This is a genomic window from Photorhabdus khanii NC19, from assembly GCF_000517265.1.
Taxonomy (GTDB): Bacteria; Pseudomonadota; Gammaproteobacteria; order Enterobacterales; family Enterobacteriaceae; genus Photorhabdus; species Photorhabdus khanii.
The window spans coordinates 180,581-224,329 of sequence record NZ_AYSJ01000002.1; the positions used below are offsets into that span (position 1 = coordinate 180,581).

Consider the following 43,749-nt stretch of genomic DNA (forward strand, 5'->3'; position numbering starts at 1 on the left):
GTTGAGATCTATGTCTATTCCTGCGGTAAGTGATTTTGCCCGGTTGATGAGCTGTTCACTTAATTGTTGTACTTGTTCAGGATGTTCCTTAATGTCTTTTGCCAGAAAGTTCAGAAATGATTCAATTGCAGGATCTTTTTCTTCTTCGTTGTTTTTACGACTAATAAGTACATCACCGGAAGATAAGATCTTATATTCGATACTATCATGGCCCGGTCTTAGTTTGAGAGCTTTACGAACTGGTGTTGGAATGGTTGTTTGGCTGCGACGGGTAAGTTTGGATTCTGCACCAACCTCGAACTCAACACTTGGGAATGCGTGCATATTTTGACCTCATTATGTTGATTTAATCATCTTTCTAACAAAGTGTAATGCAAATGCATTGTAATGACAATGAGTTTATATTGTCTTTAAGTGTTGAGATTTTCAGTTTATTACCTTAGATAACAATAAGATTAATCAGCAAAAATTCGACTAAATCCCTCAGCTAAATCATCAATCAAATCCTGAACATTTTCCAGCCCGACATGCAAGCGGAACAGGGTGCCTGTTCTTTGTGGGGCATCGTATTGGCGTATTGTTTTTATCTCTTCTGGTTGATAACCCAGGATCAGTGATTCGAAACCACCCCATGAAAATGCCATTTTAAAATGGTGAAAATTATCCAGATAATTTGAAAATTGCTGGTGTGTTAATCTTTCTTTCAATTGAAAAGAGAACAGGCCATTACTGCCGCTGAAATCGCGAATGAAATTGTCATGGCCGGGGCAGGAGGGGAAGGCAGGATGATAGACTGCTGCAACTTCGGATCTCTGTTGCAGCCACCGTGCTATCTCGATACTGCTTTTTTCATGTTGTTTCAGGCGAATGGCTAAAGTCCGCAACCCGCGACTTGCCATATACACCGTATCGGCATCCGCCATTTGTCCCATCAAATAGGAGCTTTCCCGCAGTTGCACCCAACAGCGTTCGTTTGCGACGGCAATACCTAACATTGCGTCTGAGTGACCAACAATGTATTTGGTGCCGGATTGAATAGAAATATCGATGCCGAACTCCAGTGCCTTAAACAGCACACCCGCGGCCCAGGTATTATCAATCATGATGACAATATCTGGATTGACTTGCCGTACCGCGCGAACAATCGCCGGAATATCCTGTACTTCCATGGTGATGGAGCCTGGGGATTCAAGAAACACCACTTTGGTATTGGGCTTAATCAGTTCAGCCATCTCCTCGCCAATCATCGGATCAAAATAATCGGTAGTTATATTCATCCGTGACAATATCTTGTCACAAAAGCTTTGTGTCGGGTCGTAAGCTGAACCAGTCAACAGAATATGATCGCCGGCGGCGGCAAAAGAGAGAATGGCATTGCTGATCGCGGCGGCACCAGAAGGATAAAGCGTACAACCTGCGCCTCCTTCCAGTTCAGCCATGGCTTCCTGAAAAGAGAAATGGGTTTGGGTGCCACGCCGGCCATAAAACAGTTCGCCATTGGCGCGGTTGTGTGTTGCCTGCTTTTTGGATGCGACAGAATCGAAAATCACAGATGATGTTCGTTGAATGATTGGATTGACTGCGCCTTGAGTAAATTTACGGTTTCTGCCTGCATTGACCAGTGAAGTTTCCAGTTTTTTTTCTGTCATGATCCATTGCCACCTTAATTTCAAAGTTTGAAATGGTGTAAAAAATAGAGTTAACACGTTAAAAGATTTAGTCCTTTTTGTACAAAAGGATTAGGCCAACTTGACGAAAATTCATCTGATGACTTGTGAGTGAGGTTTCTTTGATTTTATTTTGTGAAGGGGTAACACTTTTTTATTAAACAATAATGATAATTACTATCAAATCACTTAATGTTTGATATCATCAGCCTTCATTTTCATTCAGTCTGGCGAAGATGAATGAAGACTCAGTGTAAATAAGGTTAGTGAGATGACGAAAGGTAATTCACTGCTAAATAACAAGGTTTATAAGAAAGGGAGTAAAGGCCAACTGATGCGTAATTTGACTGCTTCAATTATCTTAGCGTTCGGGCTGACAGGTTCAGCGTTGGCTGATACAACACCAGCATCTGCAACAGACAACAGTACCACGACAAAAACCGCACAGATTGCAACACCTGCTCCGGCGGCGACCTCAACAACTTCGGGTACAACTGCACCGCCGGCAAATCAGGTTGCACCACAAACGGCATCCGCTACAGACTCTACCCAAGTGACTCCGGTGGCCACTGATGTTGTTGCTCCTGATGTTTCAGCCGATGAAACCAGTCTTTCCAGTGGTTTTGCTACCGATTTGTCTATCTGGGGCATGTATAAGAACGCTGACATTGTTGTTAAGACCGTGATGGTTGGCCTGGTGATTGCTTCTGTTATTACTTGGGCGCTGTTCTTCTCAAAAGGAACTGAACTGTTGGCTGCCGGTCGTCGTTTACGTAAAGAGCAATTGGCTCTGGCGGAAGTTAAGAGTCTTGATCAGGCTACGGAAATTGCAGAAGGTTTCAGCAAACTCAGTATTAGCCGCTTACTGCTGAATGAAGCACAGGCAGAACGCCAACTATCTTGTGAAAGTAGTGATCTGAATAGCACAAAAGAGCGTGTCTCTTTCCGTCTGGAACGTTCAGTTGCGGCTATCAGCCGTCATATGGGGCGTGGTAACGGCTATTTGGCGACTATTGGCGCGATTTCTCCTTTCGTGGGTCTGTTTGGTACGGTGTGGGGGATCATGAACAGCTTTATCGGTATCGCTCACTCACAGACAACTAACCTCGCCGTGGTGGCACCGGGTATCGCGGAAGCGTTGTTAGCGACAGCGCTTGGCCTGGTAGCGGCGATTCCGGCCGTTGTGATTTATAATATCTTCGCCCGTATGATTGCGTCTTACCGTGGTCAGGTTGGTGATATGACGGCACAGGCATTATTACTGCTTGGCCGTGATCTGGATTTGGCAAATAGCAAGACAAGGTGATTTATGGCAATGCGTCTTAATGAAGATTTGGACGATAGCGGCGAATTGCACGAAATCAACGTCACACCATTTATTGACGTGATGTTGGTGCTGCTGATTATCTTCATGGTAGCGGCACCACTGGCAACCGTTGATATTAAAGTGGATTTACCCGCATCGTCGGCAAAACCGCAACCCCGTCCTGAAAAACCGGTATTTCTGACGGTTAAGGCTGATCGTCAGCTTTACGTCGGTGATCAACAGGTAGATCATGATACTCTGGCGGCGGTATTGGATCAGACAACCCAATCCAATAAAGAGACAACAATTTTCTTTCAGGCTGATAAAACTGTGGATTATGAAACACTGATGAGTGTGATGGATGCTCTGCGTAAATCGGGCTATCTGAAAGTGGGATTGGTAGGAATGGAAGCGGTTTCATCGGATTAGTTATCAATAATCCTTCTATTAAATAACCGCGCTGGAAAGCGCGGTTGAGATTAACGTGGTAATTGGTTTGTGTAATGAGAGCCTAATTTGGTCAGGGTGGGAATAATCACGCTATCCTGGATCGATATGAGAACATCGAAATGACGTTCACAGAATCTGTCTGATTGTTAAGCTCATAAAGTGAACTATCGTTAGCCAGTTCAAGCAGCATTGGCACTGTAATTTTCAAACGCTTGGCTAGTGCTTCAATATTGATACAAACATCATTAATAAGCACTTTTATTGCTCGATGAAATAATTCAGGTTTCTCATGGGGAATAAGATAATCCTCTTTTTCCTCGATAGCTTCGCCCTTGCGTTTAAGCCCCAAAAAAGCCGTTTTGTATTGAGTATCGGTTAAAAGAGAAAGCTGATGTGCCCGATAAATACAAGCACATTGAGTAATTCTTTTGCAATAATACTTAAACGTTCTTCACTTAACTGTGGATGGAATTCTCAAGGATAGCGGATGTTTGGCATTTACTGTTTTCTCTAAGAGTGCAAAAATTCAAATCTGTCAACCTTGATACTGGTGCAACTTTCTGATTTTGTCAACCCAACATTATTTTAATAGTTTCTTTAATGCATCTCAAATTGGGCTAATTACACGGTTGTTGATTACCACTTATTATATTCACTTTTATTTGATTACTTGTTACCTGCATTCCATTGTGTATAAAGCTATTTCTGAGCGCGGTTATACCAGACGTTTCGCACCAAACAGAACCAAAATAGTTGCTAATAGTGCGCATCCGCCGCCACTGAGAGCGACACCACTCCATGAAAGATGCCAGGCTGCTATCGCTCCCAAAGAGGAACCCGCTGCGCCACCGGAGAAATAGCATGTCATAAAAACAGTATTCAGTCGGCTCCGGGCATCAGGTAGTAAAGTATATGGCAGCTTCATCTATTACACGACAGATAGACAGCCTTGAGCAGATGTTGGAGGTAAAACTTTTCTCGCGTTCTACCCGTGGCTTATCACTGACTGACGCAGGAGAGATTTTGTTTTCAAGAGCGCAAGATATTATCAATAACCTTGTCGATATCCAGGCTGAGTTAGCGGCTTTGCGGTTATTCGGATTGGTGAATTAAAAGATAGTTCGCTTTATTCAAAACGGATCGCCACACAGACTTGGGTTGTTTGCGCCAGTCCAGGTTATATCCAGAAGTACGGGGCTCCGACAACACTTTCTGAGTTATCTAACCATTATTTGCTTGATAAACATCATGATCCTGCTGGCATTTGTTGGTCACACTATCAGGATGATATCAATCTCAGCAATGAGAATAGGATTTTTCGCAGTGACGACTTTGACACATTGAGAATGGCCGCCGTCAATGGATTTGGAGTAGGGCTTTTTCCTAACTGGGTTGTTTCATCGGATATTCGTTCTGGAGAGCTTATTGCATTGTTCAATGATCCTGATGAACGTAAGGATGGTATTTATTTATTACGGGCACTTGCGTACCCGCCAGCAAAATTAACGGTATTTATATCACTATTACAGGAGTGGCTTGCCAAGGCGATTTAGCGTTAATAGAAAAGTGATCAAACTTTCTCAAGGATCATCGCGATTCCTTGTCCAACGCCAATGCACATAGTACATAAGGCCAGTTTTCCTTGTTGGCGGTGTAATTGATAGACGGCATTCGCTAAAATCCGTCCCCCAGATGCACCTAATGGATGTCCCAGAGAGATAGCACCGCCGTTACAGTTGACATGGGATGCATCCCATTGAATATTAAGCTCTTTCATTACAGCCAGAGTCTATGCAGCAAAAGCTTCATTGATTTCGATAACATCCATGTCTTCAATTCTTGTTCCAGATATTGCTAAGGATTTGTTAGATTTTAATGATACCCAAATTAATAAAATGATTGAGCTATCACTATTGGTGGAGGTTAAAGATGACCAGTAAAATGAATGAAATGCTTGATTTCGCTAAGGAAATTGAGGCTGCGGGTTTAACAGATGGTGAGTCAGTTCGCCGTATTGAAGCCAGAATTAAAGACAGAGAGCTAAAAGAAAAATACGGAAATATACTCTCTATGACAGGGGATGATATTAAGCGGATCCGTGCTCAATACAACATTTCCCAATCTTCGCTTGCTTTGATATTAAACATGACAAAAGAAAGCGTATCGAAATGGGAGCGAGGTGAAATAAAACCTAATGGCGCTGCATTGCGTATACTTAATTTAATTGACCAGAAGGCACTGGTTATTTAACTGCACTCTGAACGGCCTTGGTATTCCAAGGCTGTTTGTTTCACGCTCCCTGCCCATATGCACTGATAAAACCTGTTGCACCAGTCAATAAAGCATTTTTCTTGGTCATCACTATTGTTACCTCATTATGTGTGAGTTTTATATTTCATTCTTTTTTTAACTTTGTAAATCTATATTTAACGTATAAGTGCTTTGCATAAAATGCAAGAATATATTTCACATATATTAACTGTTTGGTGTTTTTTATTATTATCTGATAATTTTTCTCTATAGATAATAAAATTAGCAGTGCGATTATTATGAATGTAGTCATTTGTTTTTATTTTTTAATATTGCTTGGTAATGGATAATTTAAAATTGCAAGGAATTTTATTAAATGACTAAAACTTCAAGTATATTTATAGCACGTATTAATGACTTGCAATTATATATTCATTGGTAAAGTTTACTGACTATATGGTTTTACCTTGTGCTATTTTATGATTATTATTATCAATTTCTTACTGGGAGATTTATTTTTGTGATTATTTTAATTCTGATATTATCAAGTAAACTACAGTGTTGTTCTTATTGTTATTGATAATTATATCAATGTAATTAGTTGATTAATAAACCAAATCTAAATTAATAGCTGATAACTTTAATGAGTAGTTAAAAGAGATATTTAACTATTATCTAAGCATTCGCCTCATTTATTATTATTGAGTTATCAGAGAGATGTATTTATTCTCTGATGTTGTTTTTGATTTATAAAGATGTAAGTTATTAATTAATATAGAGACTTATTATGACTAAAATCTTTTCTTTTAATAAAAATCATCGAGATTTATCAGCAGGGCATAACTCACATCTCAAGGAGGTTAATGGTGTGAATGGGATGCCTAAATCGCTAGCACCTGGCTTCCCCGATTTAGATGATCAGTTTAATCAGATGGGAATTACCCATATCCGTCTGCATGATGGTTTTGGTATTGGTGATATGGATAACTATTTCCAGGTGGATAGGAAGAATAATCAAAATCAAATGATTGTCAATGTCCCAGAGGAAAATAAATCTGCGGCAAAAAAACTTGTCGCTGATATTTCAAATGTTAGAAGTATTTTTCCCAATGCGGCTATCGGGATGAGAAATCATGATGTTAATCTTGCATTAAAAGAGGCTAATTATGAAATGACGGATGCTTATTTGCACGATGTTCTGAGTAATCAAGTAGATCTGAATCCAGATAATATTCAGCGCCAAATCATGTTTCGTATCGGGCGTTCTCTTGATGGAGGTTATGAAACACCAGAGGATTTTGATATTTATGCAATATTAGTCAGTACCTTGGTGAGTCGTTACGCTTTAAATTATGCCAGAATTGGTTTGCCAAGGAAAATAAGCTACTGGGAGATCTGGAACGAACCTGATTTACTGTTTTTCTGGAATAGTAATGACCCGAAAAAATATTACGAATTATATAATAAAATAGTAAGGGTAATTAAAACGATTGATCCTGATGCTAAAGTTGGTGGTGCTGGGATTTCATTCAGTAATAATGCAGGCGGTGATTATATTGATGGGTTTTTCCGATATTGTAGGAATAATAATGTACCATTGGATTTCTTTTCCTGGCATGGATATGTTGATACTGGAGACCCGCAAAACATTATTGATATGGGTAATACGATTCAGAAAAGTTTGCATACTTATGATTTTACCGAGACTGAAAGTATTTGCACTGAATGGAATTCCAGTCCTTTTGGATCGAGAAATACATTTACAAAAGTGCAGAGTGCTAAAAATGCAGCATATATAGCTTCATCACTTATTTATATGCAATATGCGAAAGTTGACCTAGCGCATTATTATCGAGGCGATGGCTTATCTTTTGGCTTGTTTAATAATCAACCTAATCCTAAAAACCCATGTGTTAAAAATTTCTGTACGTATTCAGCTCAATCCTTTAGTCTTTTTGCCAGAATGTTCGAAACACCTCATATATTAAGTGGTAATAAGGATTTCTCAACAGGTTTAACCGTTTTGGCAACCGAGAATGAATCAGGTAATAAAATTAATATTCTGGCCGCAAATTACAAAGTTGATAAGAGTTTTTCAGATGGTAATGTCGCTCCCGTTCCTGCGGATTTATATCGACAATACTATCTGGATACTAGCCGAACATTGAAACAATTAACCGATACCTATAGCAAGAATCAATGGTTTGGTGGTATTGATCCGACAACAATTCATCATAATAATGCGGTAGTGCAAAATGATCCGGTACAACAAATTCCGACTGATACGTATTTAAGACCGAAAAGTCGTGATTATATTCATAGTGATCAAGGTGTAACCATAGTGATTGATCATATAGGTTATAAGAAATTTAAAGTTAAAGCGTACCGTATTCAAGAAGGCGGAGGATTGGAACAAATGACACCACCAGAGGTGACTAACCAAATTACCGTATCTATATCTAATAATAAATTAACATTAGTGGATAAAATGGCAAAACCTTCAACGGTGACATTATATTCATTAGAATTAAGCCATCATTAGTTCTTATGAAATTAAAATATTATAGTAAGTTATTTTTCTTTGTTTTATTATTAAGTGGAAAATAAAATAATTATAGTCATGTATAAGAGGTTTATTTTAATCCATTAGGCTCTGAAAGGAGCCTTTTTAATCATGAGGAGTCGGACGAAATGTATTTAATTCAGAGTGTATACAATGATTGTCATTGATAATGTAATTTTTTAATTAACATAGAGGTTTATTATGACTAAAATTTTTTCATTCAATAAAAATCATCGAGATTTATCGGCTGGGCATCACTCATTGCTTAAAGAGGTTAATGGCTTGAATGGTGTACCTAAATCTCTGGCACCTGGCTTCCCCGATTTAGATGATCAATTTAATCAGATGGGCATTACCCATATCCGGCTTCATGATGGTTTTGGTATTGGCGATATGGATAACTATTTCCAGGTGGATAGACTAAGTGATCAGAGTCAAATGATTATTAATGTCCCAGAAGAAAATAAACTCGCGGCTAAAAGACTATTTTCTGATATTTCAAATATCAGAAGCATTTTTCCCTATGCTGCTGCTGGGATGAGAAATCATGATATTAGTCTTGCATTAAAAGAGGCTAATTATAAAATGACTGACGCTTATCTGCGCGATATTATGAATAATAAAGCCGAGTTGAATCCCTGTAATATTCAGCGACAAATCATGTTTCGTATTGGGCGTTCCGGTGAGGGTGGTTATGAAATACCACAAGATTTTGATATTTATGCAATGTTAGTGGGCATCTTAGTGAATCGCTATGCTTTAAACTATGCCAGAATCGGCTTGCCGGGAAAAATAACTTATTGGCAGGTTTGGAATGAACCTGACTTACTTTATTTCTGGAACAGTGATGATCCTAAAAAATATTATGAATTATATGCGAAAATTGCAAGAATAATTAAAGCTGTTGATCCTTCGGTTAAAGTAGGTGGCGCTGGTATTGCGTTTGTTAATAGTAAACTTGAAGATTATGTTGATGGATTCTTACGATATTGTAAAGATAATGATGTACCGTTAGATTTCTTTTCCTGGCATGGATACGTTATAACTGGAGACCCACAAAACATTATTGACGTGGGGAATGCGGTTCAACAAAGTTTGAATACTTATGGTTTTACCGATGCAGAAAGTTTCTGTACTGAGTGGAATTCCAGCGCTATTGGGACGAAAAATACATATACAAAGGTGCAGAGCCCTAAAAATGCGGCATATATTGCTTCCACGTTTATTTATATGCAATATACCAAAGCCGATAGAGCTTATTATTATCGAGGTGATGGCCTATCTTTTGGTCTGTTTAATAATCAATCTAGTCCTAAAAATCCATGCGTTAAAAATTGCTGTACGTATTCAGCTCAGTCCTTTTATCTGTTTTCCAGAATGTTTGAAACACCTTATATCTTAAGTGGTAATAAGGATTTTTCCACAGGCTTAACCGTTTTGGCGGCTGAGAATGCAGAAGGCAATAAAGTTAATATCTTAGCTGCAAATTATAAAGTTGATAAGAGTTTTGCAGATAGTAATTCGGCACCTGATTATCTATATCAACAATATTATTTGGATACTAGCCGATCACTTAATCAATTAACCGATACCTGGAGCAAAAACAAATGGTTTGGTGGTGTTGATCCGACAACAATGAATTCTGATAATATGGTAGTGCAACATGATCCTGTTCAGAAACTTCCGGATGATAATTTGTTGAGAGCTAAAAGTCGTGATTATACGAATAGTGACCAAGGTGTTACTGTGGTGATTAACCATATAGGTTATAAAAAATTTAAAGTTAAAGCATACCGTATTAAAGAAGGCGGGGGATTGGAAAAAATATCACCGCCAGAGGTGACCAACCAAATTAATGTGTCTATATCTAATAATAAATTAACTCTGGTAGATAAAGGAGCAACTCCTTCAACGGTAACATTATATTCATTAGAGTTCAGTCATCATTAGTTTGATATAAAATAGAAATGTTATGGCAAGTTTTTTTCCTGTTTTATTAATAAGTTAAATCAAGGGATAAAATTATTTTAACCTGTCAGGCTCTGAGAAGAGCCTGTTTAATAATAACGAATAGTTTGGAGAGCTAATTTATTGTTGTTTTAAATGCAACCCTTTTTCTGTCAAACGATAACCTTGTAATGGACTACTGGGTTTTTCTGGATGACTCATTTCAATCAATCCGGCTTCTAGTGCAGGTTGCAGATAGCGTAGACGGAATGAGCTGCGATCTTTTAATCCAAGCGCTAATTGAAGTTGCTCACGATTCATTTCTCCTTCCAACGCCATAATTAATTGTCTAACCTGGTGGGTAACCTGATGGCTAGCTTGATGGGTAGCCTGATGGGTAGATTCTAGAATTGCGTCACGTATCATGCTCAACATAAATTCAATAAAGGTTGCACAATCAGCTTGTTGGGTACTGAGATTAATTGCTTGATAGTAATCAGCCTGATGCTTGTAAACCAGACTTTCAACTGGAATGAATTCAAATAATGAGTTCCATTGATTTAAGATTAATGTCTGCCACAATCTGCCCATTCTGCCGTTACCATCGGCAAACGGGTGAATAAATTCAAATTCATAATGGAAGATGCAACTGGCAATAAGTGGATGAATATCCGTAGAGTTCAGCCAGTAAAAAAGATCAGCCATCAGTTTTGGAACCCGGTTTGCCTGCGGAGCCATATGAATGACTTTTTCTCCATTCATGACACCAACGCCACTATTCCGGTAACGACCTGCATTATCTATTAACCCTTTCATCAGAACAGAGTGGGCTTCCAGTAAGTTCTGTTCTGATGTGAAATGCCAATGCTGGAGCTGCTCATAAGCTAAAATAGCGTTACGTGCTTCCTGTATTTCGTTGATTGGTGCGATGACTCGCTTTCCCTCAATAATTGCTGTGATTTGGCTTGTGTCAAGCAAGTTACCTTCAATCGCCAGCGAGCCATGAATTGTTCGTATCCGATTGATACGTCTCAATCGCAGGGCTTTTGCTTGTTCCTGTTCTGTACTTAACCGCCCGATATTCTCACTGATTTCGGCGACTAATTGGATCATTTTAACTGTAATTGAGAAAGGTGGTTGATAACCTTTTTTCGCCGAATTCATTGAATACCTTAATTGGATTTATAGGGTTACGGTAAATAGCTTTAATTCTGTTATTGGGTTTTGAAAAGATCGGTATTATCGCCAGTAAGGTGATATTGAGCAACAGACTGGCGATTGTTACACGGAGTGTCTTATTATTTCCCTGCCAGCACACCATACATTAGCGGCATACGGGGCATTCCTTCCGGTTGTACCATTTTGCCGCCACCGATATGACGCATTCCTTCAAATCCACCCCATCCATTCGAGTAAGGGTATTCATTGAATTGTTCAATGCGTAATCCTGCTTGTATCAGAGCATTGAGTACTTCATTGATCCCCCAGTAAAATTCATAACTACGGTGAGGATTTTGGAAATCTTTAATACCTTCTTCTATCATGCCACTTGGACAGAGGGTTTCGGTGGATTCAGCAGCATAATCGTGAACACCGTTTTCTTCAATTATTGCGCCTTCCCTGAAATAGTCATAATGTGGCTTCCATTGTGCATTAAAATAGAGAGCGAATGGATGAAATTCAATGAGTACAAATTTTCCTTCAGGTGTTAATAATTGTGAAATAAGTCTGGCCCAGTTTTTCAGATCAGAAATCCAAACCAATACACCATAAGAACAGAAAATCCGATCAAATTTTAAATTTTCTGTAATGGCTTGTTCCATCCAATCAAAAATATCAGCGCGATGGAATTGGGCTGGAATGCCACTATCGTAGGATAATTGACGGGCGAAATTAATCGCTTCATCAGAAATATCGACTCCGGTTACCTTGGCGCCATAGTGCGCCAAACTTAAAGTATCCTGACCCGAATTACATTGTAGGTGTAAGATATTTACACCTTTTATATCACCCAATAGTGATAATTCCTCCGGATAGAGAGTGTTGCCGCCTTGCTTGAAAAAAACGGCCTGATCACCTTTATGACTGTTATGAGCAACAGTAGCGGCATTCCACGACAAACGGTTCGCTTCATGAAATTCTTTATTCATCTGTTTTTACCTGTGTCAGAACGAAAATAAATTTATTTATTGCTTATGTTGGTTGGTAAGAAAGATATTACAATAAAAATTAGGATTATTGTATTTATTTTAATAGTAATTAAAACTCTACTTTGGCAAAATTATCAGTAAATATAACCTCAGCTACATGTTATATTTAATAATATTATTTACTATAAGTTTTTATAAGAATAAGAGCTGTTTAAACGGAGAGGTTAGTATTAAGTAATTGTAAAGTTATACAGTGAATAGGATTATTATTCGTTAGTGAATCCAATTACTCATACTTGTAGATATGAGCACTATTATTGACTAGATGGGGTTCTATTTTGTTAGTTGTTGGAACTTATACCAGTCTTGTGTAGTGAGTTTAAATCCCTAAGAATCCTGCCAGATCATATTAATATGGCCGAGGAAATTTTGGATTTCTTTCTCTCCAAATGAAAGTATAAAGTTAAGAAAGGCATAAAAATGCCGCTCTGAAAAATAATCCAAAGCGGCGGATAGCTTAAGGGCTGCTGTTATTTTTCCGCTTCGCCACCCAATGCGTCAATGGTGTTTTTAATCAGTGCACTTAATTCACCAGTCATTAAAATAAAGTCAGCATCAAACCGTTGGGTATAATCTTCCCGGTCGATATCATCATTTTGTTCACGCAGGGTATCACTGAATTTTATGCGTTTGAAAGTACCATCATCTGACAACATAAACTGAATACGCTCTTCCCAGTCGAGAGCCAGCTTGGTAACACATTTTCCGGCTTCAATATGGGTGGCGATTTCATCAGAAACCAGATCCTGTTTTTTACAGCGGATTACCCCACCTTCTTCCAGAATTGCTTTCAGTTCGGCTTCATCCATTAAAGCAAAGCCCGCCGGCAGATCACCGGAACGTACCCATTTTGTCAGGGTTAATTCTATTGGATCTTTAAATGTCAGAGGAACAACAGGTAAAGAGCCGAGGCTTTTTCTCAGTAATGCCAAATTATCTTCGGCCCGTTTAGCGCTGGCGGCGTCAACAATGATGAGATTATTGGCTATATCGATCCAGATATAAGTTTGGCTGAAACGGCTAAATGCCCGTGGCAGCAAGGTGTGCAATATCTCATCTTTCAGAGAGTCTTTCTCTGTTTTTTTAAGTTTGCGATGCTGCTCTCCTTCCAGTTTTTCAATCTTTGCCTGTAGCGCTTGCTTGATAACCGGTGAAGGCAACATCTTCTCTTCTTTACGGGCGCAAATCAGGATTTGATTATTCGCAACATGGGTGAAAGCGTCGCTGTGCGAACCCATTGGCGATACCCAGCCTGTTTTCGCCATATCCTGACTGCCACATGGGGTGAACGCTAACGGACTTAATTGTTTTTCCAGTTCATCCGCAGAAAGTGAAATTTCCCGGTTTAAACGGTAAATCATTAAATTTTTGAACCACAACATTGAAGTTATCCCATATTTTTGCTCATTTAATCGTTGAGCATCTCAAACATAAGTCCGCATGATAACGAATCACAGAGGTAAGCCCTAGTCTCTTGTGTCAATTTATCCTGAATGTGGATCGTCTCTATCAGACGTTGCCGGATTTGCTGAAAAAATGGGTGTTTGGTGGTGAGTGTGTCACTCCGATCAGGAAATAAATTTTTATATCAAAAAATCATTGATGAAATTAAAGTTACACTGTCTGGCTATAATCTGAAAATGTAATTAAGCATTAACTTTTTCTCTGTTTTTAATTAATGCCTTTAGATTGTTTTAATTGTAAACTTATGATTGTTTTTGTCTTAATATCTAAAGTATTTGTAAATAATATTTGAAATTTATAATCCATAGATGGTTTTGTTTTATCCGAAAATATCGTAATAGATATTTTATGATGAAAAACATGAAATCTTTAGCCACTTTGATTAGTTTATTTATCGTTTCAGGAATCAGAGAAAGCTACTCGATTTTCATGGCACTGGAATAACATCGAAATTAGTGTGTGTGCGGGTTACTATCTGCGTGATAGAAATGCAAATACGGTTAACTATAAAAAACAGGCTTACACCGTTGGTTTAGATAAACGTTTTGCAGTTTAATAGCCGGCGTTTGTTCGTTGCAGCGGCATATGATGGTGCACACAGCGACAACCCAGCTTATGAGAATAAAAAACAGACTATTCTGGAAACAGCAGCTCGTCTGTACTTCTAAGTTGAAAGTGATAAGGAGAGCTAAAGTTCTCCTTAACTAGCCTAAAAAGGGGTGTGAAATGGTTAAGTATGTGTTGAAGGTTTCCACATTAGCCTTATTGGTCGCATTTAATGTCAATGCTGCAACGGTTGACTTGCGAGTAATGGAAACATCTGATGTTCACAGTAATCTGATTGACTTTGATTACTTCAAAGATAAATCCACAGAGCAATTTGGTTTGGTACGTACTGCGAATTTAATTAAAGCGGCCAAAGCAGAAGCCTCCAACACGATTCTGGTTGATAACGGTGACTTGATTCAAGGTAGCCCGTTGGCAGATTACATGGCGGCGAAGGGACTGAAAAAAGGGGAATCTCATCCAGCCCATCAATTAATGAACACAATGGGTTATACCGTGGGTAACTTTGGTAACCACGAATTTAACTTTGGTTTGGATTATCTGAAAAAAGTCATTGCGGGTGCGAAATTCCCTTATATCAATGCCAACATAATGGATGCTAAAACCGGTAAAAACTATTTCACGCCTTATATTATCGTTGATACGTCAGTGAAAGATCGGGAGGGTAAAGATCACACCATTAAAATTGGCTATATCGGTTTTGTACCGCCACAGATTGCTATCTGGGATAAGCCCAATCTGGATGGAAAAGTTGTTGTTAACGATATTACTGAAACTGCGAAGAAATTTGTTCCTCAAATGAAAAAACAGGGCGCAGATTTGATTATCGCTATTCCTCACTCTGGTTTTTCCAAAGAGCCTTATAAGGCAATGGCTGAAAACTCGGTTTATTACCTGAGTGAGGTTGAAGGTATTGATGCGATTATGTTTGGTCATGCGCACGGTGTGTTCCCAAGTGAGGAATTTGCAGACATTAAAGGGGTTGATGTTGCCAGAGGTACGGTTAATGGTATTCCGGCTGTCATGCCCGGTCAGTGGGGCGATCATTTGGGCGTTGTTGATATGGTTATCAACAATGATGGCGGGATCTGGAAGGTGGCGGAAGCAAAGGCGGAAGCACGCCCGATTTATGACAAAGTGGGTAAAAAGGCACTGGTCGGGCGCGATAGCGAGTTAGTGAAGATTATCGAGCAAGCCCATCAGGGAACCCGGGGTTTTGTCGGTAAATTGATTGGTAAAGCTTCCGCCAATATGTACAGCTATCTTGCCCTAATCCAAAGTGACCCGACAGTACAGATCGTGAATGATGCACAGGCAGATTACACGCGGCATTTTATTCAGGGTGATCCGGATTTAGCAGATATTCCTGTTTTGGCAGCGGCGGCACCTTTCAAAGTCGGTGGTCGTAAGAATGCCCCCGCAGACTTCGTCGAAGTTGAAAAAGGTGATTTGACGTTCCGTAACGCGGCGGATCTCTATCTATATTCAAACACACTGGCTGTTGTGAAGGTAACCGGTGCTGATGTGATTGAATGGTTGGAGTGTTCTGCCGGCATGTATAACCAGATCGATCCAAATTCAACTCAGCCTCAGTATCTGTTGAACTGGAGCGGTTTCCGTACTTATAACTTCGACACGATTAGTGGCGTGAATTATAAGATTGATCTGACTCAACCCGCTAAATATGACGTTGATTGTCAGGTCATCAATCAAGAGGCGAACCGTATCAAGGAGGTGACTTATCAGGGTAAGCTTATCGATCCTCAAGCTAACTTTCTGATTGCTACCAATAATTATCGTGCATATGGCGGTAAATTTGCCGGTACAGGCGAAGGTCATATTGCATTCGCATCACCGGATGAGAACCGCGCTATCCTGGCTTCTTACATTGTCAAAATGTCTAAAGAGAAAGGTATGGTAGCGACCAAGGCCGATAATAACTGGTCGATTATGCCAATCAAAACCGACAAGAAATTGGATATTCGTTTCGAAACTTCTCCGAGTGAAAAAGCAGCGAAATTTATCAAAGAGTTCTCTCAGTATCCAGTGAAATATCTGGAAAATGATGATGTCGGTTTTGCAGTGTATCAAATTGATCTGACCGGAAAAAAATAATCTTAATAGTCGCCTGCCCTTGTGGGCAGGTTTTTGTTTGCCATTCAATAGGGAAAGAGTTTCCCATAAGGAACGATGATGCGTTTTTCTAACTTATTACCGGCAGTATTTGTTTTATTGGTTGTCGGCTGTGCGAAGCAACCAGAATTAATTGATTCTTTAGAGTCACAACCGGAAGAAGCTATTTCCTGTATATTGCCCGCTAATCCACCGGAAGATTATGACTACGTTGCTAAAAATGACCGTTATGGTCAGAACGCTAAAGCCTCTACAGATTACTTCAAACTGGCGATTAATTATTCTCCGGCATTTTGTAAAAACAAAGAGAATGAAATTAACAAACTGAAAAAGAATAATAAAATTGCCAAAGCACAGAGTGAATATAAAAAATTTGCACTGCAATGTTTCTCAGAAAATAAATTTGGCTGGATAATTCATGGCTTGTGGGCGCAAACCTGTGATGGTAAATCAATGGATCAGTGTCGTGATTGGTCTGATATCCGTAAACATCCACGTTTGTGTAAGGGTGATTTGCCATCACTGGATTATCAGGCAATTAAACCTTATCTGTGTACTTCTCCAGGTGTAGATTTGCTGCAAGCCGAGTGGGAAAAGCATGGCGTCTGTGCGTTTGAAACGCCAGATCAATTTTTCAGTAAACAGCAAGAACTGTTCAGCGGATTGGTATTGCCAAAGGATCGCCTATCTAACGAGCAGTTAATTAAGTTCCTTAAGGAAAATAACCCGTCATTAAAAGGTAAAGCCATTCCGATCAATCATAATGAATTTTACATTTGCTACAGCAAAGATTTCGACGTGATTGACTGTCCGAAACGTGAGTGATGATGACCAAAAGATAACATGATGAATTATAAATATAAGTTGCTTATTGTTGCGGTTGGTAGCGCTCTATTGGCTGGGTGTGCCACTGACCCCGGTTATGATCAAGCCGGTGAGGTTGATGTTCGTGTGCTGGCGATAAATGACTTTAGCGGTCATACACATCAGGCTTATAACTGTGTGATTAATGGTAAGCCGGTCACGTCTGCCCAGGCTAATGGTGCTCTGATAACTAATCTGGATTTGAAGCTGGATAAAATCACCAAAGATGTTGTTGATTTCGAAGCGAAAAATATTTGGGTAGATAACCATAAATATGAAAAGGATGCAGAAATCACCAAGATGTTGGATGCATATGAAAAAATAGCCACGCCATTGGAAAACCGTGTGATTGGTAAGTTGGATCGTAATTTGAGCAGGAGAAGCAACAGTGCGGGTGAGTCTTCTCTGGGTAAAGTGATTGTGGATGCTTATCTGTATACCGCTGCGCCGAAAGAGAGCGGCAGCGCTCAAATTGCGTTTATAAATAGCGGTGGTATCCGTGCTGACTTGGCTGGTGAGCAAATTAAACGCCTGTTGGAACAACAATGGGATCGTTCTGAGCCGCAAATTTTGGCGGTTTCGAATGGCTTCCAATATCAGTGGGATAGTTCTAAACCAAAAGGGGATCGTGTCATTGTCAGTTCCATGAAAATTAACGGCAAGCCTGTGAAATTAAAGGGGAAATGCCGTGTAGTGGCTAATGAATTTTTGGCAACCGGAGGGAGTAGTTTCTCTGTATTTAAAGAGGGTACTGACCCGGTATACGGTGTGCCGGATGTCGATGCGGTGGTGAAATATTTCTCTGAGAAATCACCGATTGCTTATCCTAAACAAGCCCGTATTGTTGATGTGAATAAAAAATAATCAACGACCTATTTCGTTGGGTTATTTTGTTAATAATACTCAACGAGACAGATCCTAAATGAATTACCTTTCTGATTTATTGAGCGGGATGTGGAAACGGGGAGTCAATGTTCTACCGTACCACATCCCGATTCTCCCCGTTTTATCCGCTGCTCCCCAAAATAAAAACGGTAAAGTCACTTAAGCAACGAATTGATAAATAGTTTCAAGATCTGATGTTATAGAATATCATCAAGTTTAGATTTTAAATTGACCAATTTAGCCGTAACTTAACCAATTAAAACGTGGATCTATCATGACAAATAGAAATGTTACATGGTTAGTCAGGCCTGTAGGCTATCAGGCCATTTTGAAACGTTGCCCTGGCTGTGAGGTGAAAAAGGAGTTTTATCCAGCAGGTACATTCAGGGTTAATGCGCAAAAAAAAGTGTTGGATGTGTGGAGTATCTATAAATGCGAAAAGTGTGATTACACTTGGAATATTGATATTTTTTCGAGGGTCAATGTCAATAAATTGGATGGCGACTTGTATGAGCGATTTTTGCACAACGATCAAGATGAAATTCGGCGATATGCCTTTGATTATCGAATATTGGCAAAAAACAGGGCTGAACTCGGTGTCTCTCCTGACTTTATTATAGAAGGTAAAGAACTTCAGGATATGGCTCAAACACCGGCCGTACAGATTACGATTCAGCTTGAATATCCCATTCCTATCAGACTTATCTCAATTCTGACGAAGAAGTTTTCGTTGTCACGTAGTCGAGTGACTAAGCTCGTTGATCAAGGCGCTATTCAGGGGGTAACTACAGTTGAATTAAATAAAAAGCTAAAGCGTGATATCACTCTTAGCATCAATGTTAACGATTTATTGCAAGAGTCTGATAGTCATTTTGTCTGAATTAATCTGGTTTCCCGGAGATGACATAAAAATAAGAATGGATGAGTGAAATGAATATTATAAAGAAATGGTGGGTGCTCTCTACTGTTTCAGCCGCGTTATTGCTGGTTGCTGTTGATATGACAGTGTTGTATACCGCGCTTCCGAGCTTGACTCACAGTTTGGGTGCGAGCACAACGGAAAAGTTATGGATAGTCAATATCTATCCTCTTGTCGTCTCTGGGCTGTTGTTGGGGGCGGGTACTTTGGGAGATCGCGTCGGGCATAGACGGTTGTTGGTTTGTGGTCTCATGATATTTGGTTGCTCATCCCTGATGGCAGCTTACTCTTATTCATCGGAAATGCTGATTGTTTCCCGGGTACTGTTAGGGGTAGGGGCGGCAACGATGATGCCTGCCACACTGTCGATTATCGCCTTAACATTCGATGATGAAGACGAGAAATCATTCGCAATTGGGATTTGGGCAGCCGTTGCCTCTGGGGGAGCGGCAGTAGGGCCACTGATAGGAGGCTTATTGCTTGAATATTTTTGGTGGGGATCGGTGTTCCTCATCAATGTTCCTATTGTGATTTTGACATTAATCTTGTCGTGGTTGTTTGTCCCAGCCTCTAAGACCGATTCGTCTCATCCGTGGGATCTTGTTGGTTCATTGCAGGTCATGGTTATATTGATCAGTTTTGCCTATGCCATCAAGGAGTTTGCCAAGCGAGATCCATCCTATATCGGGATACTGGTGACTTTTACTCTGGTGATCAGTTTTCTGGTGTTATTCATTCGACGCCAAAAACGAAGTGTGTATCCACTGATTGATTTCGACATTTTCAAAAGTCCGGCTTTTTCGTCTGCGGTCATCGCTGGGTTGGTGGCTTCCGCCTGTTTGATGGGGATTAATCTGGTTTTAAGCCAACGTTTGCAGCTTGTATTGTCATTAACACCTTTGCAATCGGGGCTCTATTTTTTGCCATTTTCATTGGGCGCGATTGTGGCAAGTCCTGTGAGTGGTTGGATTCTTCCTCGTTTGGGTAGTGCCCGATTGCTCATTACCTCTTTGTTGATGTATGCCTTTGCCATACTTGCACTCATGGTCAGTTTTTCAGCTCCCCTGCCTTTGCAGGTCATTTGCTTTTTTGTGCTGGGAACATGTCTTGGGGCAACAATGACGGCTGCGTCCAGTACTATCATGCAGGCTACACCACCAAATCGGGCAGGTATGGCCGCGTCCGTTGAAGAGGTTTCCTACGAGTTGGGCGGTGGATTGGGCATTGTGATAATGGGGAGCATCATGTCGGCTGTCTATAGTTATACTCTTAAACTTCCGGCTGATTCTCCAGTGAATGATGCTGCCAGAGATGGTATTGATGGCGCTTTGATCGCTGCGCAAGGAATGGCACCTGATGCTGGTTTGGCTCTTGCAAACCTTGCCAGGTCAGCGTTCGACGATGCAGTTTTTTCTGTGATGGGGGCCTCATCCCTGTTTCTTATGGCGATGGCTGCGTTGGTATGGTTCAATTTTCGCCGTTCTTCCTGAGTGACTCCTCTCATTCTTCGATTCATCATTGCGTAATTGAATCAAAGTAGATGGTATGCAACCTAGTGAAATAGGTGAATAGATTGATTTCGCAGGTGCTTTTTAATAGGAAGCCACATTTTTGTGGCTTCTTCTCTTTTGATTGGTGAGTGCGCTTCGATATATATGGGGTTTCTGATGGGCTGATTGGTTTATCACTCGTTTTTATTAAAAAGAGTACTTATTTAATAGTAATAATATCTTAATTATTCTGGTGTAGTTCAAATATCTGGATTGATTCATGGAGGTTTCTTTTTTTATTGCTACTTTTAAAATTGTCACTATGTTGTTTATGACTGTAGTAAATGGCGCTAATGATCATTCCATACAGGGTAGGTAAGTTATCGCTTCTCGTTTTTTTACTCTGCATGTTCGCTTTCTCTGGTCGTCAAAAGTAAACGCTGTGTTATCCAACTAACTTGTATGCAGGATAGTGTGGAGTCGGCACAACGTTTTAATTTTCGTCTCCGCCCGTAGGGCTTGTAATGGAAAGGTGAAGATTATGCGTGTTCAATTAGGGCAATTATATGATTTGCGATATTCGCTGAGAATTGATCAGTTATGTGTCGGTGAAGTATTAATGCCCTTGGAACGATTGGCGCCTGAACATCTCAGGGTGGCGATTGAATACCTGTTGAATAAGTATTCTGTTCTGAGGGCACGATTTGTCGGTGATGGCATGAATATGGAAATGGACTTGGTGCCTCCCAGCAGTGAATTATTGCGTCAGGTTTTTGAAGTCAGAGAGCTAACCGGTAGTCAAGATGATCGACGGCGCTTAATATCAAATTATATCGCTGAAGTTAGAGCCAATATGAATGTGGCAAATCCTCCACTGTTGCGTTACTGCTTGTTTGATGGCGATGGTGCCCGTGCGCAGAGGCTGGTATTGATATTCAATCATCTGGTATGTGATGGCATTTCCAGTCGGATTTTATGGCGAGATCTCTCAAAGGCGTACAGAATGTCTGTAAATGGTCAGCCTCTTGATTTTGAGCATGCCACTAATTATGAGCAATTTTGCGCTGAGCTGTATGAACGGCATAAGCAAATGGCAAAAGCGGTCATCCCCGATACTGAACAAACGATTGAAAATACCACACTTAATATTCTCGGTGAGCAGCGTGTTGAGTCACTTCCCATTAGTAAATTAGCTGAAGCCGTTACAGAATTCAGGCAGCTTGATGATGAGGCTTTAAAGAGGATACGTCTTTTGGCTCAGCAACGTCGTGTCAGTGTGGCAGATTTGTTGCTTGGTAGTTGGTTAAAGGCCCTGGCGGTTGTCTTCGGGAAAGGCAGCCTGGATATGTTGATGTGGGTCAGCCCTCATTTTGTGGGTTATTGGGAAACTTCGGTTTCTAATCTTGTCGGGTCAGTATCATTTCCGATCACCGTTAAGTTTCATATTGACCCGAATCTATCGCTGAATAGCACCCTTCAGCACATGGCCCAAGAATTGAATGGCGCAATGGAAAAAGCGGCGGATTATGCGGCTACTTACTTTGTGTCTGACTCTTCATTTGGCTGGCCAGAACTTCCTGCGATTTCTTTCAATTTCGTTGGGGATCAACGACGATCGCCTAATGTTATTGGTTATGAACTGGCCCCTGAAAAAATACGTATTGGCAAGCCGGATGAAGATGCGCAAGACGTACCGTTGAGCATGGATATAGAGATATATGCCAGTACTATGGACGTCACCATTTCTTCCAGGCCAGATTGTAATCTTCAGTTTTTACCATCCCGTTTGATGGCTATTTGGTTGGAAACCATCGGCGAGTCTGGAATTGAATTGCCGTTTTACTCTGGTTATCAATAGCATACCCTGCCATTTTTCGTCTTTTATGGTTTCATTAGTAGCACGGCTGTTTTCTGGATCTGATCGTTATTGAGAGGATTTTGATATGGGGGAATATTGATGAGTCAAGAAATTTACGGGCGTGAAGTGTCACCGATCAAACCCGTTGTGCGTGATCCCTTGCTTCGTGATTTGGAAGAGAGTGGCATGCAACTGTTCAATCTGAATTGGGTGAAGTGTCATATAGCCTCTCCTAACGCTCCGTTATTAACTAAATGTACTGTCATTAGCAGAAATACCGATTTTGCCCACAATGTGAAGGGATTGATTGAGGCTAAGGGAATTGATGTTGTCACTCTTGATCTTGATGCAGATCTGGTTTCCCAACTTGACTCGATAGAAGTCACAGGCACATTGCTCTATTTAGCCGGCCACGAGAAGCTTCTGAGCGCTTCAGATATTGTGGCTCATGAGTTACACCAATTCGAAAGTTTACGTCTTATTGCTAACAAAGTTGCTGAATGCCGTCATGAGGAAAAATCGCAACTCTGGGTCGTTACCCAGGGTGTACAGGTGCTTGGCGGGCAATTTGATGCGCTAGGTTTGTCTGGTAGTGGTTTATGGGGATTAAGCCGGGTGATGGCGAAAGAGTACCCCTCTGTTGAAGTTGGACTGATTGATTTACCTCTTGAACAGATTGGGGACGAAGGGATCGTATCGGCTCTTAACATCATGACAAATGCGAGTGAGAAGAGAGAGTTTCTCATTGATGCTCAGGGCATTTGGCAGCGTCAGGTTGGATCTGTCGCCATTAGCCATGAAAAGACCGAAATAAAGCAGGACGCCAACTATCTTATCACCGGAGGGTTTGGCGAGACCGGGCGGATGCTGGCCACGAATCTTTTTGCGTCAGGAGCAAGGCATGTAACGCTGATGGGACATTCTGCTCCGCCGGCTGATTTGATTACCGAATCTGAGCAACTGAAAGCGCAAGGTTTCAGTCTCTATTTGTTCCAGGGTGATGTAGCCGATATTGAGGATGTCAAGGCGGTGCTGCGGCGTATCGATAGAACGGGTTTCCCCTTACGGGGAATCTACCATCTGGCAAGTATTGTTGAAGACGGAATGCTTGCCACGTTAAGTCGCCGTTCGGTTGAAAAAGTTTTCCGTCCGAAAATTGCCGGAATCTGGAACTTACACTTGGCTACCCAAGGGTTAAGCCTGGATTGGTTCATCACATTTTCTTCATTAGCCGGAATTATTGGCATTGCGGGGCAGGGGCCATATGCCGCTGCGGACTCATTCGCGGATTCTTTAATGCGATATCGGTTGGCAACTGGGCTTCCAGGTACGGCTATCGCGTGGCAACCCTGGCGTGGTGGGATGACTGCGCGTCTCAATCCGTTGCACCTTAGCAGACTTGAAGCCATGGGATTGTTGCTCCTTGATATCAAAGATGTCATGGATACCGTTACCAGAAAGAGTATTCATCACGATACAGGGCTGATTGCCGGAAACTTTAGCCGTGTTGCTCTGGAGAGGCTGATTGATTCTCAAGGTCCTGTGAATGATATAGAGACTGCTTTGGCTTCTGCTCGAAGTGATGATGCTATGGTCGCGTCTGGGCAACCTTCGCATGAAGAGCAACGCAATGCGATGACGGAAATAGTGATAGAAGAGTTGAAGAAACTTGTTGCAGGAGGAGAAATCACCGTCGACACGAAGTTGAGTGAAATTGATATGGACTCCATGTCAGCGGTTGCGATTGTTCAGCGATTGCGGGGGATCATTGGAAAACTCGTCCCCATATCAGTCTTTTTTGACGACTGTAGCATTGCTGAGGTTGTTGAAAAATTGAAGCGCTATTTCTGACAAGCTATTGCCTGATGCAGTAACACCAAGCACAAACCTTACCTTTTCCGTGACGAAGTTGGCGTAGCCGGAAGGTGGGGATACTGTTTAGTATTGATGGAGCTTGACACGTTATGTATAAAGATTGTCCACAGACTGGTGATGCAGAGTTGCTGTCCATGCAGCAGAGAGCTTTATGGTTCATTGCCAATTATACCCCTGACGATACCCGATATAATATTGCCCTGGCTTTCCGTATTCACGGATCGTTTCAAATTGATGCTTTTCGCTATGCGGTTAATCGGCTGGTTTCCAAAAATGTCACATTAAGAAGCACGTTCGTGAACATGAACGGCGAACCAAAGCTGGTTATCAACGAACACTTACCGCCGGCGTTGGCGGTTTTCGATGCAACGGAATGGAGTCAGGATGTTCTCGAACAGGCAGTTCAGGACTTTCATTCCATACCTTTTAAGTTAGAAGAAGAGTCATCTCTGCGTTTCGGTATCTATGTGGTCAGTGCCGAAGAGCACGTTTTACTGATGTGTGTTCATCATATTGTGTCGGATTTTACTTCACTTGGTTTTATGTGGGATCAGCTTGAGCACTTTTATCTGGCTGAACTTGGCGAAGATGACGATTCCTGGTTACCGCCAGCCGAAGTTTTCAAGGATTATGTCTCTAGAGAACAGGCGTATTACCAGAGTGAAGCGGCGGCGGAGTCGAAAGCGTATTGGAGTGAATGTTTAAAGAAACAGCCGGCAATGCTGCAATGGAATAGTTTTTGGCGAAAAGGCCATAGTGGTCAGTCGTCCGTGATTTTTAATCTCGGTGAAGAAACTACCAAAAAAATAAAGCAGCTTGCCGGGCAAATAGGCGGATCGGTCTTTACTGTCATGCTAGCGGCATGGGGGGCTTACATAGCCAGGGAGACAAAAACGTCAGATGTTGTGATGGGTGTGCCGGTGTCGATGCGTGACTCAGTTCATCAACATATTATCGGCTGCCTGTTTAATGTATTACCTATACGTTTGTCCGTTGATCAAACATTTCATCACCTGTTATTGGCTGCAAAAGAAAGATCGTTATCGGCTCTTGATAATCGAAATTTTTGTCTCAGTCAAATGCTTGATCACCTTGCTGTGGAGCGGCATGAGGGTCGTAATCCGTTGTTTCAGACCGCAGTGAATATGCTGGGGCACGTAGGGCAGTCGCGTTGGTTGAAATTGGAACTGGCGATGGCTGAGGATGCTGTTCAGGTTTTATGGGCGGGGCGGACGATTTCTCCATTCAGGCTTTGTCAGCAGGAAGGGCAGGTTGATATTGAACTGTTATTTTTGGATGCTGATTCCCAATTAAGATGTGAACTCAAAGGGGACAAACATTTTTTCTCACATTCAGGTCTTCAGATAGTTGCAGAGCGCTTCAAAAAAGTGGTTGAAACGCTGATTGCGGAGCCTGATAGGGAGATTAGCGCTTTGTTGGCACCAAAATCAGAGGATTACAATCTTCCATCCGGTCCGCTTAATACGGACATGCTCCCTGAAATACCGAACCAAACCATAGTTTCGCTTTTTGATCACCGGGTTGTGCAACAAGCGGCGTCCGTAGCGATTCGTTGTGGTGCCGATAGGTTAACTTACCAGAATTTGCAACGTTGGTCGCTGGAGGTTGCTGACCGGCTTATACAAAATGGGGTCGTGTCTGGCGATCGGGTGGGGGTCGCATTGTTGCCTTCACTAGAAGCCGTGGTGACGATGCTTGGGATTATGCGTATTGGCGCAGGGTATGTACCGTTAGATCTCCGGTTGCCCCAGAAACGTCTGGAGAGAATTGTCGAACAATCAGAGATGAAGCTGATTGTTGTTAACGCTGATGTTGACTCAGATGATTCGTTTACGGCCAAGCTGATGATAATGACCGCTATGGAGCCGCAACTTGCTGTGGAGGTGGTTGATTATTGTACACCTTCTTCAATTGCCTATAGTGTTTTCACTTCCGGTTCTACGGGCACCCCCAAAGGCATTGATGTTGAACACAGTAATGTTATTGCCTTTCTCAACGCAATGGACGAATACTTGTCACCCGCGCCTGGAGAGGTGTGGAGCTGGTTCCATGCTGCCAGTTTTGATTTATCTGTGTGGGAGATTTGGGGTTCCCTCTGTTCTGGAGGGACTTTAGTCATTGTACCCGATGAGATACGTAACCAACCTGACAAGCTTCTGGACCTTATAGCCGCGGAGCAGGTCACTATTGTCACACAGACGCCTGCCAGTTTGAAAAACCTGCTATCTGAGTTTCAGAGCCTGCCAAGAACTTATGCGATAAAACATTGGGTCATTTGTGGTGAAGCACTTCTCAGTGCCACTGTTCGGCCTTATCTGAATACCCAATGGACATTATGGAATATGTATGGTCCAGCGGAGGCAACCGTTTACACCACAGTGGAGAAGGTCACTGAAGCACTGACCGACTACCATGTGATCCCGATTGGCAAACCGTTAGGTTTCGCAACGGTCTATCTTCTGAATACCTCAATGCAAACACCTGCGGTGGGTGAGGTCGGTGAAATTTACATTGGCGGTCGTGGTGTCGCCAGGGGGTATGTCGGTCTTGAACAGTTAACGGCTCAATGTTTCATTCCTGATCCCTATATTGATAATGGACGTATTTATAAAACCGGTGATTTAGCGTATTGGGACGGGGAACGAATTCATTTTTGTGGTCGCGTGGATAATCAGGTAAAAGTCGCCGGTTACCGAATTGAAATTGCAGAGATTGAGGATTGTCTCAATCGCTATCATGCTATTGCGGATGCTGCTGTTATCGTTGAATCTCACGAGGGCACAGATCGTTTAGTTGCAATATTGGTCCCTGCGAGTCAGCGCAATCTGCCCGAAGAGTCTGCCATTCGTGAGCATCTCAGAACTTATCTCCCCATCTACATGTTGCCCGGCCGGATTATGCTGGCTGATGAATTGCCATGTAATACCCATAACAAAGTTGATAGAAGAGCGTTAAATGATTTGATTAAAGCGGGGAGGTTGACGGATATCAGCTCGTTGAGACCTGTCCCTGTGTTACCTGTCGACTCGGTTTTTGCAGAGATTTCGAAGATTTGGTGTGAGGTGTTGGGAAGAGCGACAGTCGGACTGGATGACGCGTTTTTTGATATTGGTGGTAATTCACTGGCACTGATGCAGATTCATGCGCATATTGTGCAATTACCGGGATGCAGTACCGTGCTTCCCTCAGATTTGTTCCGCTTTCCGACTATTCGCATGTTGGCTAATTACCTTTTGCGTCCTCTGCAACCGGTGACGCCGACAGAAGTTGCAGATACCCCCTCCCAAACGCGACGTCAGAAAACGCTGAGTTCAAGAAGATCATTCAAGGGGGAACAAGATGTCTGAGAATGCGATCGCAATCATTGGAGTTACTTGTCGGTTACCTCTGGCTAATAGCCTGGATGTGCTATGGGATAATCTTGTTGCGGGCCGAATCTTGGCAAAAAGATATAGCCAGGAAGAACTTGCCCGTTTTGGCGTCGCCCGGCATATCATCACTGCAAAAAATTATGTTCCTGTCGATTCATGTTTGCCGGATATTGATTTGTTCGATCCGGATTTTTTTTCGATAAGCCAGCGAGAGGCTGAATTACTCGATCCTCAACAGCGAATTCTTCTTGAGTGCGCATGGGAGCTGGCGGAAGTGACCGGCTATGGTAATCCTTTCCGACGCCCCCGTATTGGTGTTTTTATCGGAAGTTCGATGAATACCTATTTACCTAATGTCATTGGGTCTGAATGTGATCTGGCTTCGCTAATGGGAACAGAGCTAATGCTGACCAATGATAAGGATTATCTGCCGGCACGCATTTCATACAAACTCGGTTTTGACGGGCCGAGTATAGCTATTCAGACGGGCTGTTCGACATCATTGACGGCGGTTCATACCGCGATACAAAGCCTCTTGCTTGGCGAATGTGAGATTGCTTTCGCCGGTGGGGTTTCTGTGCATGCTTATTCCCGACCGGGCTATTTTTATCAACGCGATATGATCTTCTCGGAGGATGGATATTGTAGACCATTCGATGAGAAGGCATCGGGCACTTTCTTTGGTGATGGGGCTGGACTTGTGGCTCTTCGACCATTAGATGAGGCCATGAGAAATGGGGATACCATTCATGCCGTGATCCTTGGCTCAGCGGCGAATAATGATGGGTCTGCCCGGGCAGGCTTTGCCGCGCCGGGTGTCGATGGGCAACGAAAACTCATTTTGGATGCTCAGGCGATTGCCGGGGTTGAGCCGGATGAATTAGGGATGATCGAGGCACATGGTACCGCGACGCCACTTGGGGATTCGGTCGAATATGCCGCGCTTTGTCAGGCTTTCCGTCAGGGTACGGATCGTGAGGGATTTTGTGCGTTAGGATCGATCAAAGCTAACATTGGTCATTTGGCGGCGGCGGCGGGATTCGCGGGGTTGGCAAAAACGATGATGGCACTGAAAACAGGCACGATTACCCCACATCCGACTTTTAGCAGAGCCAGTTCTGCTATGAACCTTGAGCAAAGTCCTTTCATTATCAACACCACTCCCATCAATTGGCCGGTGAAAGGACTACGACGGGCGGGAGTCAGCTCTTTTGGCGCGGGTGGCAGCAATGTTCATATGATCTTGCAGCAAGCGCCGGTACGAATGTCAGGTAAAAGTAAATCTGGCTGGCGAGCCATTCCGTTGGGGGGACGCAGTGCCGATGCTTTGGACACGTTGAGGACAAGTTTGGCGGAAATGCTGGAGGCTAAACCAGATACTCATATTGATGAAGTGGCTTTTACCTATGCGGAAGGACGCGCAGCGCAGCCATACCGAGCCTGTTTGTATGCTAAAGATGTGAAAATGTTGATCGACAGCATCAGAAACACCGATTTCACCGTCACCGCACAAGTTTCTGAACCACCACGTCTGGTGATTGCGCTTGGGCCGGGTATTCACTCCTCTTTATTCGTGAAGATGCCTTGCTATTGGCAAGAAGTAGATAAGCTACTCGCTGAATTACCGGCGGATTTTGCCTATGACATCAAGAGAATTGACATCATTGACATGACAGAAAGTGATGGAAACAAAGGGAGGATTGCCAATGTCGTGGCTGTGATCGCGGTTATCAATTGTTGGCAGAGAATGATTTCGACGCCGATATTTATCATATCAGATAGCCGCTATGATCTCGCCGTTGCCTGCTCGTTGGGCATACTGACATTGCCTGAAGTCGTTGATAAGTTGTTGGGAAATGCGCTACGGCATTTAACCAGCGGGCGTGTGGCGTTGCCCGGAAGTTTTTGGTCCAGGCATCATGGAGTGGTTGATGGTAATAATGTGAAAGCCATCTTGATTGATGGCACCTTTCCGATCTTACGGCAAGAGAGTGAGGTTATATCAGCAAATGATGTGATATTAGATTTTAGCCATTCGTCTGATCGTTTCTCTGGAATCTCTGAAATAGTTTCAAACGCGGAAAATATTATTCGTTTAGGTGCCTTTCATGAAGAAGATGACAGGGCTTTAGTCGAGCTTGCCGGAAAGTTATGGCAACGTGGTTTAGTTATAGATTGGTCTGTATTGAGAGGCGGGGAAGTTGTTTCGCGTATTCCGCTTCCGGTTCAACCTTTGCAACGTCGGCGGTGCTGGTATACCGGTTCAGCAGGGACGGAGCACCAACAACAACTTTATGCTGATCAGCCTGTGGCAAGCTCTGAAATTGTTGACGGACCAGTCGGTGTTTATGTTGAACGTTGGAAACGAACGCGGCGTTTATCGCCTGTATCATCAGTAGATAAGCGTAACTGGCTGATTTTATACGATAAGAGCTGTAACGAAGTTTGTCCGATCGCTGATGTTCTGCGTGATCTGGGACAGAAAGTGTTTGAGGTGCATGAAAACCGAGCCACGCTTTTCCATGAAACAGAGTTTATAGTCAACTTTGGCGATACCGCAAGTGTGCAGCGTTTGATGCTCACGCTAAAGAAACAGCCGGTGGATACTCCCGATCATATCCTATTCATTTTGGGTGATATCCCACCAGATTGTGACAGGCGGACAGAGGAGGATTGTTTCCCGTTTACGCTATTTAATATGGTAAAAGCGCTTTCCCAAATTGGCAATAAAGCCATTTCGTTGACATTGATAGGACAAGGTTTTATCGATGTTACTGGCGGCGAACCACGGGTTATCGAACGGGCCACTGCGCTGGCATCCATCTCTGCAATCAGTCAGGAATTGCCTGGCATGATAGTGAAAGTGATAGATGTACCTGGTGAAGAAATTTGCCATCTTAATCATGCTCAACATATCGTGGCTGAATTTTTCACTGCCGGCGACCAGCAAGTGATTGGGGTACGTCAAGGCTGGCGGTGGGAGCGCTATTTTGAGGTTGTCAGCCCATCGGTCGGTCGGGAAATTTCATCTGGAATGATCTGTTTGGTGACCGGGGGATTGGGTACGGTTGGTTTTGGTATTGCACAATATCTTGCTACGAAGTTTAACGCGAAACTCATCCTGCTCGTTAAGACACCCATAGATTCTGCCAAGCCTGATACGTTGCAGAGTCAACGATTAGCGGAATTGCGAAATATTGGTGCTAACTTTGAAGTGATTACCGCCGATGTGACAGACAAAACTTGCGTGCTTGCAGAACTTTCCCGGGTGGAATCCCTCTTGGGTGAAGTGAATTGCTTTGTCCATGCTGCCGGGCTTTCTGGTCAGGCAACGATCCAGTGGCTGCAAAATTCGGACCATCATGATTGGCAAAAGCTCATGCATCCAAAACGAAAAGGGGCTGCTGTTTTGCATGAAATATTTGCTGATCGCCCTCTGAAATTCGGTTGTTTTATCTCGTCTCTGTCGGTTTTCGCTGGTGGTTTGGGCCTTGCTCCTTATGCCGCTTCAAACGAAGCCTGCACGGTATTTTCTTCAATGCACAATGTGGATAAACCTTATTTCACAATTGATTGGGATGGATGGGAGGGTTGGGATGAGTCAAATAGCTTCAAATACAGCGTAAATCGTGCTCGTCCGTTATGTCATGCTGATGTCGTCAATGCATTGAATATTATTTTTGCCTCATGCCATATAGAGCCACGTTTTGCTGTTTCCACCATACCTTTAAATGAACGGTTGCACGATCTGGCGAAGGCGCTCCTTCAAAGTGATGCCGAGGAGCCTGTAAAGACGCCTCCCATTACATCAGACGAAGCCATCATCGATGATATGACGGCTATTTGGTGTGATCTACTGCGTTGTCCTGTTGATCATGAATCGAACTTTTTCGATTTAGGGGGCGATTCATTAGTGGGGGCCGAATTGGTGCGACAGGTTAATACTCATTTTAATGTTGTTGTATCTATGGTTGATCTTTTCGAATTCAGCACAGTGGTGACCTTTGCGATGCAGGTAAAGAAAAAGCGAAATGAAGGTGGTGTGCTGTAGCTTGAATTGGCAAGAATAACTTGTTCGGGGAAGGGAATGAAATCAAAAACACAAATGCGCTATTCAACAGATATCGCGATCACCAGTATAGCTGGGCGTTTTCCTAATGCGGATTCGAGTCAGGCGCTTTGGGATGCAATCTTAGCGAAACGGGAACTGATTTCTGGTTATACCAATACAGAGCTTCATGATAGGGGCATTAATGCGGATGCAAAAGGATTGCATTACGTTCCGCGTGGTGCATACCTTCGGGATCCGGAAAAGTTTGATTACGGCTATTTTCAACTCATGCCAAGGGAAGTGTCGAAAATGGATCCCCAACAACGGATTTGCCTGGAGGTTTGCCATGAGGCGCTTGAACTGAGCGGTTATGCAAGCGGTGCGGACGCGGGACTCTGTTCGGTTTTTGTTGGTTCTCGCCAAAGTACCTGGCACGCAAATGTGCCGACGCTGAACAATTCTCCGGCTGACGCGATGCTGCTGTTTGGGGGAAGTTCTATTGATGCCTTGGCAACTCGTGTTGCGTATAAGCTCAATTGCTTAGGACCGGCTGTGAGCGTAGGAACTTTTTGTTCAGGCTCGCTTGTTGCTGTACATATGGCTTGTAACAGTCTGCTGTTAGGTGAAAGTGACATGGCTCTGGCTGGCGGTGTTTGCGTCAGGTATCCCGCTCATGTTGGATATATTTATCATGAAGGCGGCATATTGTCTCCGACGGGACGGGTTTGTGCGTTTGACGAGAGAGCCGACGGTACGATTTTCTCTGATGCGACGGCATTCGTGGTATTGCGCCGTCTGGAAGATGCTCTGCTCAATGGTGAACCTATTCTGGCGGTTATCAAAGGATCGGCAATAAACAACGATGGCGCTAATAAGGCGGGTTATAGCGCACCGGGTGTTTCAGGACAGGAGCAGGTGATCCGTCGTGCACTTGTTGCTGCTGATGTACGGGCCGATCAGATTGGTTTGATCGAAGCGCACGGCACCGGTACGCCAGTTGGTGATGGGATTGAATTACGGGCGTTGGGGCGGGTGTTTGAAGGCGTCTCTGCCAGAGCTTGTGCTTTAGGCTCAATTAAATCCAATCTTGGTCATGCTGATTGTGCATCGGGTATCGCCGGACTGATAAAAGCCATCTACGCTGTTAACTTAGGCATTATTCCCCCTTCAATGAATTGTGAATATCCCTGTGCTGAACTTCGGGCGCCTGAATCCCCGTTTTATGTCCCTGCCGAATCCAGGGCCTGGAATAGCGGTCATTCCTCCAGAATTGCTGGGGTTAGCTCATTTGGAATAGGTGGCACAAATGTGCATGTTGTGGTTGCCGGGCCACCGGCGAGAAAACCGGATATGCCTTCCCAAGAGGCGGCGCATCTGATCCCGCTGAGTGCACGTACTGAGGCGGCGTTAACGCACAAAATCTTGGATCTGGTGAAATATCTTGAGCAGTGCCCGGAGGTGAATATCGCTGATGTTGCATTTACCTTGCAGCGAGGCCGACGACATTTACCAATACGAAAGATGATTGTCGCACGTGATATCCATGAGCTGCTATCAGGCCTGTTAAATAAGGCTATTGTGGTGGTTCCCGAATTGATCGGACTGCAAGACACCTATATTTCGCCTGCTTTTTCTTGGCAGGCTGGGGAAAATATCAATTGGGGTATTTTTTACCAGAACGAACATCGCAAACGGCTTCCGCTTCCGACTTATCCATTTGAAAGAACAGTAATCTGAGTTGTAAACACGGTAGAGATCGTCTTCATTTTAAAGAAGGTGAGGTTGATATGAGTGATATTGAAATTATTCAGAGAGAGATAATAACTATTTTTGCAGAAACATTTGGTTTACCGAGAGAAGAGATAAAACTGGAAATACCGTTGGTTGAATTGGGCGCGGAATCACTCTTATTATTCGAAGTGCTGGATCCCATCCATAAACGATTTGGTATAAAACTTTCGGTACGGCAGTTTTTTGCAGAATTACAAACGGTTCGTCAACTCAGTGAATATGTGTTGATGGCAGATAAAAAAAGTGCCGGGGAAGATAATGATTCGGCAATTCAACCCCAAAAAGTATTGATTGATCAAGAAAGAACTCCTGATCAGGCAGCCGCGATAGATATTCCACATGTTAAGAAAGAACGCTTTTTCCAATGGATGTCGAGAAGTGCGCCATCCATCGAATCTGAGGAGAGAAGAAAATATCTGGCTTCATTCATATCCAGATATAACCAGCGAACGATTCAGTCAAAAACGCATTCGGTAGCGGTACGTGAAAATATTGCAGATAGCCGTTCTGGTATTGGATTTAAACCCTCCATAAAGGAACTGCTTTACCCGATTGTATGCACTAAGTTTGAGGGGGCCGTTGTCCAGGATATTGATGGTAATGATTACATTGATATGACAATGGGATTTGGCGCACACATGTTTGGGCATAGCCCATCCTTCATTATTCAAGCGCTCACTCAGCAAATAAACAACAGTTTTGGTTTGGGAACCCGTCACGCGATAGGTTTGGAAGTGGCTGAACTTATCAAAGAGATTACTGGCATGGATCGTGTGGCTTTTGTGAATAGTGGAACAGAAGCGGTCATGAATGCGGTTCGGGCAGCGCGGGCGCTCACTCGTCGAAATCACATCGTACTTTTTTCCAGCAGTTACCACGGGCATTGGGATGCAGTACTGGCTAAAGCCAGTGAATATGATGATGTCAGTGTTGCAAAACCCGTTTCGGTGGGCATACCTGAGAATATGGTTGCTGATGTTTCGGTGTTTGAATTTGGCTCCAATGACGCTATTGAGTTTCTCAAAGTCAATCGCACTAGAGTTGCGGCTGTGCTCGTAGAACCTGTACCAACGCGTGACCCTAGTCTCAGTAATCCAGATTACTTGAGACGTTTGCGCCAAGTGACCAGAGACTTAGATATTCTGTTGATATTAGATGAAATCGTGACAGGTTTCAGATCTCACCCTGCCGGTATCCAAGGATTATTTGGGATCGAGGCTGATATTGTGACTTATGGCAAAACGATAGGAGGTGGAATGCCGTTGGGCGTGATTACCGGCAGGGGAAATAGGCTTGATTCGATTGACGGTGGAAACTGGAATTTCAACGATGACAGCTTCCCGGCAGCGGAGCCGACATTCTTTGGTGGAACATATTTTCAACATCCACTTTCCATGGCCGCAGCGAAAGCCACTTTGCTGGAGATCAAGAGGCGAGGGGAATCTTTTACTCAGGCACTGACACAGCGTACTGAATCATTTGTTTTACGTTTGAATCGTCTGTTCTTGAATCGCCGGGTTCCCATTGAGGCAAGATCGTTCTCCTCATTTTTTAGATTAATTCATCGTGACAACATGGACTTGCTTTACTACAACTTGCTGATGAGAGGTGTTTATATCTGGGAGTGGCGATGCTGGTTTATCTCTGATGCACACGATGACACTCATCTGGAAAAAGTTTATTTGGCGTTTGTGGATAGCTTAGATGAACTTGAGGAAAACAACCTTCTTCCACGGTATAGCTAGATCAAACGGGATTAACGGAAATTAAGGGGTGTGTTATGCCGTTGGCAAACAAAAGTGTTTTCATTGGTGGGCCTATTCAGTCTGCGATTTATGATGGTGGTTTTCATGAAGAGCTGAGAATGACTATCCAGTTAGCGGTTAAGACAGTAAAGGCATTGAATGGCAATGTATTATCGGCACATTTGACTGAGAGATTTGGCATTGATACACCCAATTATACGCCGGAGATGGTATCAAAACGGGATTTCCAATGGATGCAACAGTGTGATTTTTTCATGCCCATTCTTCCGGTTCATTGTGGTGAAGAATTATTGCGTACTGATGGCACACATATTGAACTTGGTTGGGCCTCGGCCCTGAAACGGCCTGTACTGCTGATCACTCAACTGCCGATTGTGCGCGGTGGTAGTCATTTATTAAAGGGATTGGAACATGTTTGCAATTTATCGAAATTGGATATTCACGATTTTCGTAATAATCCGTGGCAGATTGGTGAGATTTTCAGAAACTTTCAGTTGAGTAGCAGCTATTGAGCACCTTTGGGAGCATTGCCTGTTCTATTGGGGGTTGATTAATAGCGGGTTTGCTTGAATAAGTTAATTCATGGAGTTGAGATGAAAAATCAAGTTGTCGAACAAACCTATGATGTTTTGGGCATGAAGATAAAAAACCCCATAATTGTTGGATCGGGTCTGCTTTCTGATCAGGATAAATATATTCGCCAGTTTATTGTTCACGGCGCAGGGGCGGTTGTGACAAAAACCATTTACCCGAATTCGGAAAAATTACATACAGAAAAGACCTATTCCATCAGTACAGGGATGTTGAACAATACGACTTACTCGAAGAAAACAGTTGAACATTGGTTGACCATTCTCCGTGAATTTAAAAATGAACAGCTTCCGGTGATAGTCTCGATCCATGCAGAATCGCCTGGGGAGCTGGGTTCATTGGCTGCTCGTATCTCAGAGGTAACCGATGCACCCTTGGAATTGGGCATTTCGTGCTTGCATGCAGATGATTTTATGGAAGATACACCGGAACGTGTATTCAACTACGCGAAAGCGGTGAGAGAGCGGGTGGATACCTCTTTTTCTGTCAAACTCGCGCTTGGAGACAATTTGTATGGGCGTGTTCAGGCTGCCATAGAAGGCGGTGCTCATTCGATAACGTTGAGCGACACCATCTCGGGGATCGTATTCGACGGAGTGAGTGGTGAGGCTTTGCTTAATGGGGTTTGCGGATACTCCGGGCCAGGGATAAAACCGTTGGTGCTTGCCGCGATCTATAACCTGCGTAAACGAGGGCTGACAATTCCGATACTTGGATCGGGAGGTGTGCAGGATGGTAATGACGTCCATGAGTACATGCTTGCAGGCGCGAATACTGTGCAAGTTTACACCGCCCTTCACCGGCATATGTACAAAACACTACGGCGTATTGTTCATGAATATGCTCAAGTCACGACATCAAAAAAGTATTAGCAGAAGGGACAATATTATGAGCTACGATCAAGTGAGAGAATTTGCAGAACTGACCAGCGAGCAGGTTTTAACTGCGGTTGAAGGTAAGACTTTGATATGGCCGATTGGCGGTATTGAGCAGCATGGGCCTCATTTGCCGTTGAATGTGGATGCCGTGATCCCTGAAGCATTTGCCCGCGTATTGGCGAATGATATTGGTGGGTTCACATTGCCGGTACAGCCATTATCGGTAAGATCATTGCCACAGAGTGGGGGGGGACTGGAATTTCCCGGCACGATTTACGTCGATGGATCAACATTTACAACTTATATGAGCCGGGCAATTAAGAGTTTGTGCTCATTACCTTTCAAGCAACTTGTGATCATTAATGGTCATTACGAGAATGAAGGTTTTATTTTCGAGGCGGTAGACGAATTACGGACAGCGGGTCACTTTAAAGATCGTTCCGTTATCGTGTTTAGCTGGTGGAGTTTGGTGTCTGATGCCTGGACTCGTGAACATTTGACTGATTTTCCCGGCTGGCACGCTGAGCATGCCGGGTTGACAGAAACGAGTTTGATGCTTCATTTGCGTCCAGATTTGGTTAGAGCTGAGCGGGTTGACCATGAAAAACCCCCGCGTGCAGGGATTTATCAGATACCGATTAAAGAAGAATTTTCAACGAGAGGGGTTCTTTCTAGAACATCCGGTGCGAGTGCAGAGATTGGCTCACTCATTTTCGAACATGTCAGGCAGCAAATATTGGAACTTGTTACTGAGGATTAACCTATAATTCACGCCGATTACGCATAAAATATTAATAAGCTCGTTTTTATACGAGCTTTTATTAAGCCAAAGAGCTGATTAAAAAATAGCGATTTATCAATATCTAAAGACGATAAAACTTTAATGCTATTATTCTTGCGGATTTTCAGGCCAGTTAATATCGGGTGATGATGAAATATCAACCCGACTTAATAATACCAGATACTTTTTCCAACCCAGCAATAACGCTTTTTCAGCTTCCGATGCCATTTCAGTTTCAACCGCATATTGCAGCACAGTCATAACTTCATCGGCTTGTTGGCGAAATATGGCACGTTGTTGTTCTGCCTGTTTAATTTGACTGGCTTTTTGCGCTTCAACATCTGTTACCCATATTTCACCATCCCACTTATCAAACTCGGTAGCCGGTTGTTTGAATGTCAATGTTTCTGGTAATTCACCCACTTCAGTCACTTCTTGTTGTGCACCTGTTTGCGTGTTGTAAGCTATTTTCCCGCGGTGGTCAGGTATAATTTCCCAATAACTTTCGTCCTCACTGCGGCGCACCGCCATATTATCAGTATCGGGAAGGTCTGGCGCGTCAAGATAAGAATGTGCTGACAAACCTACACCTTCTGCAACATATTCGAAATCAGTCCCAGTGAATTCCCTCGAATAAGTATTAGCATGATAAACCTTTATCCAGCCAGCTTGAGTCGCTAATCCGTCTTCACCTAATATGGCGGTTTCTGAATCTAAAATATCTTCTTGTGTCATTATTATTCTGCCTTTACGATGTAGTTAAATGCGATATTGCGAGGTCTTGTTTCATGACTTGTCCGGGCTACCCGTGTTGCGTCAAATATGGTTTTACGACCAATGGCATTATTCTCGGCTCCAAATGTACCAGTTACTACGCCACCATCGACAAAAACGCCTTCAGTGGTTCTTGCTATTTCATTATCGCCCATAAATGAGCCTTTTAGATCTTGTAGTGCATCACTCTGGTTTGTCAGAAGTATTCGACCCTTATCCACTCCTCTACCATCATCCAAAACATCATCACTAAATTGTGTCGCAATAAAATTAGCTACAACAGAGGCTATTGTTGATGATTGGCGTAATACCTTATTTAATACATGGGTGGAGATATCATTTTGTGGAAATCCAGTCTGAATATTTTGACTTTCTTCATATTTTTCTTGACTCACTACATTAGCATTATCACTAATGGAAAAAGCCTTAAAATCATTTTGTTGGTTCATATACTCCTCTTGAATTAAATGATATTTTTATGTAATTAACATGTTAAATTATCATGCGGGTGACTTTTCTCAATTGGTGAAAATTATAGTCTAGTTCAGAAAAATAATAATGGAGTGTTTTTATAACTTACAGGATTAATTATTTTTGTATAAGGGGATTAATGTCTGTGAGCTATTTTTAATATATTTACTCTGGAGGTTTTTTATATTTCATGATGTTGCTGTGACTTAATGAAAAATTCATATGGCAATAAAGTAAAAATCTGAAAATGTTTTGAATAGAATAGAAGAATGATTAGAATAAATGCTTATTAAATTATGTGAAATAATATTTTAATGTTATGTTCTTAATAATTTTATCAATAGTTTGTTCAAGCTCACTAAAGTCCTTCAGCATATTTGGGTTTCGCTCAAAAAGCCTCTAGCCTGAAGCATACAGGCCAGCCAAATTTCCTTCGCCGCTTTTCAAGGTCTGAATATACTCACACACCGGAATCTCGTCCTCTAATACCTCTGTATTCACACTTTTAAATGATTATGGGAAATTAGGTAAATGTAAAATAAGTGGAATATAGAATCGCTGATAAATAAATTAAATATAGCCGGGTAAACAAAGTGGGATCCTATCCAAGGCAAGATCGCGAACGTTTTTTGATCACCACGATTTGGGCGATATTTGAGCATTCGTGCGGTTGCCCTGATTAAATACTCGTTCAAGGTCATATTGTTTACTATTTTGGCTCAGATTGAGAAATGATAGCCAGCTTTCCAAATTGAGATTTCCGGCACCTTTTCCCATCCCTGATAGAGAACTATCAATAAAATTGGCTCCAGCTCTCATAGCTTCAATTTTTTTTATCACCTCTATTACCAGTTATATAAATAATACTACCGACCAAGGAAACAACTGTGATGATAGATGCCACTTTAATAGGTTCATGGTGAGATATATAACCAATAAGCAATGATGCCAGTCCTGCACTACCTAATTGCAATGTTCCCATTACGCCGGAAGCTGTCCCAGCCGCCTGAGAATGAGTGGAAATTGCCGATGCAGTACCAAGTGGCAGCAAAAAACCATTACCGAAAGTCAATACTGATATTGTTAGCACAGAAGTTATCAATGGGTAGGAACTAAAAAACATTTGTATCGTGAAAGCAATACCTCCAACAGCAAAGATGAGATAGCCATGAGAAATCGTCTTTCTCATGCCCTGCTGACGACTTAATTTCTTAGCGGTAAGATTACCCAACACATAACTCAAAGAGAGCATTATATAGGTGTAACCAACATATTTTTCCGGTAATCCCATAGCTGTAAGAATAAATGGAGATTCAATCAAATAAGAAAAATATGCCGTATAAGCGAAGCAAGGTATTGCTGCATAGTAAAGAAACTCTTTATTTATTATCACTTGGTAAGTACTAACCAATACATTTTTAACACTCAATTTTTGGCGTTTTTTCACTGGCAGTGATTCTTTCAGAACTAGCAAGCACAATATAAGCGTAGCTGTTATAAATAAAGTAAGAAATAAAAAACAGGCTTTCCAGCCATAATACTCACTTAACACACCGCCGATCATTGGTGCGACAGCGGGTGACATTCCCACAAAAGGGAAAATAATCAGATACAAATTGGCTGCTTCTTCCTTTCCCATCAAATCATTAATAATGGCACGACTTAATGTAATACCAGCACAAGCGCCTACTCCTTGGAATAAACGCAATAATAGCAACTCATTAATATGCGTACTGTAAAAAATACCGATTGTTGAAATCAACCATATAATCATTCCAGAAATAAGAACCTTTTTTCTTCCTAAACAATCACTTAATGGCCCATAAATAAGTTGAGAAAAGGCTATGCCAAATAGAAATATAGCTATTGCACTTTGTATACTAGATTCGCTAACGTGATAATAGTTTCCCATTTTACTCAAGGCGGGTAGGAATATATCCGATGAAACCAGCCCTCCCATAGAAAGAAAAGCCATTAAAACGATAAATAATAAAGATGAAGATTTATTGTTCATGGACCATTAACCAATCAATATAATAAACATTATCCAAGAATAAATTCCGTATAAAATAAAAAACCACGCACCAGTTCATATTCAACTCAAAGAAAAATACCTGCCTATTTTAGGTAATAAAACTTCAGCTCAGTTTGATAAATAATTAATTGTAGACATGCTTATAAATATACCATACTAAACAATTAATATTTTGCATGTAAAAAATAATAAATTATTTTGCATATCACCTTGTTCTGCAAGAATTAAGAGCTCTTCATAACAACATAAAAATTAAACCCCACTCACTATTTAGATTAATAATTTTTCACTCTATAAACAATTTCTCCAAATAGTGAAATGCTTTTACACAACTTCTTTAATAATTAACCTTTATAAAAATAAACTCACGTAAATATCAACTTAAAGTATAATAACATCAACATCATTTTTTAGTAAATAAAAAAATACAAAATTTAAATTCAAAAACAAATAAAAAAAACACAAAAAACAACATATAATACTAAAAACAAAGTTATTACTATGATAAATATAATAACAAATGTTATTATTTGAACAATGGTATATTTTTTAAAAACTCACAAACTAGGGGCTGTTGACGTTTTATGAGGGGAATTTGAACAGCATGATGATTGGGTATAATTGCTTTCGCCAAAAACCAACCAAAATCCGATACCATTGGCCCCCTGCCGCCCGGTTCTCCGCCTGACGATAGCTCCTTACCCGCTCGCTCCTCCCGAAGAGGGCGTGGCGGGGACCATTCCGCAACCCCTGGCTAAAAACCTGCTGCTTGTCAGTACTTCCCCCTGGTCTATTCTTACCCAGCTATGAAGACTGGGTTATTCTCGGGCAGGAAGTGGCCTGACAGAACAGGGGTTAGATTATATCCGTAACAGTACCCGTGAGCTCCTTGCTCAGTTTGGGGCATGGTTCAATGAAACCGGCCAGTGGGTATGTAACGAGATTATTGACTCGATAACCCATCAGGTCAGCTACGCTTTTTCCTGGGTCAGTGAACAAACAGGGAAAATCGTGACCTGGACGCAAGATGAGATAAAAGCCCGGAGGCAGACCGTGCAACAGGGCTCAGATATCACCCTGGAAGACCTAAAAAACATGAGCTGGATGCAAATATTGAAAAAGGTGGGTGAAGGAATGCTGGAAGTGGTTGTGATTATTGCCGAAGTTGCTGTTGTTATCCTCGTCACCATTGCTGCTGCGCTGATTGAACTGGTGGACATTTTAGCTGCCGTCCTGGCAATATTGGCGAGTGTGACATTCGCCACCGCCTCATAATGAACGGAGAGAATATGGATACTTTTGATTATTTTTTCCAGCTAAAATCACAACTGATTGGTTTTAATTTTTCCTGCGTTTTTATAATGTGCAGGCCTTAAACTGTTATTAAAAGTCATTGTTTTAACTTATGGTTTTAGTCAGTATAAAGTTTTCATAGTTGTTTTACCACTTTTAATGCCTGCTTTTTATTGAGTTTAATCATTATCGGCTATCGTGTTTTACCTTTAACGAAAGTTAATTCATACCCACTTTTTATCTTTACTGACTCTGTTGTTCGATTTTTCCCTTTTTTCATTACCGTTATATCGTTTACGATAAGATTTACTGGTAATCCTGAGCGGTTTTCATTAGTCACCCCTTTTATTTGGTTTTCATAAATCAGTAAATAAATGGCCTGATGAGATAAAAACATCCCTTGCTTTTATTGTGTTATTTTTAGGGTTTTCACCGTAAAATAATCGGCGAGAAAGCGCTTAAATACCCATTTTTTCGAAAATGTTATTTTACGTGCGGATTTTTTTAACTCGTTATTAAAGGTTGATGGTTTTCGATTAAATGAGATTAACTCTCCTTTTGAAAAGTTGCATTTATTGAGTTAAATCCATCCTTGATATAAAAACTTTAATACCGCTGTATTTATGCTTTTAAATGATGATGGCAGGTTAGGTAAATGTAAAATAAACGGAATATAGAATCGCTGATAAATGAATTAAACACGGCAGGAGAAACAAAGGGAAACCACCCGCGCAGTTTAAACTGTTTAAAAGTCATTGTTTTAACTTATGGTTTTAATCGATATAAAGTTTTCATCGTTGTTTTCACTGATATTTTACCGCCTGGTTTTTATTAAGTTTAATCATTATCGGCTATCGCGTTTTACCTTTAATCAACGTTAATCATCCCTCATTTTTCAGGGCTTACATACTGCTAAATTAACCGTTTTATTCCTTTTTTAGGGTTTTCATCGTAAAATAACCGGTGAGAAAGCGTTTAAATACCCATCTGTTCGGATAATATTCTTTTACGTGTGGATTTCTTTTTAACTCGTTATTAAAGGTTGATGGTTTTCGATTAAATGCGATTAACTCTCCTTTTGAAAAGTTGCATTTATTGAGTTAAATCCATCCTTGATATAAAAACTTTAATACCGCTGTATTTATGCTTTTAAATGATGATGGTAGGTTAGGTAAATGTAAAATAAGCGGAGTATAGAATCGCTGATAAATGAATTAAATATAGCAGGATAAACAAAGTGGGATCCTGTCTTGAAAAATACCCCTTGCTTTTTTTCGGATAATCACCTTCTTTTTCAAGGCTTAAATCCTGCCAAATTAATCGTTTTATCCTTTGTTTATTGTGTTACTTTTAGGATTTTATCCGTAAAATAACCGGCGAGAAAGTACTTTAATACCTATCTGTTCGGATAATATTATTTTATGTGTGGATTTCTTTTCAACTTGTTATTAATGGTTGATGGTTTTCGATTAAATGCG

The 43,749-nt window shown here is 41.9% G+C and carries 32 protein-coding genes and 3 pseudogenes; 23 read left to right on the forward strand and 12 right to left on the reverse strand.

The features are described from left to right. Both PTE_RS00870 and metC read right to left on the reverse strand, forming a co-directional pair. On the reverse strand, positions 1-324 hold a 324-nt coding region (locus tag PTE_RS00870), incomplete at its 3' end, for a type II toxin-antitoxin system PrlF family antitoxin (RefSeq protein ID WP_036842307.1). Between the two features lie 131 nt (positions 325-455). Continuing rightward, positions 456-1,649 (reverse strand): cystathionine beta-lyase, encoded by a 1,194-nt coding sequence (gene metC, locus PTE_RS00875; RefSeq protein ID WP_036842310.1) that lies wholly within the window; start codon positions 1,647-1,649, stop codon positions 456-458. Between the two features lie 352 nt (positions 1,650-2,001). On the opposite strand from metC, the gene exbB reads away from it, so the two are divergent. Both exbB and exbD read left to right on the forward strand, forming a co-directional pair. After that, positions 2,002-2,973, forward strand: coding sequence for a tonB-system energizer ExbB (gene exbB / locus PTE_RS00880; protein ID WP_036843435.1), 972 nt, complete (start codon positions 2,002-2,004; stop codon positions 2,971-2,973). Positions 2,974-2,976: 3 nt separating this feature from the next. Beyond that, complete coding sequence (gene exbD, locus PTE_RS00885; RefSeq protein ID WP_036842313.1) at positions 2,977-3,402, forward strand: TonB system transport protein ExbD; 426 nt, start codon at positions 2,977-2,979, stop codon at positions 3,400-3,402. 106 nt (positions 3,403-3,508) lie between these two features. Here the strand turns inward: exbD and PTE_RS00890 are convergent, their stop codons facing one another. After that, complete coding sequence (locus tag PTE_RS00890) at positions 3,509-3,772, reverse strand: hypothetical protein (protein ID WP_036842316.1); 264 nt, start codon at positions 3,770-3,772, stop codon at positions 3,509-3,511. A gap of 366 nt (positions 3,773-4,138) precedes the next feature. Further along, positions 4,139-4,348, reverse strand: coding sequence for a hypothetical protein (locus PTE_RS00895; RefSeq protein ID WP_036842318.1), 210 nt, complete (start codon positions 4,346-4,348; stop codon positions 4,139-4,141). On the opposite strand from PTE_RS00895, the gene PTE_RS00900 reads away from it, so the two are divergent. Next, entirely contained in the window at positions 4,336-4,536 is a 201-nt protein-coding gene (locus tag PTE_RS00900) for a LysR family transcriptional regulator (RefSeq protein ID WP_036842320.1), read from the forward strand. The genes PTE_RS00895 and PTE_RS00900 overlap by 13 nt on opposite strands. Positions 4,537-4,562: 26 nt before the next feature. Beyond that, positions 4,563-4,976, forward strand: coding sequence for a LysR substrate-binding domain-containing protein (locus PTE_RS23110; RefSeq protein WP_241826071.1), 414 nt, complete (start codon positions 4,563-4,565; stop codon positions 4,974-4,976). A 17-nt stretch (positions 4,977-4,993) separates the two neighbouring features. Here PTE_RS23110 and PTE_RS00910 read toward each other — a convergent pair. Further along, positions 4,994-5,287, reverse strand: a pseudogene (locus tag PTE_RS00910) (3-oxoadipyl-CoA thiolase); the annotation flags it as partial. A 65-nt stretch (positions 5,288-5,352) separates the two neighbouring features. On the opposite strand from PTE_RS00910, the gene PTE_RS00915 reads away from it, so the two are divergent. The 3 genes from PTE_RS00915 (at position 5,353) to PTE_RS00925 (ending at position 10,186) form a co-directional block, all read left to right on the forward strand. Next, entirely contained in the window at positions 5,353-5,673 is a 321-nt protein-coding gene (locus PTE_RS00915; RefSeq protein WP_036842324.1) for a helix-turn-helix domain-containing protein, read from the forward strand. A gap of 787 nt (positions 5,674-6,460) precedes the next feature. Then, positions 6,461-8,215: a GH39 family glycosyl hydrolase gene (locus PTE_RS00920; RefSeq protein ID WP_036842326.1), complete on the forward strand. Its 1,755-nt coding sequence runs from the start codon at positions 6,461-6,463 to the stop codon at positions 8,213-8,215. Positions 8,216-8,437: 222 nt separating this feature from the next. Next, positions 8,438-10,186, forward strand: coding sequence for a GH39 family glycosyl hydrolase (locus tag PTE_RS00925; protein ID WP_036842328.1), 1,749 nt, complete (start codon positions 8,438-8,440; stop codon positions 10,184-10,186). Between the two features lie 138 nt (positions 10,187-10,324). Here PTE_RS00925 and PTE_RS00930 read toward each other — a convergent pair whose 3' ends face one another. From PTE_RS00930 to rdgC, 3 genes are all read right to left on the reverse strand, one after another. Continuing rightward, complete coding sequence (locus tag PTE_RS00930) at positions 10,325-11,347, reverse strand: Fic family protein (protein WP_036842330.1); 1,023 nt, start codon at positions 11,345-11,347, stop codon at positions 10,325-10,327. Positions 11,348-11,481: 134 nt separating this feature from the next. Further along, a complete protein-coding gene (locus PTE_RS00935; protein WP_036842331.1) occupies positions 11,482-12,333 on the reverse strand; it encodes a class I SAM-dependent methyltransferase in 852 nt (283 codons plus the stop codon). 530 nt (positions 12,334-12,863) lie between these two features. Continuing rightward, positions 12,864-13,775 carry a recombination-associated protein RdgC gene (gene rdgC / locus PTE_RS00940; RefSeq protein WP_036842333.1) on the reverse strand — a complete coding sequence of 304 codons (912 nt, stop codon included), beginning with the start codon at positions 13,773-13,775 and terminating at the stop codon, positions 12,864-12,866. Positions 13,776-13,885: 110 nt separating this feature from the next. Between rdgC and PTE_RS26120 the strand changes: the two are divergent. The 15 genes and pseudogenes from PTE_RS26120 to PTE_RS01010 form a co-directional block, all read left to right on the forward strand. After that, a pseudogene (locus PTE_RS26120) lies at positions 13,886-13,972 on the forward strand (hypothetical protein); the annotation flags it as partial. 611 nt (positions 13,973-14,583) lie between these two features. Further along, the gene (locus PTE_RS00945; protein ID WP_036842335.1) at positions 14,584-16,539 is read left to right on the forward strand and encodes a bifunctional 2',3'-cyclic-nucleotide 2'-phosphodiesterase/3'-nucleotidase; all 1,956 of its coding nucleotides are present in this window, start codon (positions 14,584-14,586) and stop codon (positions 16,537-16,539) included. A 75-nt stretch (positions 16,540-16,614) separates the two neighbouring features. Beyond that, positions 16,615-17,382, forward strand: a complete 768-nt coding sequence (locus tag PTE_RS00950) for a ribonuclease T2 family protein (RefSeq protein ID WP_239002367.1) — start codon at positions 16,615-16,617, stop codon at positions 17,380-17,382. Between the two features lie 18 nt (positions 17,383-17,400). Continuing rightward, the gene (locus PTE_RS00955; RefSeq protein ID WP_241826069.1) at positions 17,401-18,285 is read left to right on the forward strand and encodes a bifunctional metallophosphatase/5'-nucleotidase; all 885 of its coding nucleotides are present in this window, start codon (positions 17,401-17,403) and stop codon (positions 18,283-18,285) included. A gap of 295 nt (positions 18,286-18,580) precedes the next feature. After that, on the forward strand, positions 18,581-19,186 hold the full coding sequence (locus tag PTE_RS00960) for a DUF1062 domain-containing protein (protein ID WP_051477058.1): 606 nt from the start codon (positions 18,581-18,583) through the stop codon (positions 19,184-19,186). A 50-nt stretch (positions 19,187-19,236) separates the two neighbouring features. Beyond that, the gene (locus PTE_RS00965) at positions 19,237-20,715 is read left to right on the forward strand and encodes an MFS transporter (RefSeq protein ID WP_036842340.1); all 1,479 of its coding nucleotides are present in this window, start codon (positions 19,237-19,239) and stop codon (positions 20,713-20,715) included. Between the two features lie 541 nt (positions 20,716-21,256). Then, entirely contained in the window at positions 21,257-22,573 is a 1,317-nt protein-coding gene (locus PTE_RS00970) for a condensation domain-containing protein (protein ID WP_051477060.1), read from the forward strand. A 99-nt stretch (positions 22,574-22,672) separates the two neighbouring features. After that, positions 22,673-24,424 carry a beta-ketoacyl reductase gene (locus PTE_RS00975; RefSeq protein WP_036842343.1) on the forward strand — a complete coding sequence of 584 codons (1,752 nt, stop codon included), beginning with the start codon at positions 22,673-22,675 and terminating at the stop codon, positions 24,422-24,424. A gap of 113 nt (positions 24,425-24,537) precedes the next feature. Further along, the gene (locus PTE_RS00980) at positions 24,538-27,816 is read left to right on the forward strand and encodes a non-ribosomal peptide synthetase (RefSeq protein ID WP_036842345.1); all 3,279 of its coding nucleotides are present in this window, start codon (positions 24,538-24,540) and stop codon (positions 27,814-27,816) included. Continuing rightward, positions 27,809-31,891 (forward strand): SDR family NAD(P)-dependent oxidoreductase, encoded by a 4,083-nt coding sequence (locus tag PTE_RS00985; protein WP_036842347.1) that lies wholly within the window; start codon positions 27,809-27,811, stop codon positions 31,889-31,891. Before PTE_RS00980 ends, PTE_RS00985 begins: the two co-directional genes overlap by 8 nt. 36 nt (positions 31,892-31,927) lie before the next feature. After that, a complete protein-coding gene (locus PTE_RS00990; protein WP_036842349.1) occupies positions 31,928-33,628 on the forward strand; it encodes a beta-ketoacyl synthase N-terminal-like domain-containing protein in 1,701 nt (566 codons plus the stop codon). 50 nt (positions 33,629-33,678) lie between these two features. Continuing rightward, entirely contained in the window at positions 33,679-35,427 is a 1,749-nt protein-coding gene (locus PTE_RS00995) for an aminotransferase class III-fold pyridoxal phosphate-dependent enzyme (protein WP_036842350.1), read from the forward strand. A 35-nt stretch (positions 35,428-35,462) separates the two neighbouring features. Continuing rightward, positions 35,463-35,960 (forward strand): hypothetical protein, encoded by a 498-nt coding sequence (locus tag PTE_RS01000; protein WP_036842361.1) that lies wholly within the window; start codon positions 35,463-35,465, stop codon positions 35,958-35,960. 123 nt (positions 35,961-36,083) lie between these two features. After that, positions 36,084-36,911: a beta/alpha barrel domain-containing protein gene (locus tag PTE_RS01005; protein WP_241826068.1), complete on the forward strand. Its 828-nt coding sequence runs from the start codon at positions 36,084-36,086 to the stop codon at positions 36,909-36,911. A 16-nt stretch (positions 36,912-36,927) separates the two neighbouring features. Then, positions 36,928-37,677 carry a creatininase family protein gene (locus PTE_RS01010; RefSeq protein WP_036842366.1) on the forward strand — a complete coding sequence of 250 codons (750 nt, stop codon included), beginning with the start codon at positions 36,928-36,930 and terminating at the stop codon, positions 37,675-37,677. 129 nt (positions 37,678-37,806) lie between these two features. Here the strand turns inward: PTE_RS01010 and PTE_RS01015 are convergent, their stop codons facing one another. The 4 genes and pseudogenes from PTE_RS01015 to PTE_RS01030 all read right to left on the reverse strand — a co-directional run bounded on the left by PTE_RS01015 (position 37,807) and on the right by PTE_RS01030 (position 40,957). Further along, positions 37,807-38,433 (reverse strand): tail fiber assembly protein, encoded by a 627-nt coding sequence (locus PTE_RS01015; RefSeq protein WP_036842368.1) that lies wholly within the window; start codon positions 38,431-38,433, stop codon positions 37,807-37,809. Between the two features lie 266 nt (positions 38,434-38,699). Further along, positions 38,700-38,921, reverse strand: a pseudogene (locus PTE_RS27105) (phage tail protein); the annotation flags it as partial. A 655-nt stretch (positions 38,922-39,576) separates the two neighbouring features. Then, on the reverse strand, positions 39,577-39,762 hold the full coding sequence (locus tag PTE_RS01025) for a hypothetical protein (protein ID WP_339366708.1): 186 nt from the start codon (positions 39,760-39,762) through the stop codon (positions 39,577-39,579). Between the two features lie 4 nt (positions 39,763-39,766). Next, entirely contained in the window at positions 39,767-40,957 is a 1,191-nt protein-coding gene (locus PTE_RS01030; protein WP_036842374.1) for a multidrug effflux MFS transporter, read from the reverse strand. 1,032 nt (positions 40,958-41,989) lie between these two features. Here PTE_RS01030 and PTE_RS26125 point away from each other — a divergent pair. Continuing rightward, positions 41,990-42,253, forward strand: a complete 264-nt coding sequence (locus PTE_RS26125) for a hypothetical protein (RefSeq protein WP_051477062.1) — start codon at positions 41,990-41,992, stop codon at positions 42,251-42,253. The last annotated feature ends 1,496 nt before the right edge of the window (positions 42,254-43,749 follow it).

Excerpts from the sequence above, each read along its gene's own strand:
- metC (WP_036842310.1), bottom strand. The coding sequence starts at position 1,649 with ATGACAGAAAAAAAACTGGAAACTTCACTGGTCAATGCAGGCAGAAAC.
- exbB (WP_036843435.1), top strand. The coding sequence starts at position 2,002 with ATGCGTAATTTGACTGCTTCAATTATCTTAGCGTTCGGGCTGACAGGT.
- exbD (WP_036842313.1), top strand. The coding sequence starts at position 2,977 with ATGGCAATGCGTCTTAATGAAGATTTGGACGATAGCGGCGAATTGCAC.
- PTE_RS00900 (WP_036842320.1), top strand. The coding sequence starts at position 4,336 with ATGGCAGCTTCATCTATTACACGACAGATAGACAGCCTTGAGCAGATG.
- PTE_RS00895 (WP_036842318.1), bottom strand. The coding sequence starts at position 4,348 with ATGAAGCTGCCATATACTTTACTACCTGATGCCCGGAGCCGACTGAAT.
- PTE_RS00915 (WP_036842324.1), top strand. The coding sequence starts at position 5,353 with ATGACCAGTAAAATGAATGAAATGCTTGATTTCGCTAAGGAAATTGAG.
- PTE_RS00920 (WP_036842326.1), top strand. The coding sequence starts at position 6,461 with ATGACTAAAATCTTTTCTTTTAATAAAAATCATCGAGATTTATCAGCA.
- PTE_RS00925 (WP_036842328.1), top strand. The coding sequence starts at position 8,438 with ATGACTAAAATTTTTTCATTCAATAAAAATCATCGAGATTTATCGGCT.
- PTE_RS00930 (WP_036842330.1), bottom strand. The coding sequence starts at position 11,347 with ATGAATTCGGCGAAAAAAGGTTATCAACCACCTTTCTCAATTACAGTT.
- PTE_RS00935 (WP_036842331.1), bottom strand. The coding sequence starts at position 12,333 with ATGAATAAAGAATTTCATGAAGCGAACCGTTTGTCGTGGAATGCCGCT.
- rdgC (WP_036842333.1), bottom strand. The coding sequence starts at position 13,775 with ATGTTGTGGTTCAAAAATTTAATGATTTACCGTTTAAACCGGGAAATT.
- PTE_RS00945 (WP_036842335.1), top strand. The coding sequence starts at position 14,584 with ATGGTTAAGTATGTGTTGAAGGTTTCCACATTAGCCTTATTGGTCGCA.
- PTE_RS00950 (WP_239002367.1), top strand. The coding sequence starts at position 16,615 with ATGATGCGTTTTTCTAACTTATTACCGGCAGTATTTGTTTTATTGGTT.
- PTE_RS00955 (WP_241826069.1), top strand. The coding sequence starts at position 17,401 with ATGATGAATTATAAATATAAGTTGCTTATTGTTGCGGTTGGTAGCGCT.
- PTE_RS00960 (WP_051477058.1), top strand. The coding sequence starts at position 18,581 with ATGACAAATAGAAATGTTACATGGTTAGTCAGGCCTGTAGGCTATCAG.
- PTE_RS00965 (WP_036842340.1), top strand. The coding sequence starts at position 19,237 with ATGAATATTATAAAGAAATGGTGGGTGCTCTCTACTGTTTCAGCCGCG.
- PTE_RS00970 (WP_051477060.1), top strand. The coding sequence starts at position 21,257 with ATGCGTGTTCAATTAGGGCAATTATATGATTTGCGATATTCGCTGAGA.
- PTE_RS00975 (WP_036842343.1), top strand. The coding sequence starts at position 22,673 with ATGAGTCAAGAAATTTACGGGCGTGAAGTGTCACCGATCAAACCCGTT.
- PTE_RS00980 (WP_036842345.1), top strand. The coding sequence starts at position 24,538 with ATGTATAAAGATTGTCCACAGACTGGTGATGCAGAGTTGCTGTCCATG.
- PTE_RS00985 (WP_036842347.1), top strand. The coding sequence starts at position 27,809 with ATGTCTGAGAATGCGATCGCAATCATTGGAGTTACTTGTCGGTTACCT.
- PTE_RS00990 (WP_036842349.1), top strand. The coding sequence starts at position 31,928 with ATGAAATCAAAAACACAAATGCGCTATTCAACAGATATCGCGATCACC.
- PTE_RS00995 (WP_036842350.1), top strand. The coding sequence starts at position 33,679 with ATGAGTGATATTGAAATTATTCAGAGAGAGATAATAACTATTTTTGCA.
- PTE_RS01000 (WP_036842361.1), top strand. The coding sequence starts at position 35,463 with ATGCCGTTGGCAAACAAAAGTGTTTTCATTGGTGGGCCTATTCAGTCT.
- PTE_RS01005 (WP_241826068.1), top strand. The coding sequence starts at position 36,084 with ATGAAGATAAAAAACCCCATAATTGTTGGATCGGGTCTGCTTTCTGAT.
- PTE_RS01010 (WP_036842366.1), top strand. The coding sequence starts at position 36,928 with ATGAGCTACGATCAAGTGAGAGAATTTGCAGAACTGACCAGCGAGCAG.
- PTE_RS01015 (WP_036842368.1), bottom strand. The coding sequence starts at position 38,433 with ATGACACAAGAAGATATTTTAGATTCAGAAACCGCCATATTAGGTGAA.
- PTE_RS01025 (WP_339366708.1), bottom strand. The coding sequence starts at position 39,762 with ATGAGAGCTGGAGCCAATTTTATTGATAGTTCTCTATCAGGGATGGGA.
- PTE_RS01030 (WP_036842374.1), bottom strand. The coding sequence starts at position 40,957 with ATGAACAATAAATCTTCATCTTTATTATTTATCGTTTTAATGGCTTTT.